At 62.6% G+C, this 57,671-nt stretch carries 46 protein-coding genes, 1 tRNA gene and 2 pseudogenes (1 of these 49 cut by a window edge); 16 read left to right on the top strand and 33 right to left on the bottom strand.

All coding sequences use genetic code 11. The features are described from left to right. Positions 1–35: 35 nt before the first annotated feature. Together AC0L2Y_RS16105 and AC0L2Y_RS16110 are read right to left on the bottom strand one after the other, a co-directional pair. The gene (locus AC0L2Y_RS16105; RefSeq protein WP_473557654.1) at positions 36–1,274 is read right to left on the bottom strand and encodes a CmpA/NrtA family ABC transporter substrate-binding protein; all 1,239 of its coding nucleotides are present in this window, start codon (positions 1,272–1,274) and stop codon (positions 36–38) included. Between the two features lie 2 nt (positions 1,275–1,276). Further along, positions 1,277–1,876 (bottom strand): ANTAR domain-containing response regulator, encoded by a 600-nt coding sequence (locus tag AC0L2Y_RS16110; RefSeq protein ID WP_473557657.1) that lies wholly within the window; start codon positions 1,874–1,876, stop codon positions 1,277–1,279. 91 nt (positions 1,877–1,967) lie between these two features. On the opposite strand from AC0L2Y_RS16110, the pseudogene AC0L2Y_RS16115 reads away from it, so the two are divergent. Further along, a pseudogene (locus AC0L2Y_RS16115) lies at positions 1,968–2,325 on the top strand (ABC transporter permease); the annotation flags it as partial. 120 nt (positions 2,326–2,445) lie between these two features. On the opposite strand, the gene AC0L2Y_RS16120 reads toward AC0L2Y_RS16115, so the two are convergent. The 13 genes and pseudogenes from AC0L2Y_RS16120 to AC0L2Y_RS16180 all read right to left on the bottom strand — a co-directional run bounded on the left by AC0L2Y_RS16120 (position 2,446) and on the right by AC0L2Y_RS16180 (position 20,083). Then, positions 2,446–3,396 (bottom strand): hypothetical protein, encoded by a 951-nt coding sequence (locus AC0L2Y_RS16120; RefSeq protein WP_473557658.1) that lies wholly within the window; start codon positions 3,394–3,396, stop codon positions 2,446–2,448. A gap of 79 nt (positions 3,397–3,475) precedes the next feature. Continuing rightward, on the bottom strand, positions 3,476–4,429 hold the full coding sequence (gene tcmP, locus AC0L2Y_RS16125) for a three-Cys-motif partner protein TcmP (protein ID WP_473557661.1): 954 nt from the start codon (positions 4,427–4,429) through the stop codon (positions 3,476–3,478). After that, positions 4,348–4,716: a three-Cys-motif partner protein TcmP gene (gene tcmP, locus AC0L2Y_RS16130; protein WP_473557663.1), complete on the bottom strand. Its 369-nt coding sequence runs from the start codon at positions 4,714–4,716 to the stop codon at positions 4,348–4,350. Before tcmP (AC0L2Y_RS16130) ends, tcmP (AC0L2Y_RS16125) begins: the two co-directional genes overlap by 82 nt. A 27-nt stretch (positions 4,717–4,743) precedes the next feature. Beyond that, the gene (locus AC0L2Y_RS16135; protein ID WP_473557665.1) at positions 4,744–5,520 is read right to left on the bottom strand and encodes a DUF5131 family protein; all 777 of its coding nucleotides are present in this window, start codon (positions 5,518–5,520) and stop codon (positions 4,744–4,746) included. A 113-nt stretch (positions 5,521–5,633) separates the two neighbouring features. Further along, positions 5,634–6,371: a hypothetical protein gene (locus AC0L2Y_RS16140; protein WP_473557667.1), complete on the bottom strand. Its 738-nt coding sequence runs from the start codon at positions 6,369–6,371 to the stop codon at positions 5,634–5,636. 104 nt (positions 6,372–6,475) lie between these two features. Further along, positions 6,476–7,552: a DUF3800 domain-containing protein gene (locus AC0L2Y_RS16145; protein ID WP_473557669.1), complete on the bottom strand. Its 1,077-nt coding sequence runs from the start codon at positions 7,550–7,552 to the stop codon at positions 6,476–6,478. Between the two features lie 60 nt (positions 7,553–7,612). After that, positions 7,613–8,284, bottom strand: a pseudogene (locus AC0L2Y_RS16150) (ATP-binding protein); the annotation flags it as partial. A gap of 23 nt (positions 8,285–8,307) precedes the next feature. After that, a complete protein-coding gene (locus AC0L2Y_RS16155) occupies positions 8,308–8,727 on the bottom strand; it encodes a hypothetical protein (RefSeq protein ID WP_473557672.1) in 420 nt (139 codons plus the stop codon). 48 nt (positions 8,728–8,775) lie between these two features. Further along, positions 8,776–9,297, bottom strand: a complete 522-nt coding sequence (locus tag AC0L2Y_RS16160; RefSeq protein ID WP_473557674.1) for a hypothetical protein — start codon at positions 9,295–9,297, stop codon at positions 8,776–8,778. A gap of 319 nt (positions 9,298–9,616) precedes the next feature. After that, complete coding sequence (locus tag AC0L2Y_RS16165) at positions 9,617–11,116, bottom strand: helicase HerA domain-containing protein (RefSeq protein ID WP_473557677.1); 1,500 nt, start codon at positions 11,114–11,116, stop codon at positions 9,617–9,619. 199 nt (positions 11,117–11,315) lie between these two features. Then, positions 11,316–12,110 carry an alpha/beta fold hydrolase gene (locus tag AC0L2Y_RS16170; RefSeq protein WP_473557679.1) on the bottom strand — a complete coding sequence of 265 codons (795 nt, stop codon included), beginning with the start codon at positions 12,108–12,110 and terminating at the stop codon, positions 11,316–11,318. A gap of 172 nt (positions 12,111–12,282) precedes the next feature. Beyond that, positions 12,283–14,319, bottom strand: a complete 2,037-nt coding sequence (locus AC0L2Y_RS16175) for a response regulator (protein WP_473557681.1) — start codon at positions 14,317–14,319, stop codon at positions 12,283–12,285. A gap of 52 nt (positions 14,320–14,371) precedes the next feature. Next, positions 14,372–20,083, bottom strand: a complete 5,712-nt coding sequence (locus tag AC0L2Y_RS16180; RefSeq protein WP_473557844.1) for a HAMP domain-containing protein — start codon at positions 20,081–20,083, stop codon at positions 14,372–14,374. A gap of 44 nt (positions 20,084–20,127) precedes the next feature. On the opposite strand from AC0L2Y_RS16180, the gene AC0L2Y_RS16185 reads away from it, so the two are divergent. Then, entirely contained in the window at positions 20,128–20,673 is a 546-nt protein-coding gene (locus tag AC0L2Y_RS16185) for a hypothetical protein (protein ID WP_473557683.1), read from the top strand. Between the two features lie 235 nt (positions 20,674–20,908). Here the strand turns inward: AC0L2Y_RS16185 and AC0L2Y_RS16190 are convergent. Then, positions 20,909–20,984: transfer RNA gene (locus tag AC0L2Y_RS16190), tRNA-Ala, on the bottom strand. Positions 20,985–21,147: 163 nt separating this feature from the next. Beyond that, the gene (locus AC0L2Y_RS16195; protein WP_023676282.1) at positions 21,148–21,537 is read right to left on the bottom strand and encodes a TIGR02300 family protein; all 390 of its coding nucleotides are present in this window, start codon (positions 21,535–21,537) and stop codon (positions 21,148–21,150) included. Positions 21,538–21,732: 195 nt separating this feature from the next. Here AC0L2Y_RS16195 and aroA point away from each other — a divergent pair, with 195 nt between their 5' ends. From aroA to rpsA, 4 genes are all read left to right on the top strand, one after another. Then, positions 21,733–23,091, top strand: a complete 1,359-nt coding sequence (gene aroA, locus AC0L2Y_RS16200; RefSeq protein ID WP_473557685.1) for a 3-phosphoshikimate 1-carboxyvinyltransferase — start codon at positions 21,733–21,735, stop codon at positions 23,089–23,091. Then, positions 23,091–23,417 (top strand): hypothetical protein, encoded by a 327-nt coding sequence (locus tag AC0L2Y_RS16205; RefSeq protein ID WP_473557687.1) that lies wholly within the window; start codon positions 23,091–23,093, stop codon positions 23,415–23,417. The genes aroA and AC0L2Y_RS16205 overlap by 1 nt, the downstream gene beginning before the upstream one ends. Continuing rightward, positions 23,414–24,064, top strand: coding sequence for a (d)CMP kinase (cmk, locus tag AC0L2Y_RS16210; protein WP_473557690.1), 651 nt, complete (start codon positions 23,414–23,416; stop codon positions 24,062–24,064). Before AC0L2Y_RS16205 ends, cmk begins: the two co-directional genes overlap by 4 nt. A 204-nt stretch (positions 24,065–24,268) precedes the next feature. Then, a complete protein-coding gene (gene rpsA / locus AC0L2Y_RS16215) occupies positions 24,269–25,966 on the top strand; it encodes a 30S ribosomal protein S1 (protein WP_023676278.1) in 1,698 nt (565 codons plus the stop codon). Between the two features lie 106 nt (positions 25,967–26,072). On the opposite strand, the gene AC0L2Y_RS16220 is transcribed toward rpsA, so the two are convergent. The 3 genes from AC0L2Y_RS16220 to AC0L2Y_RS16230 are packed head-to-tail and all read right to left on the bottom strand — an operon-like array spanning position 26,073 to position 29,263. After that, on the bottom strand, positions 26,073–26,780 hold the full coding sequence (locus AC0L2Y_RS16220) for an SDR family NAD(P)-dependent oxidoreductase (RefSeq protein WP_352464463.1): 708 nt from the start codon (positions 26,778–26,780) through the stop codon (positions 26,073–26,075). A 57-nt stretch (positions 26,781–26,837) separates the two neighbouring features. Then, the gene (locus tag AC0L2Y_RS16225; RefSeq protein WP_473557693.1) at positions 26,838–28,418 is read right to left on the bottom strand and encodes a 5-guanidino-2-oxopentanoate decarboxylase; all 1,581 of its coding nucleotides are present in this window, start codon (positions 28,416–28,418) and stop codon (positions 26,838–26,840) included. After that, positions 28,415–29,263: a dimethylarginine dimethylaminohydrolase family protein gene (locus tag AC0L2Y_RS16230; RefSeq protein ID WP_473557846.1), complete on the bottom strand. Its 849-nt coding sequence runs from the start codon at positions 29,261–29,263 to the stop codon at positions 28,415–28,417. Before AC0L2Y_RS16230 ends, AC0L2Y_RS16225 begins: the two co-directional genes overlap by 4 nt. A 217-nt stretch (positions 29,264–29,480) precedes the next feature. Here AC0L2Y_RS16230 and AC0L2Y_RS16235 point away from each other — a divergent pair, with 217 nt between their 5' ends. The 5 genes from AC0L2Y_RS16235 to AC0L2Y_RS16255 all read left to right on the top strand — a co-directional run bounded on the left by AC0L2Y_RS16235 (position 29,481) and on the right by AC0L2Y_RS16255 (position 33,946). After that, positions 29,481–30,290, top strand: a complete 810-nt coding sequence (locus AC0L2Y_RS16235; protein ID WP_473557696.1) for an ABC transporter ATP-binding protein — start codon at positions 29,481–29,483, stop codon at positions 30,288–30,290. Between the two features lie 51 nt (positions 30,291–30,341). Continuing rightward, complete coding sequence (locus AC0L2Y_RS16240) at positions 30,342–31,136, top strand: transporter substrate-binding domain-containing protein (protein ID WP_352492652.1); 795 nt, start codon at positions 30,342–30,344, stop codon at positions 31,134–31,136. A gap of 212 nt (positions 31,137–31,348) precedes the next feature. Beyond that, positions 31,349–32,014 carry an ABC transporter permease gene (locus AC0L2Y_RS16245; RefSeq protein ID WP_352453687.1) on the top strand — a complete coding sequence of 222 codons (666 nt, stop codon included), beginning with the start codon at positions 31,349–31,351 and terminating at the stop codon, positions 32,012–32,014. Then, positions 32,014–32,838, top strand: a complete 825-nt coding sequence (locus AC0L2Y_RS16250; RefSeq protein WP_473557698.1) for an ABC transporter permease — start codon at positions 32,014–32,016, stop codon at positions 32,836–32,838. Before AC0L2Y_RS16245 ends, AC0L2Y_RS16250 begins: the two co-directional genes overlap by 1 nt. 106 nt (positions 32,839–32,944) lie before the next feature. Next, the gene (locus tag AC0L2Y_RS16255; RefSeq protein ID WP_023676270.1) at positions 32,945–33,946 is read left to right on the top strand and encodes an Ldh family oxidoreductase; all 1,002 of its coding nucleotides are present in this window, start codon (positions 32,945–32,947) and stop codon (positions 33,944–33,946) included. A gap of 57 nt (positions 33,947–34,003) precedes the next feature. Here the strand turns inward: AC0L2Y_RS16255 and AC0L2Y_RS16260 are convergent, their stop codons facing one another. Continuing rightward, positions 34,004–34,423: a hypothetical protein gene (locus AC0L2Y_RS16260; RefSeq protein ID WP_473557701.1), complete on the bottom strand. Its 420-nt coding sequence runs from the start codon at positions 34,421–34,423 to the stop codon at positions 34,004–34,006. Positions 34,424–34,518: 95 nt separating this feature from the next. Here AC0L2Y_RS16260 and AC0L2Y_RS16265 point away from each other — a divergent pair, with 95 nt between their 5' ends. Continuing rightward, the gene (locus AC0L2Y_RS16265; protein ID WP_473557703.1) at positions 34,519–35,493 is read left to right on the top strand and encodes a complex I NDUFA9 subunit family protein; all 975 of its coding nucleotides are present in this window, start codon (positions 34,519–34,521) and stop codon (positions 35,491–35,493) included. A gap of 27 nt (positions 35,494–35,520) precedes the next feature. Here AC0L2Y_RS16265 and AC0L2Y_RS16270 read toward each other — a convergent pair whose 3' ends face one another. Then, a complete protein-coding gene (locus AC0L2Y_RS16270) occupies positions 35,521–36,894 on the bottom strand; it encodes a cytochrome P450 (RefSeq protein ID WP_473557705.1) in 1,374 nt (457 codons plus the stop codon). A 183-nt stretch (positions 36,895–37,077) separates the two neighbouring features. On the opposite strand from AC0L2Y_RS16270, the gene AC0L2Y_RS16275 reads away from it, so the two are divergent. The 4 genes from AC0L2Y_RS16275 (at position 37,078) to AC0L2Y_RS16290 (ending at position 44,152) form a co-directional block, all read left to right on the top strand. Beyond that, a complete protein-coding gene (locus AC0L2Y_RS16275; RefSeq protein WP_473557708.1) occupies positions 37,078–37,647 on the top strand; it encodes an NADPH-dependent FMN reductase in 570 nt (189 codons plus the stop codon). A 58-nt stretch (positions 37,648–37,705) separates the two neighbouring features. Further along, a complete protein-coding gene (locus tag AC0L2Y_RS16280; RefSeq protein ID WP_473557710.1) occupies positions 37,706–40,372 on the top strand; it encodes a caspase family protein in 2,667 nt (888 codons plus the stop codon). Positions 40,373–40,518: 146 nt separating this feature from the next. Then, positions 40,519–42,990: a DNA topoisomerase (ATP-hydrolyzing) subunit B gene (gyrB, locus tag AC0L2Y_RS16285; protein WP_473557712.1), complete on the top strand. Its 2,472-nt coding sequence runs from the start codon at positions 40,519–40,521 to the stop codon at positions 42,988–42,990. A 244-nt stretch (positions 42,991–43,234) separates the two neighbouring features. Continuing rightward, the gene (locus AC0L2Y_RS16290; protein WP_352492659.1) at positions 43,235–44,152 is read left to right on the top strand and encodes a hypothetical protein; all 918 of its coding nucleotides are present in this window, start codon (positions 43,235–43,237) and stop codon (positions 44,150–44,152) included. 106 nt (positions 44,153–44,258) lie between these two features. On the opposite strand, the gene AC0L2Y_RS16295 is transcribed toward AC0L2Y_RS16290, so the two are convergent. From AC0L2Y_RS16295 to AC0L2Y_RS16345, 11 genes are all read right to left on the bottom strand, one after another. Next, positions 44,259–45,773 (bottom strand): hypothetical protein, encoded by a 1,515-nt coding sequence (locus AC0L2Y_RS16295; RefSeq protein ID WP_473557715.1) that lies wholly within the window; start codon positions 45,771–45,773, stop codon positions 44,259–44,261. A gap of 92 nt (positions 45,774–45,865) precedes the next feature. Further along, positions 45,866–47,263, bottom strand: coding sequence for an NAD(P)(+) transhydrogenase (Re/Si-specific) subunit beta (locus AC0L2Y_RS16300; RefSeq protein WP_473557717.1), 1,398 nt, complete (start codon positions 47,261–47,263; stop codon positions 45,866–45,868). A gap of 6 nt (positions 47,264–47,269) precedes the next feature. Continuing rightward, positions 47,270–47,692: an NAD(P) transhydrogenase subunit alpha part 2 gene (locus tag AC0L2Y_RS16305; protein ID WP_473557849.1), complete on the bottom strand. Its 423-nt coding sequence runs from the start codon at positions 47,690–47,692 to the stop codon at positions 47,270–47,272. Beyond that, positions 47,692–48,966 carry a Re/Si-specific NAD(P)(+) transhydrogenase subunit alpha gene (locus AC0L2Y_RS16310; protein WP_473557719.1) on the bottom strand — a complete coding sequence of 425 codons (1,275 nt, stop codon included), beginning with the start codon at positions 48,964–48,966 and terminating at the stop codon, positions 47,692–47,694. Before AC0L2Y_RS16310 ends, AC0L2Y_RS16305 begins: the two co-directional genes overlap by 1 nt. Before the next feature lie 81 nt (positions 48,967–49,047). Then, the gene (locus AC0L2Y_RS16315; RefSeq protein ID WP_473557721.1) at positions 49,048–49,272 is read right to left on the bottom strand and encodes an aa3-type cytochrome c oxidase subunit IV; all 225 of its coding nucleotides are present in this window, start codon (positions 49,270–49,272) and stop codon (positions 49,048–49,050) included. A 173-nt stretch (positions 49,273–49,445) separates the two neighbouring features. Further along, positions 49,446–49,595, bottom strand: coding sequence for a DUF3096 domain-containing protein (locus AC0L2Y_RS16320; RefSeq protein ID WP_013528205.1), 150 nt, complete (start codon positions 49,593–49,595; stop codon positions 49,446–49,448). A gap of 117 nt (positions 49,596–49,712) precedes the next feature. Continuing rightward, positions 49,713–50,495 carry an N-acyl amino acid synthase FeeM domain-containing protein gene (locus tag AC0L2Y_RS16325; protein ID WP_023676258.1) on the bottom strand — a complete coding sequence of 261 codons (783 nt, stop codon included), beginning with the start codon at positions 50,493–50,495 and terminating at the stop codon, positions 49,713–49,715. Positions 50,496–50,645: 150 nt separating this feature from the next. Beyond that, positions 50,646–52,967, bottom strand: coding sequence for a putative bifunctional diguanylate cyclase/phosphodiesterase (locus AC0L2Y_RS16330; RefSeq protein ID WP_473557724.1), 2,322 nt, complete (start codon positions 52,965–52,967; stop codon positions 50,646–50,648). A 151-nt stretch (positions 52,968–53,118) separates the two neighbouring features. Next, complete coding sequence (locus tag AC0L2Y_RS16335) at positions 53,119–56,598, bottom strand: indolepyruvate ferredoxin oxidoreductase family protein (protein ID WP_473557727.1); 3,480 nt, start codon at positions 56,596–56,598, stop codon at positions 53,119–53,121. 224 nt (positions 56,599–56,822) lie between these two features. Then, positions 56,823–57,353 (bottom strand): hypothetical protein, encoded by a 531-nt coding sequence (locus AC0L2Y_RS16340; protein ID WP_352492667.1) that lies wholly within the window; start codon positions 57,351–57,353, stop codon positions 56,823–56,825. Beyond that, on the bottom strand, positions 57,346–57,671 hold the 3' portion of the coding sequence (locus AC0L2Y_RS16345) for a CGNR zinc finger domain-containing protein (protein ID WP_473557729.1). It continues 283 nt past the right edge of the window; only the last 326 of its 609 coding nucleotides appear in the window; its start codon lies beyond the right edge, outside the window; its stop codon occupies positions 57,346–57,348. The genes AC0L2Y_RS16340 and AC0L2Y_RS16345 overlap by 8 nt, the downstream gene beginning before the upstream one ends.

The raw sequence follows: 57,671 nt of genomic DNA on the forward strand, positions 1-57,671 counted from the left end.
TTTTTGTGCAATGCACAAGAATGGCGCGGAAATGATCAGGCGTCAGTGCGCGCCAATTTCTGGCCGGCAATGTAGGCGTCGATCTCGTCGGGATCGAAGATCTGGCCATCGAAGAAACCATCGGGACCGAGTACCAGGCTGGCGCCGGCCGAGCCGACCGGCGTGGCAACCGTAAGCGCCCCCTCGACCTTGGAATTGGCGCCCGGCAGAGCGACGCCGAGCGGCTTCAGCGCCGCGCGATAGAGGTCGGGCCGATAGGTCTCGCGTGCCAGCGCCATATTGGCGGCGCTGTGCTTGACCTGCCCCCAGCGCACCATCTGCGTGTAGAACCACAGCGCATGGCTCTTCCACGGGAAGTTCGCCGCCTTGTCGAAGGGCAGAAAGAAGTCGCCGACGCTGAGTTCGGCGCCGCCGCCGAGCGCAAGATGGCCGCTGAGGATCGGCATCTGCAGCGCCGGCGCAAGGCCGAGGAAGGCCGGCTGCGCCATCAGGGCCGCGAGTTCGCCGCGGTTTGCCGGATCCTGGCACCAGCGCGCCGCATGATGCAGCGCGCGCAGCAGGGCCGAAAGCGCGTCCGGCTGTTTTTCCGCCCATGCCTTGCGCACGCCGACGACTTTCTCCGGGCTGGTCTTCCAGATGGCTGCCTTGACCGTGGCGATATGGCCGGTGCCGGCGACGACTGCAGCACTGTTCCACGGTTCGCCGACGCAGTAGCCGTCGATCCTGCCGGCGGCGAGCGCGTCGGCCATGAAGGGGGGCGGCACGATGACGATTTCGATCTCACGCGACGGGTCGATGCCGCAGGCGGCGAGCCAGTAGCGCAGTTCGTAATTGTGCCCGGAGTGCGGATGGACGACGGCGAAGCGCAGCGGATCGCCGCCGGCATTCGCCCGTTCGCGGATCAGCGCACCCAACGCCCTGCCGGCCCGCGCCGGATCGAGGTCGGGCCGGGCGCCGTGCGCGGCCATGCCTGCCCAGACCGCGTTCGAAACGGTGACGCAATTGCCGCCGAGGCCGAGCGAGAACGGCACGACCGTGTCGGAGGCGAGCGGCGTCAGCCCCAGATTGCAGGCGATCGGCATCGGCCCCAGCATGTGCGCCAGATCGAAATGGCCGATGGCGATGCGGTCGCGGATGTTGGCCCACGACGTTTCCCGGTTGAGCATCAGGTCGACGCCTTCACGCAGGGCGAAGCCGATTTCCTTCGCCGCGACAAGGACAGCGCTGTCGAAGAGCGGCATGAAGCCAGCATTGATCCGGTGCTCGGCCGCCATCGTCAACTCTCCTCGGGATCCAGAAGGCCTGCCGCCGTCACCAGGCTATGGGCGATTTCGGCGATCTTGCGGTTCTGGTTCATGGCGGTCTTGCGCAGCAGCGTATAGGCCGCGTCCTCCGACAGGCCGCGCGACTTCATCAGTATGCCCTTGGCGCGATCGATCACCTTGCGGCTTTCCAATTCGCTGCGGGCCTCTTCCAGTTCGCGCGCCATGCGCGAAAACGCATTGAAGCGGCTGATCGCCATGTCGAGGATCGGCTTGACGCGCTCCTGGCGCAGCCCGTCGACGACATAGGCCGAGACCCCGGCTTCCACCGCGGCTTCGATCGACGCCTGGTCCGAGCGGTCGACGAACATGGCGATCGGCCGCTTCACCACGCGTGAAAGCTGGAACATGTTTTCGAGCATGTCGCGGTTGGGATTTTCGAGGTCGATGACGATCACATCGGGTTCGATCTCGGCGATCCGCCGCGCTATGCCGGCGACGTCGTGGATGACCGTGACCTGCTGATGCCCGGCCTCCCGCAGTCCCGCTTCGATTATCGAAGCGCGGATGTGGTTTTCATCGATCACCAGGACAGTGAGGGATTTGCGGATCATGCCGCATTTTGCGCAGGCGAGACGATTGTGCAATGCGGCATGGCGAGATTCACGGAAACAAGGCGGTGCGCCGCCTGAGGAGTTGGATGCGGCGACTGGCGACAACGAACGGGCAACTCGCCTGTCCGGCGTCTGCTCCTGGCAGGCGATCACCGTGCCCTACATCATCTCGAGCGTGCTCGCCGGCACTGCTCTACATCAGCCTAATCAAGGCGCTGTCGCTCGCCGAACCGCTGGTGCTGCCTTAGGTGACCGCCGCCGTCGTCGGGGAACCGCGATTTTCGGCGGCCGCGGCGGCTACACCGGCACCATATCGAGGCGCTGATCCTCACAGTGCTGACGCACCCTGCTGACGATCTTGCAGATGATCGAGGGGCGAGAAGGGTATTGTTCGGGCTGATCGTGCGGTTTGTGACAGCGGCTTATTGCGGATAATTGAGGACCGGTAGGGAGGGCTGACGCGGGGCTACTTTGACCTTAATATCTCCCGATTGAATGCACTTTGGATAGCCAACTTTCCAGCGGACGTTGGGAACGGCCGCTTACTGGCGGCACGTTGGATCGGAAAACTAGGGCCGCCGCACGAACTTCTGAGCTGAGGCGCGGATCTGCCCTTGGGTGTCCGGTGCAAGCCTTAGAAGCACGTGTCGAAGCACCCCCTGAGGCGACGAAAGCCAGTCGCCAAACGTCCTGGCCCGCCAATCCACATTGTCGCCATAGACCATGCCGACCGTCCAGGTTCTTTGTTCCATAAAGAGCGGTAGCTTGCCACTAAGACTTGCGCAGGCTCCGGCGGCAATGTCGGGAATGCTCGCTAAGTCCTCAATCCAATCGGGCAAGTTATTGGCGTCCGTGGTCATAAAGTTCTGATCAGCGGAATTGCGGCGGCCGGTTAGCCCCACGGTTAGATAGGTCGCAAGGCGGCTAAAACGGTCGCGTTTGTCGAAAGTGTCGAGGGTTTCATCGTGATCGCTGACCCAAAGCGAGCGCTGGTCTTCACGGCGTAGGCCCGCCTGAATCATCGCGATGAACAGGGCCAGCCGGTAGATCTTCTCAATACTGTTTGGCGAGGAGCCTGGGACAAAGCAGTCATCGAGCACCGCCGCAAGCGCCTGGGGTCCACCATCGATAAAGCTTCCGACCCGGTTGTCAATCATGACTGTCACGAGATTAGCTGGGAGAGCTCCGGCAATTTCCAGGAAATGCGGATAGGCGCGCCGACGCATGGGTTCACGTAATTGCTTGAAAGATATTCGACGTTTGTCGGGAAGCCATCTGTCGCGAAACGCCTCGCGTAGAGGCAGCCAGTCTTGTAGACTATCCCAGGTTGTGATTAGGAACGAGTAGACTTCATGGGTCGCCTGGCTGTGCTGACCGGAATAATCGCTAAAAATTACTTGCAAGCCCTCATCGACAGGCCACAGTAGATCGCCAACGTTGCCTTCGGTGATTTCGATAGCCTTGCTTAGCAAGTTGGCATAACCCGCCGGCGGAACGTCGAAGGCTTGCCAGACACTCATGCCGGTCGCTCCCTGGTCAGCAAAGGATGATCATTTGCCGGACGACCAGACGGCGGTCTAGACAGCCGAACTGGCACGATTAGGACTTCGGCTTGTTGCCGAACAGCATGAAGAACGACCTTTGATTCTTCAGCCGAAGCGTATCGCCGACGGAGACTTGGTGAATCTTGCGCCTGACGCCACCAGCAGGCGTGACTACTTCTAGGTCTTCGTTCTCCAGCATCGCACTGTGGATGTCGTCCTTGTGGGCTGGCGTCGCGCTGTAAGCAGTTGCATAAAAGTCCCCAACTAGCATGGCGTCCCCCGACTCTGCTACAAAACGTGGAATGTCGGAAAGCAGCTTGAGCTTAGCTTCCGCGCGATCCTCGGCTTCGAAAAGATAAAGGCCGCCCTCCTTGGCAGGGTCATAGTGCAGCATGTGAAGCCCCGGTAGCCCGAAGTGCGCTTGGGTGCCATTGTCGTGCAGAACGTCGTTATAGACCTGACGAGCCCGATAGTTGTTGGCGAAGTGGATCAGCCAATATCGCCAACCTTTCGGATTGGTGATCGAGAACGGACTGACGTATGGGGCGCAGTTATGAAACGCCTCAAACACAATGCGCTCGGCCGCGCCGAGCCAGGCCTCATTGCTCGCGATCCCGTCTATCGCCCGCAGGTCCGTCGGATTGATATCGAGATGTCGAATTTGTTTTGCCATCAACTCCGGATTGGTTCGGCTCAGGAACGTCAAAAGGCTATCGATGGCGAAGGTGTAGAAGATTTCCACCGACGGGGTGGATCGCATAATCTCACCAATTGTGGCAACGTCAACCTGGACGTGACCGCATTGGTCGAGGTTCCAGAGGACGTTTCGAAAGCGCCCGGCAATGAGGTTCTTGACGAACGGATAAGCCTCTTCAAACTCACTGCTTAGGTAGGTGACGCTGAGGAGCAGTTTTGGGCAGGTCGACTTTAGAGCGCCGACCAGCGGCTCACAGTATCCTCGCAGGATTCCGTAACGCCCGGCGTGGCATCGTTGAGAATCAAGAGGCACTCGATCTCCACCGTGCCGAGACCTTGGCCGACTCGGCGGATGTTCACCGCGTCCAGCGCCCTCTGAAGCTCTTCGATGAAGATGATCGGCGAACCGGCGGCACCGCAAGCATAGCGACCTCCGCCGGAAAAGCCGTCAACCACAGCGAGGCGAAATTTGCTCTGCTGTGGATTCTGACAGCGCACGGTGATGTACTGATAAAAGTATTCACGGAGGATCTTATGTTTCCGACGACTATGCTCGTCCAGTATAGCCCCATTCTCCCAAGCGTACGCCTTCTTGACCATTCCCGCTCCAGATTGACGCTTCCCTGGCTATGCCCCCAAGGCGGCAGGCATCTCGTTCCAGGTCCGTCCCCGATACTCACGACCGTTTGCCTTCTTGGAACGCTTCTTATTGTCCTTGCCCCAAGTGCCCCACTGCTTAAAGAAAAACGCGGTGCTGTAGATATAGCATTGCATGTATATCTCATCGATCCAGTTCTCGCGGATCGGTCGCGCGTTGCGTCCGCTCTCTCCGCCGACGATCGCCCAATGAACGCCAGTCAGGTCTACGGCGCCCACGGGCCCTATGAGCGGCTCAAACGAAATAAAGCGAATTGCGGCTGGCACAGTCCGCAGACTATCAATTCGAGAAATGACATCGGTGCTCTCGACGCTCGTCCCGAGCCAAACGTTGGGGAGGATGTCGGGAATGGCGTGAGCGACGACCTCCGCCATTCGCTCAGGGCGTTTGGTGAGTATCTGGTAGCTGTGCTGTGGTGTCTCTCGCATGACCCGCCAAACATCGACGATAAACTCTTCGCTGACGGAGTCATGGAAAAGGTCACTCATTGAGTTGACGAAGATCTTGCGCGGCTTTCTCCACGCGTAAGGAATGGTCAGCGACGCGCGATCTTCCCGTACTACTCCATTCCAGATGGTGCGCTTGCCGCTGTTACGGGTTAAGCCCTCATACTTCGGGGCGCCCATGGCTTCCAGACGGCGTGCCATTTGCATGGCGTAGCAATTGGTGCAACCAGCCGTGACGATGGAGCACCCTGCGACTGGGTTCCATGTGGCATCAGTCCACTCGATCTGGGTCTCGGCCATCGATCTTTACTCTTCCATTACTGTTCCAGTGACTTGACGTGCATCGGATAATCAACTCCAAACAGAAATTTTCCTTTACCATGCCGGATTTACCTTGGCGTCGATTGACAGCGTTATTTTTGGCTTCGGCGAGGCCCCGATCGGATAGGATCGGGGCAAAGCTCGTGAAGCTCTGACCTTACCGCAGCTACATCGCCGGGTTCCAGATCGATCATCGCGAAGAACTTGCGTCCGAATCCGCCGAACGACGTGCCAAGAACCTTGCCTTCCAACCAATCCTTGATGATGAACCGGTCATGCAAACCGCCCGAACTGAAATGGCGAACATTGCGACCTTCCTTTAATAGCCGGAAGACTGCCGGCCGGACCTTGCTATTATAGCTGTTGGTATAGAGATCGATCCGCTTGGCCGATGACGGAAACAGCCCGACCAATGCCTCCGCGTAACTTTCGATATCTGGATACATTTCCGTCGCGTTGAACTGGAGAAGATAGGGATCGCACACTGTCACTTCTGTGGCGCCCCTCAGCCAATGGCGCAGCCGATCCATCCCATCAGAAGCGTCCGTCAGGTTCGCCCTGACGATCATTTCCAGCCTGACATGTTGCTTGTCAGGGACTGCCGCAAGGCTAGCTGGTTCCGCCCTCAAGCGCTCGCACAAATGCACAAGAGTCGCCTCGAATTCTCGGGACATTAGCAGGCTAGGCCCGGGTTTGCCGCTTCTGATCTGCGCAATGCAGGCCTCGAACAGCCGTAGGCAATATGATCGCAGATCGTCGTTCACGTATTCCCCTTCAAGATCAGATAGCGACCGGCTTGCCTGTTTCCGGTCGCAAAGGCCGATCGTCATTGAGCAGTTACTTTATCCTGAGGATTGTCGAAGACAGGTAGGGGCAGACGCCCAGAGAGGCGAGCCTACAGCATGCTCCGCCCGGATGGGTACCGAATTCGATATTACCTCTGACGACTTCCTTTGATAATATTTGCTCTAATTAGATCGATTGCGTCGGGTCCAGTAGCAATTGCCGGCAGACCATCAATGAATTCGTGTCCCGCCTCGACCGGGAAAACGGACATCTCGCCCAATCCTGACTCTATGACCTCTTTTACGAAAGATTGGAGATCGTCTTCCATTGGCGCAGAAGCTCGAGAAACAAATCCCGCAATCAGATCGCAAAGCTGCAAGGATGCGCTTTCGTGACTCCTCTCGCTCCTGGTGGAGATCACAGGGATTGGTAGCCGAAGTGTCTTTTCTCCAACGTGGATAACTTCCGCGGGCAAAGCAGGAATGGTGATCATCGTCCATCGGTCGCTGCGACCAAAGAAATGAATGCTCTCGTCGTGAACTACTTCGAAAGATCCAGAATGCTGATTCTGCCAGTGCCCCATGCAGGCAACAATCGCCGTGACATGGATATCATTTGAGTCGTCCAACGATTCGAAATCTTCCTGATCAAGCCTCCCAGTCCCCTCGAGCATTAGTTGGAGGAAATTTTCGACACCATCTGGGCAATTTTCGATACCCTCCTCAAGCTTACGACGAAGCGCATGTGCAGTTGCCACGTCAGGAGCACGGGCGAAGTCATTGTATGCCAAGAGAAGCGCGTCCGAAGCAGGCCTTTCTAAAAGGTGTTCGAATGCGAATGCCATCATGTTCGCGAAGCGAGCGGCATAGTTGTCACGATAGAAATCGTAGCCTTGCGAATGCAGCATTGGCTCGATGAGATGATCGACCATTTTGCAGACCACGGTGAAACGCTTGCTGATCTTTGCCGCGCAGAATCGATGAGGCTGTCGGCCAACCTCTCTTGCGAAATTGATGAAGCCTCGGCGAACCTGTGGCCGCCTAAGCAGCTTGCTGGCCTTGAGTTCGCGCCCCTGGCTTCGATGGAAGCAGCGATCGAGTATCCCTTGTGCCTCTCGCTCAGGGATATCAGTGCTACCAATTGAAAAGTACGGCTGATCCAAGTCAAGCAACTGCGTTCCCGTCTGTCCACTCTCATCAAAATAGACTTTTGTGATAGTCGTCACAGTCTCTGTTCCTTTGCCATTCGATGACGGGGGGAGTCTGCCCATCAGTTGCTCTCGGCGTTAGCGCGCCAACCTCCCCTGCTCCATCTCCGCTGCATTCGGATCCCCCGGTGCGGTCGCCCAGGCGAGCTCCACCAGCATCACCGTCCGCCGTCCAACCCCGTCAAGCTGGCAGACGATCAGCCCCTGCTCCTCGATATAGGTCAGCAGGCGCCGGGCGCGGCGTAGCGAGTGCGAGCCGTAGGCGCGGGCGATCGCTGCGTCGCTCGGGCAGGGCCAGCCTTCCTTGGCGGCGCGGGCGATCATCATGAAGACGCCCTGCATATCCTCGGGCAGCAGCGAGGCGCGCGCCGAGACATCCTGCCATGCGTCGTCGCCGGCCATGTCGGAGCCAAGGCCGGCGCGGGCGCGGGTCAGCATGCGGCGGAATTCGGCCAAGTCCGGCACGACCGCGGCGAAGCCCTCTATGCGGCAGCGGACGACGAACTCCTGGTAGAGCACGCCAATGACGCGGAAGCCGGCGTCGGGCTGCGCCAGCACGGCGCGCAGCACCCGGTCGACGCGCTCGCGCCGCTCCGCCAGATCCTCGGCGCTGACCGGCGGCTCCGCCGGTTCGGGGCGGATTTCCAGCGCCGCCGATTTTGCCGCCATCAGCTGATCGAGCAGGTCCGGCGACGAGCGGCGCTGCGGCCGGACGGTTTCCGGCGGCGGGGCCGCCAGGATGATGGCGCGGGGGGCTCTGCTTGGCTTGCCGGTCACACAAACACGATAGGGTTTTTCTCGCGCCGTGCCATGCGGATCAATTCCGATAGTCCATCGGCAAATTCCCGAACCCATGCGTCGGTGCTGGATTCGAGCAGCCGCAATTCGCGCTCAAGCTCGACAAAGCTCGGCTCCCCGATGACGTCTCCGACACTGCAGGCTGAAAAAAGGACAATCCGTTCCAAGGCCGAGCCTTCGCCGAGAAGGCCGGCAATCACCTCCCCAAGCGCGGCGACGTGGGCGATGTTTCCGACACGCCAGTCGCACACCGTCACAGCGTCCCAGGTGAGATTTGCGCCCTCGGGATGAACCACCTCGCATTCGCCCGTTGTCGGTTCCCGCTGAAAGCGATAGCCGGGGAATTCCCGCTCCATGGTCGAAGCGCTTTTGAAAACTGCCACGTCGAGACCCATTCCGATCCTCCGGCTAGCCAAAACAGGCGCGCAGCAGCGTGAGCGGACTTAGCGATCGGGTAGCTCGGCCCAAAGCTTCTTCGCGAAGCCCCGTTCGTCGAGTTCCCACAGGTCGTCTGCTATCTCAGCTTGGCCGTTGCGGCATCGATAGGAATAAACGGTATCGTGACCCGTCGCGACGGCCGGAACGTCTTGCGCGTTTGGATTCTGCCGGCAGAACTCATCCGCACCAGGATTGTCGCGTGCTGCGTTCATCTTGGTGCAGGGCAGGTTGGCGCCGATGAAGCAGACCATGACCTTGCCGTCCATGCAGCGATATTGGGCCTGTGCCCGCAGTTCGGAATCGTCCGGCGCAATTTGAGCGTCCGGAGCCAGCGCCTTGAAAGCCTGGACCGTTTCGTCACGAAGCGCGGGCGAATAGTCCTGGATCGTGTCGTTGTTGCGCACCTGGTGGCACAATTGGCGCATGTCGGCAGCCTCCGCTTTCGTGACGCCGAGCGCGGCAAGGCTGAGCAGGGCTCCAACCAGCCATGCCGCAGCGCCGGTGTTCAAAAAACGGGACATTTTCATCGCAAACCTCCTTCGAAAATGCGCATGAAACCGCTCGCGACTTGCCGCCACAGAGTAGACACTTGAGCAAGAGTATCAGGATAGCGCGCAATTTGACCGCCACCAGCCAGCAGACGGTCCCACCGAGGCGGCGGCAAGCTGCAGAATAGCCAGCATCAGGATTTTCTCCGCTGGGAGACGGCATGGATGCTCTCAGGGCGCATGTACCCGATCATCACCGTGACCGCGCCGGCAATGTAGAGCCGTAGCGGCTTTCTGCCGATCAGCCCGCCGCCGTACCTCGATCCCAATCAGTGCGTCGAGCAGCGTGGCGCCAATCTCACACGACCAACCTCCCCTGCTCCACTTCCACCCCATTAGGATCCCCCGGCGCCGTCGCCCAGGCCAGCTCCACCAGCGTTACCGTCCGCCGTCCAACCCCGTCGAGCTGGCACACGATCAGCCCCTGTTCCTCGATATAGCTCAGCAGGCGGCGGGCGCGGCGTAGCGAGTGCGAGCCGTAGGCGCGGGCGATCGCCGCGTCGCTCGGGCAGGGCCAGCCCTCCTTGGCGGCGCGGGCGATCATCATGAACACGCCCTGCATATCCTCGGGCAGCAGCGAGGCGCGCGCCGAGACGTCCTGCCAGGCGTCGTCGCCGGCCATGTCGGAACCGAGGCCGGCGCGGGCGCGGGTCAGCATGCGGCGGAACTCGGGCAGGTCGGGCACGACCGAGGCGAGGCCCTCGATGCGGCAGCGGACCACGAACTCCTGATAGAGCACGCCGATGACACGGAAGCCGGCATCGGGCTGCGCCAGCACGGCGCGCAGCACCCGGTCGACGCGCTCGCGCCGCTCCGCCAGATCCTCGGCGCTGACCGGCGGCTCCGCCGGTTCGGGGCGGATTTCCAACGCCGCCGATTTTGCCGCCATCAGCTGATCGAGCAGGTCTGGCGACGACCGGCGCTGCGGCCGGATGGTTTCCGGCGGCGGGGCCGCCAGGATGATGGCGCGTGCATCCTCCAGTGCCGATTCCGGCAGCGGCATCAGGCGCGGGGTCGCATTGCGCGGACTTGTATCGGTCGGGCCGATGCGCAGGCCGAGCGGACGGCGCGACAGCGCCGGGCCGAGCGCCATGAATTGCCCGCGCTCGAGGTCGCGAAAAGCCTCGGCCTGGCGCCGCTCCATGCCGAGAAGGTCGGCGGCGCGCGCCATGTCGATATCGAGAAAGGTCCGGCCCATGAGAAAATTGGAAGCCTCGGCGGCGACGTTCTTGGCGAGCTTGGCCAACCGCTGGGTGGCGATGATGCCGGCCAGCCCGCGTTTGCGGCCACGGCACATCAGATTGGTCATGGCGCCGAGCGAGAGCTTGCGCGCCTCGTCCGAAACCTCGCCGGCCACAGCCGGCGCGAACAGCTGCGCCTCGTCCACCACCACCAGCATCGGGTACCAGTGGTCGCGGGCGACCTCGAAAAGCCCGCCGAGGAAGGCGGCGGCGCGGCGCATCTGGTTCTCGGCGTCGAGCCCCTCGAGATTGAGCACCGTGGAGACGCGGTGGATGCGCGCCCGCTCGCCGGCGCTCTGCAGGCCGCGTTCGGTATGCTCCTCGGCATCGATCACCAGATGGCCGAAACGGTCGCCGAGCGTCACGAAGTCGCCCTCGGGGTCGATGATCGTCTGCTGCACCCAGGGCGCGCTCTGCTCCAGGAGCCGGCGCAGCAGATGGGATTTGCCGGAACCCGAATTGCCCTGCACCAGAAGCCGCGTCGCCAGCAGTTCCTCAAGATCCAGCGCCGCCGGGGCGCCTGCGCTCGTCTGGCCCATCTCGATCGCAACGGTCATGTCTCGACTCTCCTTGCGGAGAGGGCTTATCAACCGCATCACAGCCCGTCGAGCGCGCCATGGCCGACGCTCCTTGTTGCGCACAGGCTGGATGCTGCCAGGTCAACGATACGAAACGTACCGTTTCGATTCAAGACTGCCACTAAGGAGTGGATTCCTGTCCTTCGCATCGGCTACCGGATAGAGGCGCCCGACGCGGTCATTGACGCGGTGGAGATCGAGCGGCCAACCCCGATTTTTTGCGGGCATTTGCCCGCTCCTCCAGGTCTCGCCAGAAGCCAAGCACTGTCGCCACGATCGCTTCCGGCGCGTCCTCCTGCATAAGATGCTTCGCGTTCGGCACGACGTGGAAGGAAGCGCTCGAAATGCGGCGCGCGAGCTCGCGACCGTCGGCGATGGGAATCCACTGGTCGTCCTCGCCCCACAGGATGGCAACGGGGCAACGAATCTCACCGTATCGCCACTCGACCTCTTGCGAGTATTTGTCATCCATCTGAGCGACCTGGCGCCAGAAGGCTTTTTGGCCTTCGGCTCCCAGCCACGGCGCGAGGTAAAGCGCCATCTCTTCCTCGCGTAGCGCATTCGCTACGGCGCCGCCGATGTAGGCGCGCAGGATCGCTTCGTGAATGTAGTGCGGGAGGCCGGAAAAGACCGTCTCGTGTTTCTTGGCGGCCTGAACAAGTGGTGAGCCTTGCGGGCTGATTGCGACCGGATCGATCAGCACCAGCGACCGGTAGTCGAGCCCGTTGAGCAAATGACCGCGCAACGCTGTTGAGCCGCCGAGATCATGCGCAACGATATCGGGGTCACGCAGGCCCCAATGATCGTAAAGGGCCGCGAAAAGCTCGTTCTGCATGCCACGGGACACGTCGCTGTCGGGTTTGTCGGATCGACCATAGCCGAGCATGTCAAAGCAATAGATTCGCCTCTGTTGGCCGAGCAAAGGCGCAATTCTACGCCATGCCGACGATGAGAAAGGCGTGCCATGCAGCAATACCGCGGGTCAGCCCTCGCCCATCGCGCCCCAGGCGATCGAGTTCCCTTGAAAGGTGAAGCGTTCAGGAAGAGGCCAGTCCGCTGTCGCCATCAGTCTTTCCTCCGATCCTAACGCAGCTAACGACCTATCCAACGACAACCTGTACGTCAGGTTCCAATGGTCCGCTTCTTCACCGGCTGGGCCTGCTTGGCCCTCTGCGAGCCGGTGCGGCCGCTGCAAGAATGCTCTCCATCAGGTCCTTTTCGCGCAGTGGTTTGCCGAGCAGCGGCACGTCGGGGGGCCGGTCGGCGATCGCGTCGGCGTCGGCATATCCGGTTATCATCACCGCCGGCCAATCGGCTCGCAGATTGCGGGCGAACCGAATGACCTCCAGGCCCGAGACGAGCGGCATGGCAAAATCGGTGACGATGACGTCGAAATCGTACGGCGCCCGCTCGATCATCGCCAGCGCTTCCGCACCGCCCCCCGCACAGGTCACCGCAAAGCCATGTTGGCGAAGCGATTGCGCCGTCAGTTCCCGCAATACGCTGCTGTCGTCGATCAGCAGGACCGACGGATAGTCCTCGCCGGCATTCCCGACGGTGTCGTCGGCATCGGATTTCTCGGCGATTTCCACCGGCCGCTCGATTGAACGCGGCAGCCAGAGCTGGACGGATGTTCCACTGCCGACGGTGCTCTCGATGCGGAGCGTGCCGCCCGATTGCTTGACGAAGCCATGCACCGTGCTCAGACCGAGGCCAGTGCCTTTGCCGACCGGTTTTGTCGTGAAGAACGGTTCGACGACCTTGGCGAGAATGCCGGCCGGTATGCCCGACCCCGTGTCCTTGACGGTGACCACGACATAGTCGCCCGCCGAAATATCCTCAGCTGCACTGCCTAGCGTTCGATTTTGCGCCTCCACGATTATCGTGCCGCCGGACGGCATGGCATCGCGCGCGTTGAAGACCAGGTTCATCAGCGCCAGCTCCAGCTGGCTGGCATCGACATGCGCCGGCCACACAGTGTCGTCGACAAGCCAATCGAAGCGGATCAGGCCGCCCAGGACCGGGGCCACCAATCCGTTCATTGTATCGCCGAGCGCGGCGAGGCGCACGGCCTGCGGCCTCAGTGTCTGGCGGCGCGAGAAGGCAAGCATGCGGTTGACGAGCTCGGCGCCTTGTTTTGCCGACCGGCGCGTCAGTTCCAGAACCTGCCTGGCCTGTCCATCGAACTCGGCGTGGCGCTCGAGCAATCCCAATCCGCTGAGAATTGCTGCAAGCAGATTGTTGAAATCATGCGCCAGGCCGCCGGTAAGCTTGCCGATCGCGTCGAGGCGCTGCGACTGCAGCAACTGGTTCTCAAGCTCGCGCCGCTCGGTAACGTCCAGCAACGTGCCGAGGATCTCGGGCTTTTGGCCGTCGGAGCCGTTCGACAGGACGCCCTGGTCGAGGAAAATCCGGTAGTTGCCGTCGGCGCATTGCCAGCGGAATTCGCAGGTGTAGGAGCCGGTGGCCTTGGCTGCGAGCAGGACCTCCCTCACTCTCGACAGATCGTCGGGATGAACCCGGCTCAGGCCGAAGTCTGGATCGGCGGTCAGCCGTTCGGGAGGAAAGCCGGTCAGGCGTTCGACCCCTTCGGTGACAAAGCTGGCGCCGAACGGCGGCTCCGCCGCCCTTGCGTGGAAGCAGACCGGAAGGGAGCTCAAAATGGCATGCTGCCGCTCCTGGGCGCTGCGCAGCGCCCGCTCGGCCTCGAGCTTTTCCTTCTGCGCCTGCAGTGCCTGGGCCAGCAGCCCTTGCTCGGCAGCCGCCTTTCGCTGGATTTCGAGCGTCTTCTCATGAAGTTCGACGAACACGGCGACCTTGGAACGCAGCATGGCCGGGTCGAAGGGCTTGAACACGTAATCCACCGCGCCGGCGTCATAGCCACGCAGCATGTGGGCGTCTTCCTTGTTGATGGCGGTAAGAAAAATTATCGGCGTTCGCCTGGATTGCTCGCGCTGGCGGATCAGTCCCGCCGTCTCGTAGCCGTCCAGCCGGGGCATCAGCACGTCCAGCAGGATGACGGCGAAATCCTCCTTCAGCAGAGCGCGCAGCGCCTCTTCGCCCGACTGCACGCAGACGACATCACCGATAGGCGCCAGAACCTCGCCGATCGCCAGCAGATTGCGTTCATCGTCATCCACGGCCAGGATGCGCGCCTTTGCCGGCCCCGCTGCCGGCGCCATGACCTCCAGCTTTCTTGCTCCGTGCCTCGACAGTTTCTGCATCGAGCGGCCGTCAGTTCACTGCCATGAGCGTCTTTTCCGGACCATGGACACGGGATCGCGAACGGCCGATCCAGACACGCAGCAATGCCAGCAGCAGATCGAGGTCGACAGGCTTGGCGATGTAGTCGGAGGCGCCGGCGTCGAGGCACTTCTGCCGATCGCCCTTCATTGCCTTGGCGGTGACCGAGATCAACGGGATATGGGCGATCGCCGGCATGCCGCGGATCTGCCGCATCGTCTCGTAGCCATCCATTTCCGGCATCATGATGTCTATCAGTGCGGCATCAATGTCCGGGCTCTGCTCCAGAAGCGCAATACCTTCCCGGCCGCGCTCCGCATGCAGCACCTGGATGTCATAGGTCTCGAGAACGCTGGTAAGCGAATAGATGTTGCGGATGTCGTCGTCGACGATGAGGACCTTTGCGCCGGCCAGGTCGAATTTGTCCGGCTGTTCGGCTGCCACATCATCGTTTTCGTGGCCTCGCCCGGGGAGCGTTGCGGATAGCAGGAGAGCCAGCTGCGCGAAATTCTCCGCCCGCGGAACATCCGCCAATGGCGGATGCAAGGCGAGCGACTGTTGCAGCGCTTCCGGATGCGGCGCAAAGAACAGCAGCCGCGACACCGACTGCCCGAACAGGACGGCAATCTCGTCCAGCATCTGGGCGTTGTCCTTGGCCGAGCGGCCAAAGCCGAGCACAATTGCATCATAGTTGGCGATGCCGATATCGTCCGCATTCGCCGCGACGCGGCCGATCGCGGTGACCGAGGTGACGCCGTCGCGGATCGCGTCGATCAGCGAAAGGCGGCGCTCGGGATCGGGATCGGCAATCAGGACGCGGCTCTGGACGCGGAGCTTTCTGGAGTGAATGTCCTGGAAGACCTTCATCAGTTCGTCCGACGACACGGGCTTGGTTGAAATGCTGGAGGCACCCTTGCGGGCAAGCACCTCGATGTCTTCGGCGCCCGAGATGACATGGACGGGAATGTCCTTGGTTTTCGGGTCATGGCGAAGCAGATCGAACAACACCCAGCCGTCGATATCCGACAGGCCGAGATCGAGCGTGATCGCGTCGGGAACCAGCTTGCGGGCCAAAGCCAGCGTGCCGGAGCCGGCGGTCGACAGGACGCCTTTCAGCCCGGCCGAACGCGCGAGGCCGAGCAGCAAACCGCCGAAGGTCGGGTCGTCCTCGACGATCAGCACGACCCGATCTTCCGGTGAGATCGTATCACGATCATCGAGCAATTCGGAGGATGGCGGGCTCGGCTGCGCTGTCGTCGCGGCCACCTCCATCGCCGGCAGCAACGCCGCTTGCGGGGCCAAGGCCATCCGGGGTCCGTCGAATGGAATGACCAGCGTGAACGTCGAACCCTTGCCCGGCGTGCTCTCGACCCGCAATTCGCCGCCGAGCAGCCGGGCGATCTCCCGGCTGATCGAGAGCCCAAGCCCTGTGCCGCCATATTTGCGGCTTGTGGTGCCGTCGGCCTGCTGGAAGGCTTCGAAGATCAGCTTCTGCTTGTCCTGCGGAATACCGATGCCGGTATCGGTGACCACGATCGCGAGCGCCTCCATCGGTTGCGCCGAACCGTTGTGACGGCCCGTCTTTTCGGCCCGGAAATTCAAGCGGACCTCGCCTTGCGAAGTGAATTTGAACGCGTTCGACAGCAGATTGAGGACGATCTGCTGCAACCGCTTCTCGTCGGTGCGGACGGTCTCCGGAAGCTCTGGATCGACGTTGATGGTGAAGCCAAGTCCCTTGTCGGTCGCCAGCTGCCGGAAGGTTCGCTCCATATGCTGGCGAAGATGCACCACCGGCATGTCGTTGATATCGATCGAGACGGTGCCCGATTCGATCTTCGACAGGTCGAGGATGTCGTTGATGAGGCTCAAAAGGTCGGTGCCGGCCGAATTGATGGTGCGGGCGAACTCGACCTGCTTGTCGTTGAGATTGCCCTGCTGGTTGGTTGCGAGCAGGTTTGAAAGGATGAGCAGCGAGTTCAGCGGCGTGCGCAGCTCGTGGCTCATATTGGCGAGGAATTCCGACTTGTATTTCGAGGTAAGCGCCAGCTGCTCGGCCTTCTCCTCCAGCGCCCGCCGCGCCATCTCGATTTCGAGGTTCTTGTTCTCCACCTGCTTCTTTTCGTTCTCGAGCAGCTGTGCTTTTTCCTGCAGCTCCTCATTGGTGGCGTGCAGCTCCTCCTGCTTCTTGGTCAACTCGGTCTGACGCGCCTGCAGCTCCGAGGTCAGCAGCTGTGACTGCTTGAGCAGGCCTTCGGTGCGCATGGTGGCGGCGATGGTGTTGAGAACGATACCGACGGATTCCATCAGCTGGTTGAGGAACGACTGGTGCGTGTCGCGGAATTCGCTGAACGAGGCGAGTTCGATGACGGCCTTCACCTCGTCCTCGAACAGAGCCGGAAGAATGATCACGTTCGCTGGCGCTGCATTGCCAAGGCCGGACGTGACGCGCAGGAAATTCGGCGGCACATTGTCCAGCATGATGGCGCGCTTGTCGGCGGCACTCTGCCCGACAAGGCCTTCGCGCAGATCGAGGCGTTGCTTGATCTCCGCCTTGCTTTCGGCGCCATAGGAGGCGGCGAGTTCCAGATAGAATTCATCCTCGTCGCGGTTGGTCACGTAGAACACGCCATATTGCGCATTCACCAGCGGGGCGAGTTCGGACATGATCAGACGCGAAACCGTGGCCAGGTCGCGCTCGCCCTGCAGCATGCGCGAGAAGCGGGCGAGATTGGTCTTCAGCCAGTCCTGCTCGGCATTCTTCAGCGTCTGGTCCTTCAGATTGCGGATCATCTCGTTGATGTTGTCTTTCAGCGCCGCGACCTCACCGGAGGCCTGGACGCTGATCGAGCGGGTCAGATCGCCCTTGGTCACCGCCGTCGACACTTCGGCGATGGCGCGCACCTGGGTGGTCAGGTTGGCGGCGAGCTGATTGACATTGTCGGTCAGGTCGCGCCAAAGGCCGGCAGCGCCGGGCACCCGGGCCTGGCCGCCGAGCTTGCCTTCGATGCCCACTTCGCGGGCGACGTTGGTCACCTGGTCGGCGAAGGTCGCCAGCGTCTCGATCATGCCATTGATGGTGTCGGCGAGCGAGGCGATCTCGCCCTTGGCATCGACCGTCAGCTTGCGCTTGAGATTGCCTTGCGCGACCGCGGTCACGACCTCGGCGATGCCGCGCACCTGGTTGGTCAGGTTCGTCGCCATCAGGTTGACGTTGTCGGTCAGGTCCTTCCAGGTGCCGGCAACGCCCTCGACCCGCGCCTGGCCGCCGAGCTTGCCCTCGGTGCCGACCTCGCGGGCGACACGCGTCACTTCGCCGGCAAAGGAGTTCAGCTGGTCGACCATGGTGTTGATCGTCGATTTCAGCTCCAGGATCTCGCCCTTGACGTCGACGGTGATCTTCTTCGACAGGTCGCCGCGCGCCACAGCCGTCGTCACTTCGGCGATGTTGCGGACCTGGCCAGTCAGGTTCTCGGCCATCGAATTCACATTGTCGGTCAGATCCTTCCAGGTGCCGGCAACGCCGCGCACCTGCGCCTGGCCGCCGAGCTTGCCTTCGGTACCGACCTCGCGGGCCACACGCGTCACCTCCGAGGCAAAGGAATTCAGCTGGTCGACCATCGTGTTGATGGTGTCCTTGAGCTCGAGGATCTCGCCGCGAACATCGACGGTGATCTTCTTCGACAGGTCGCCCAGCGCCACCGCCGTGGTCACCTCGGCGATGTTGCGCACCTGACCGGTCAGGTTGGCAGCCATGGCGTTGACGTTGTCGGTCAGGTCCTTCCAGGTGCCGGCAACGCCGCGCACCTGTGCCTGGCCGCCGAGCTTGCCGTCCGAACCGACCTCGCGCGCCACGCGCGTCACCTCGGAGGCGAAGGAATTCAGCTGGTCGACCATCGTGTTGATGACGTCCTTGATCTGCAGGATCTCGCCCAATGCATCGACCGTGATCTTCTGGGTCAGGTCGCCGGTCGCAATTGCCGTCGCCACTTTGGAGACGTCGCGCAATTGCACGGTCAGATTGCCGGCCATGGCGTTGACGTTGTCGGTCAGGTCCTTCCAGGTGCCGCCGACGCCCTCGACATGCGCCTGGCCGCCGAGCTTGCCTTCCGACCCCACTTCGCGCGCCACACGCGTCACTTCCGAGGCGAAGGAGTTGAGCTGGTCGACCATCGTGTTGACGGTGTCCTTGAGCTCAAGGATTTCGCCCTTGACGTCGACGGTGATCTTCTTCGACAGGTCGCCGCGGGCAACGGCGGTCGTCACCTCGGCGATGTTGCGGACCTGGCCGGTCAGGTTGGCGGCCATCAGATTGACGTTATCGGTCAGGTCTTTCCAGGTGCCGCCGACCCCCTTCACCTCGGCTTGGCCGCCGAGCTTGCCCTCGGTGCCGACCTCGCGCGCCACGCGCGTCACTTCGGACGCGAAGGAGTTCAATTGATCGACCATCGTGTTGATGGTGTCCTTGAGCTCGAGGATTTCGCCTTGCACCGCGACAGTGATCTTCTTCGACAAGTCGCCCGAAGCGACGGCGGTCGTCACCTCGGCGATGTTGCGGACCTGGCCGGTCAGGTTCTCGGCCATCGAATTGACGTTGTCGGTCAAGTCCTTCCAGGTGCCGGCAACGCCGCGCACCTGAGCCTGGCCGCCGAGCTTGCCCTCGGTGCCGACTTCGCGGGCGACGCGCGTCACTTCGCCGGCAAATGAGTTCAGCTGGTCGACCATGGTGTTGATGGTCGATTTCAGCTCGAGGATCTCGCCCTTGACGTCGACCGTGATTTTTTTCGACAGGTCGCCAAGCGCCACAGCCGTGGTCACCTCGGCGATATTGCGCACCTGGCCGGTCAGGTTTTCGGCCATCAGGTTGACGTTGTCGGTCAGGTCCTTCCAGGTGCCGCCGACACCTTCGACGCGCGCCTGACCGCCGAGCTTGCCTTCTGTACCGACCTCGCGCGCAACGCGTGTCACTTCCGAGGCAAATGAATTGAGCTGGTCGACCATCGTGTTGATGGTATTCTTGAGCTCGAGGATTTCGCCCTTTACGTCGACGGTGATCTTCTTCGACAGGTCGCCGGAAGCGACGGCGGTCGTCACCTCGGCGATGTTGCGCACCTGCCCGGTCAGGTTCGTCGCCATGGCGTTGACGTTGTCGGTCAGGTCCTTCCAGGTCCCGGCCACACCTTTCACGCGGGCCTGGCCGCCGAGCTTGCCTTCGGTGCCGACCTCGCGCGCCACGCGCGTCACTTCCGAGGCGAAGGAGGCCAGTTGCCCGACCATGGTGTTGACGATCTTGCCGATGCGCAGGAATTCGCCGCGCAACTGCCGGCCGTCGATTTCGACCATCATCGTCTGCGACAGGTCGCCCTTGGCGACCGCGCCGATGACGCGCGCCACTTCGGCCGTCGGCTGAACCATGTCCTCAATCAGATCGTTGACGGAACGGACGCTCGATTCCCAGCTGCCGGTGGCGTTGCGGACACGGCCGCGCTCGCCGATCCGGCCATCCTTGCCGACGACCTTGCTGAGGCGTTCGAACTCGCGCGTGACCTGATCGTTGAGTTCTACGATTTCGTTGAAGGTATCGGCGATCTCGGAATCGAGGCCGGCGTAGACATTGTCGATGCGAACAGAGAAATCACCGCTCCGAAAAGCCTTCAGCGCGTTCAGTATTTGACGGTGATCCAATTGCCTTGTGGATGCAAGCACGCTCACAGCGCCCCTCCCAGCTCACGGATTTCCTGAATGTCCTGGTGAAACTGTCCCCTGCGGCCGACACAACTCCCCGCAAGCGCAACAACGCGGCATGCTCGATTTGGTTCCAGACGAAATTGCCGCTATGCGGTCGGAATTTCGTGGCCGAATTCATGAAACGACGAGCAACAAAGATCCATTGTGATTGTATCGATCAATATTTCTGCCCAACGGAACATCTCGAAAAAACTCTCGTTGGTATAGATCGCGATAGAGCGATGCAACTCGATGGAGACACTAAGATGATGAAAATTCTCTCTGCATCCATACTTGCTATCGGCCTGGCCACATCTGCCATGGCACAATCGATGGGCTCCGGGACCAGTGGCACCGATGGCAATACCGGCGTCAACACAGGCACTTCCGGCGGCAACACCGGGACCGGCAGCGCAACTACCCCGAACACGATCGATCCGAACGCAACGAACGCCACGCCGCAGACAAACGGTATGGAGGACCGCTGCAAGGATACGGCGGGCAGCGATACCGACAACAACACCCCCAGCGGCGCTATGACGTCGGACATGCAGAACTGCAACAAGTAACGGAGTTTTGCTCAGCCGTCATTTTCAGCCCGCTGCCTGGTCCAGACCCGGTGCTCGCGGTTCAAACTGCAGCCGGAAAAATGCACTGACCGGGCGCGGGCTCACTCACTTTTGAATGAAGCCGCGAGCCCAAGCCGGGCGGCCAATCATACTTGTTTATGTCTCAGCTAGGTTCCGCGATAGGCGGCGGCCAGCCCGGGACGGGCGGCCGTTCTGCGATTTTCGCGGCGAGAACTGGTGGAGCCAATCGGAATCGAACCGACGACCTCTTGAATGCCATTCAAGCGCTCTCCCAACTGAGCTATGGCCCCACTCCGGCAGTTCACCGGCGCCGTTTCCGGCGAAGAGATCCGGCGCGGGTTCTAGACCGCGCCGCTAGTGAAGGCGGCTTCTAACCCCGCCTTCAGTCAATATCAAGTCTTCAATAACCGCTTTTTCTAGGCAGAGCGGCGATTGCCGGCGAATGCGGTTCGCTCAGACTTCGTCGTCGTCCTCGCCGACGCCGATCATGTCGGCAACGTCGTCGTCTTCTTCCTCCTCGTCGGCGAGGAACGTGTCATCCTCGTCATCGCCAAGGTCGACGTCGTCCTCGTCGTCGCCGAGATCGGGAAGCTCATCGGCCTTCGCGTCCTCGTCCGCCTCTTCGAGCGAAACGACCTCGACGCCCTCTTCCTCTTCGGCGTCCACTTCCTTCTCGGCAACTTCCTCTTCCTCCTCGAGGGCGGCGATCTTGCCTTCCTCGAAATAGGAGCGCGGATAGCTCTTGCCCGTATAAGGCGAGACGATCGGGTCCTTGTTCAAGTCATAGAATTTTCGACCGGTCTCCGGGTCGATACGTTTGGTGCCAAGTTCGGGTTTTGCCACAGCAAGCCTCGTCGATGAAAGTTTGGTCCCCTTAACCAGAGTTTACGGCGCTGTCAAAGCGAAAAGCCGGCGTCCCAAAAAGCTTGAATTCGAAGGCCTTCGTACCAAGGGGATGACCATTTCGGTCCGCCATGATAGGAGACCGCGCAAACCAGACGAAAATGGCCGGCCGCCGGCGTTTCCCAGGAAAGAACCATGTCGCACACTGCCGCCCCGAAGCAGGCCACCGCCCGCAAATCATCTGGCCTTTCAGGCGCGGCACGGGTGCCGGGCGACAAGTCGATCTCGCACCGCTCGTTCATGTTCGGTGGCCTGGCCTCCGGCGAAACCCGCATCACCGGACTGCTGGAAGGCGAGGACGTAATGCGTACGGGCGCTGCCATGAAGGCCATGGGCGCTCATATCGAGAAGCATGGCGCTGAGTGGGTGATCCGCGGTACCGGCAACGGCGCGCTGCTGCAGCCGGAAGGCCCGCTCGATTTCGGCAATGCCGGCACGGGCTCACGCCTCACCATGGGCCTGGTCGGTACCTATGACATGGAAACCACCTTCATCGGCGACGCCTCGCTGTCCGGCCGGCCGATGGGCCGCGTGCTCGAACCACTGCGCCAGATGGGGGTGCAGGTGCTGAGGGCGACGCCCGGCGACCGCATGCCGATCACGCTGCACGGGCCCAAGCACGCCGCGCCGATCACCTACCGCGTGCCGATGGCCTCGGCGCAGGTGAAGTCGGCGGTGCTGCTCGCCGGGCTGAACACGCCTGGCGTCACCACCGTGATCGAGCCTGTCATGACGCGCGACCACACCGAAAAGATGCTGAAGGGATTCGGCGCCAATCTGTCGGTCGAGACCGACGAACGCGGCGTGCGCCACATCTTCATCGAGGGCCAGGGCAAGCTCACGGGACAGACGATCGCGGTGCCGGGCGACCCCTCGTCGGCCGGCTTCCCGCTGGTGGCGGCGCTGATCGTGCCGGGTTCGGACATTGCCATCGAAAACGTGCTGATGAATCCTACCCGCACCGGCCTCTTGTTGACGCTGCAGGAAATGGGCGCCCGGATCGAGATACTCGACCGCCGTAATGAAGGCGGCGAGGACGTCGCCGACCTGCGCGTGCGTTATTCCGAGCTGAAGGGCGTCACCGTACCGCCCGAACGGGCGCCGACCATGATCGACGAATATCCGGTGCTTGCCGTGGCGGCCAGCTTCGCCGAGGGCGAGACGCTGATGCTTGGGCTGGAAGAGCTGCGGGTGAAGGAATCCGACCGGCTGTCGGTAGTGGCCGAAGGGCTGAAGCTCAACGGCGTGGACTGCAGCGAAGGCGAGGCCTCGCTTGTGGTGCGTGGAAAGCCGGGCGGCAAGGGCCTCGGCCAGCATCCCAACGGACAGGGCACCATCGTCCAGACCCATCTCGACCACCGCATCGCCATGAGCTTCCTGGTGATGGGGCTGGCGACGGAAAAGCCGGTAACCATCGACGATCAGGCGATGATCGCAACGAGCTTTCCGGAATTCATGGGGCTGATGAAGGGGCTGGGCGCGGAGATCGATTGATGCTGCGAGACTTGCTGGCTGTAGCGGGATATCTAGGAGCTGCGCTGGTCCCGTATCTGATCGAACGCCTCGTTTTCAAAGAGCGATTTGGTATTTTCGCTCTTCTTTTCTGGCTTCTGGCCCTTCAATTTATGACCATCTACCTGTCATTTTATGCAGCCCGGTTTCTCGGAAATAGCGACTGGGTCTTCCTTGCCGGTCTTTTCAACGCGTTTGGAGCAATGGCCTTCATGACAATCGGCGTAATACCTTTCATTGCGTTGCCGTTATCGGTTTTGATCGCCTTGGCGGTACTGACGTCCCGTCTGTTCAGTCAAACTAGATGACCTCAACCTTCACCATCGCCATTGACGGACCTGCCGGTGCTGGCAAAGGCACTCTGGCCCGGCGGCTGGCCGATCACTACCGGCTGAACCTGCTCGACACCGGCCTTACCTATCGCGCGGTGGCGCATGCGCTGCTCCGGCTCGGCCTGCCGCTCGACAATGTCTCGGCCGCTGAAACGGCGGCTCACCAGGTCGATCTGGCAAAGCTCGACCGCGCCGTGCTTTCGGCACACGCGGTCGGCGAGGCGGCCTCGAAAGTCGCTGTGTTCCCAACCGTGCGGCGCATCCTGGTCGAAAAGCAGCGCGCCTTCGCAAAAACCCCACCGGGTGCGGTGCTCGACGGCCGCGACATTGGCACTGTCGTCTGTCCCGATGCCGACGTAAAGCTCTATGTCACGGCCACTGCCGAGGTGCGGGCAAAGCGGCGGCTGGACGAAATCGAGAGCATCGGCGGCACTGCCAATTTCGATGAAATCCTTGCCGATATCGTGCGCCGCGACGAGCGCGACATGGGCCGCATGGACTCGCCCTTGAAGCCGGCCGCCGATGCGCACTTGCTCGACACGTCGGAAATGGCTATAGAGGCCGCGTTTCTGGCGGCTCAGGCGATCATCGACGACGTCCTGGCCAAGAGAAACGAAGCCTGAGTCGGGTTTTCCTGCCGCCGCCGATTGCCGGCGACAAAAGAATTCCCATCTTGGGCGTGAACCAGCCTGCCAGCATTCTTCCTGCGCCGGAATTGCCGCTCAAGGGCGGCCAAGGGCTTTTTGCCCGGAACGCCGGCAGGCCAACGCAACGCTAACCCACGGCGCCCGCCCCGCGACAGATTGCGGGGCATTCCAGGAGAAACTATGTCAGTTGCAAACCCCACTCGCGATGATTTCGCGAGCCTGCTCGAAGAATCATTTTCCGCCGGCCATTCCGGCGAAGGCCAGGTCGTCAAGGGCATCATCACCGCCATTGAGAAGGACATGGCCATCATCGACGTCGGCCTCAAGGTCGAAGGCCGCGTGCCGCTGAAGGAATTCGGCGTCAAGGGCAAGGACACGACGCTCAAGGTCGGCGACACGGTCGAGGTCTATGTCGAGCGTATCGAGAACGCGCTTGGCGAAGCCATGCTGTCGCGTGAAAAGGCCCGCCGCGAAGAGAGCTGGGTCCGTCTGGAAGAGAAGTTCACCAAGGGCGAACGCGTCGAAGGCGTCATCTTCAACCAGGTCAAGGGCGGCTTCACCGTCGACCTCGACGGTGCCGTGGCTTTCCTGCCGCGCAGCCAAGTCGATATCCGCCCGATCCGCGACGTCTCGCCGCTGATGCACAACCCGCAGCCTTTCGAGATCCTCAAGATGGATCGCCGCCGCGGCAACATCGTGGTGTCGCGCCGCACCGTGCTCGAGGAAAGCCGCGCCGAACAGCGTTCGGAAATCGTGCAGAACCTCGAAGAAGGCCAGGTGGTCGAAGGCGTCGTCAAGAACATCACCGACTATGGTGCGTTTGTCGACCTCGGCGGCATCGACGGCCTGCTGCACGTCACCGACATGGCATGGCGCCGCGTCAACCATCCGACCGAAATCCTCAATATCGGCCAGACGGTCAAGGTGCAGATCATCCGCATCAACCAGGAAACCCACCGCATCTCGCTCGGCATGAAGCAGCTCGAGAGCGATCCGTGGTCCGAGATCGGCACCAAGTTCCCGATCGGCAAGAAGATCAAGGGTACCGTCACCAACATCACCGACTACGGCGCATTCGTCGAGCTGGAGCCGGGTATCGAAGGCCTCATCCACGTTTCGGAAATGTCGTGGACCAAGAAGAACGTGCATCCTGGCAAGATTCTGTCGACAACGCAGGAAGTCGACGTCGTGGTGCTCGAAGTCGATCCGGCCAAGCGCCGTATCTCGCTCGGCCTCAAGCAGACGCTGGAGAACCCGTGGGAGGCCTTCGCGCGCAGCCATCCGGTCGGCAGCCAGGTTGAGGGCGAGGTCAAGAACAAGACCGAGTTCGGCCTGTTCATCGGCCTCGAAGGCGACGTCGACGGCATGGTCCACCTTTCCGACCTCGACTGGACCCGTCCGGGCGAGCAGGTGATCGAAGAGTACAATCGCGGCGACATGGTCAAGGCGCAGGTGCTCGACGTCGACATCGACAAGGAGCGCATCTCGCTCGGCATCAAGCAGCTGGCCAAGGACACGGTCGGCGAAGCCGCGACGTCAGGCGAACTGCGCAAGAACGCAGTCGTCACCTGCGAGGTTATCGGCGTGAAGGATGGCGGTCTGGAAGTGCGGCTGGTCGACAGCGGCATCGAGACCTTCATCAAGCGCTCCGACCTCAGCCGCGACCGCGACGAGCAGCGCCCCGAGCGCTTCACCGTCGGCCAGAAAGTCGACGCCCGCGTCATCGCCTTCGACAAGAAGACCCGCAAGCTGCAGGTCTCGATCAAGGCGCTGGAAATCGCCGAAGAGAAGGAAGCGGTCGCCCAGTACGGCTCAACCGATTCCGGCGCTTCGCTGGGCGATATTTTGGGTGCCGCGCTGAAGAAGCAGGGCAGCTAAGCCAACACCGCGCCTCGCGCGGGTTATAAACGAAACAAAAAGCCCCGCCGGAACGATCCCGGCGGGGCTTTTGCTTGTGACCTTTTGCTGGTGACGAACCGCAGGCTCAGGCCCGGCCGTAGAGTGGCACCAGCGTGCCGCTGATGGCCATGTTGGCCGGCGAGGCAAGGTAGGCAATGGCCTCGGCCGCCGCTTCAAGGCTGACCCATCTGCTGAAATCTGCGTTCGGCATGTCAGCCCGGTTGGCCGGCGTGTCGAGCGTCGAGGGCGCCACGGCGTTGACCAGGATGCCGTTGCCCTTCAGCTCTTCGGCCATCGCCACGGTCATCGCGGCGACCGCCGCCTTGGCGGCAGCGTAGGCCACCTTGCCGGAGCCGCGCCGCGGATCGAGCCCGGCTCGCGCGGTGACATTGACGATGCGGCCCGGCACGGAAGATTCCAGCATCGAGCGTATCGCCGCGCGGCAGCACAGGAAGGTGGTGCGGGCGTTGGTGTCCATCATCTCGGCGAAGGAGGCGGGCTCGATCTTCTCGACCGGCGCGGCGGTGAACCCGCCGGCAAGATGCACCGATGCCCATAAATCCGGAACGCTGGCATAGAAGGCGTCGACCTTGGCAGGGTCGGCGAGGTCGACATTATGAGCCAGCCTGACGCGGTCATGCGCCGGGAAGGGGAAATGCGCAGGCGCGGCAGCGTGGGCATTGGGCACATGGCAGATGGCGCCCTGCTCCAGCAGTTTTCCTACGACCGCGCCGCCAAGGGCACCGGTGCCGCCGGTCACCACGATATGTCTGCCGTCCAGTGTTTCCGTCATATTCGACCGCTCCGTCATTGCGCGCCGCCGATGCGGAAGGTCGCGCCTTTCGCGCGATCACTCAACCGAAATCTCGATGACGTAAGGTCGTCCAGTCGCCCGCGCGCGCCCAAGCGCGTCCGCCAAGCCGCCGGCGCCGGAAATCCGCTCGGCGGCAATGCCATAGGCTTCGGCCAATTTGCAGAAATCCGGCGGTGCCGGCGAGACGCCGACCGGCTCGACGCCGACATCGAGCATCGAGGTTTCGATCTCGCGGTAGCCACGATTGTTCCAGACTGTGAAGATCACCGGCGCCACCGCGTCGAGCGCGGCGCCCAGTTCCGGCAGGGTGAACTGGAAGCCGCCGTCGCCGGTGAGGCAAACGACCGGCGCCTCAGGCCTGGCAAGGACGGCACCGATCGCTGCCGGCGGGCCGTAGCCGAGCGCGCCGAAGCCGGTGGCGGCGTTGAACCAGCCGCCCGGCCGGTCGTGATCGTAGTAGAGGTTGGCGGCGTAGACCGGCTGGGTCGAATCGCCGACGATGATCGCGCCAGGCAGTGCATCACGGATCGTCTCGACGGCGCGCAATTGCGCCTGCATAGCCGGGCCAATCTCGGCAAAGGCCGCTTGCCGCGTCGCGGCGGCGCGAGCGGCGCCGTCGCCCGATTGCGCCTGGCCCGTGCCGAGTTCTGCATGCAGCGCTTCGAGCGCTGCACCGCAATCGGCCTGGATTGAAATCCGCGCAGGCCGGCGGGCAAGCTGGTCGGCGTCAATGTCGATGCGGATCAGATTGACGGGCAGGACAAAACCGCCGTCGCCATAGCCGTCATAGTCGGTCGGACCGAATTCGGTGCCGGCTGCGATCACCAGGTCGGCATCGGCGATCAGCGCACGCACCGCCTTCAGGCCGGGGCTGGCCGGCACGCCAAGTGGATGACGATAGAGCAGGCCGCGCGCATTGGCGGTCTGGACCACCGGCGCTCCCAGCCTCTCGGCCACCCGCTGCAACGGCGCTTCGGCGGATTTGGCGCCGCCACCGGCGAGGATAAGCGGCCGGCTGGCAGACGCGCACAGCCTTGCCGCCTCTGCAATCGCCGCCACATCCGGCCCGGGCGGCGCTGAATTCCGCAGCAGCGGCACGATGCCGTTGGCCGGCATGGTCATGACATCGGTCGGGATCTCGATATGCACCGGACCCGGACGCGAGGATGAAAACAGCGCAAAGGCGCGGGCGAGCACGCCGGGCAGTTCGTCGGCCTCGGTGACACGGTGCGAAAACAGCGCCACCTTCTCCATCATGCCGCGCTGGTCCGGTAGTTCATGCAGATGGCCAAGGCCTTTGCCCAGCGTCGGTGTGGCGTTGACGCCCGAGATTACCAGCATCGGCACCGAATCGGCGCGGGCCTGGCCCATGGCGGTGATGGTGTTGGTCAGCCCCGGCCCGGTGATGACGAAGGCGATACCCGGCCTGCCGCTGGCGCGCGCATAGCCGTCAGCCATGAAGCCGGCGCCCTGCTCGTGGCGCGGCGTGACGTGACGGATCTTCGATCGCGCAAGCCCGCGATAGAGCTCGACCGTGTGTACGCCGGGAATGCCGAAGACGATGTCGACGCCGTGCGCTTCGAGCAAGGTGATGAGCGCTTCACCGATGGTCGTCATTGTCTTAGCACCGGGCGTGTGAGGCAGGTCGGGCCGCCCTCGCAGGCAATGCACAGCGCATCGGCCTCGAATGTCGAGACCGTACAGCCAGCGGCCTGCATGGCAGCCGCCGTCTTCGGAAAACCGGCAACGGCGATAACCTGGCGCGGCGCGGTCGGCAGCACGTTCAGGCTGAGCCCATTCGAGGCGAAGAATTCGTCGGCATCGCCCTCGACCAGCCGAATGCCGCGTTCGCGCAGCATCTGATGGAAGGCGACCGGCAGGAGCGGCGCATAGACCAGCGCCAGATCGTCGGCGAGCGGGCTGATCACCGACATCAGGTGCAGGCAGGCCTCCTCGCCTTGCCAGAGCGGCAGGTCGAAGCCGTAGACCTGGATGCCCTTGGGTGAAAGCAGGTTGGAGAGCTGCTGGATGCCGTGCTGATTGGTGCGCACGCCGCGGCCGACGGCCAGCGTGTTTGCATCCACCCACACGCAGTCGCCGCCCTCGACCTGGCCGGGAGCATCGATACGGCCGAGGACGGGGATGCCCATGCGCCCGTAGGCTGCTTCGTGCAGACCTGGCTCAGGCCGGCGCAGCGCCTTGCCCATGGCGAGGATGACCGCGCCATGGTCTGTCATCAGCGAGGGATCGTGGGTGAAAACGGAATCGGCAAGTCCGTCATCGGCGTCGCTCAGCCATTCGATTTCGGCGCCTGAGACAGAAATCAGCCTGGCCAGCGCTTCGTGCTGGGCAGCCGCTTTTTGCGGATCGAAGCCGGGGCCATAGTGCCAATCCAGTGCTTCGGCCCGACGCATGGCGCTGGCGGCGGAGCGCATCAGCACGCGCTGCAGCGTCCCGGCCATCGACTGCGACCCGTATGCTTTGTCCACTAAATTCTCCTGAAACGCGCCTCTCCTGCCAATAGCCACTCGGCAGGCGGTGATCAATGGTCCAAAAACTGCGGTTGACGGAGGCAAGCGGAACGGTCCATCTTGAGAATCGGAACGCTGTCCAGTGACGGGTAATGGGTAAAAAATTCCAGCAAGGACTGCCTCGGCTGCTCCGCGGGGCGCCGCGACGATGACAGCGCCGGCCACCGCCCTGAAGCATATGGCGCAGAACGGCGCTGCCGAAGCCATCCACGTCGAGAACCTGCACAAGAATTTCGGCAAGCTGCATGTATTGAAGGGCGTTTCGCTGTCGGCGCGCGATGGCGAGGTGATCGCCATCATCGGCGGCAGCGGCTCGGGTAAGTCGACGCTGCTGCGCTGCATCAACTGCCTGGAGAACCCGACCAGCGGCATCATCCGGGTCAATGGCGAAGAGATAAAGCTGAAGGCCGACAGCTACGGCCACACCGTGCCCGCCGACCGCAAGCAGATCGAACGCATCCGCTCCAAGCTCGGCATGGTCTTCCAGAACTTCAATCTGTGGAGCCACATGACGTTGATCGAGAACGTCATCGAGGTTCCCGTGCATGTGCTCGGCGTCAAGCGCGATGTGGCGATCGGCGAGGCGGAAAAATTGCTCGCCCGCGTCGGCCTGGCCGAAAAACGTGACGTCTATCCCGCCTATCTGTCGGGCGGCCAACAGCAGCGCGCCGCGATTGCCAGGGCGCTGGCCATCAATCCGCGCGTCATGCTGTTCGATGAGCCGACCTCGGCGCTCGACCCGGAGCTGGTCGGCGAGGTGCTGAAGGTGATCGGCGACCTGGCGCGCGAAGGCCGCACCATGGTGCTGGTCACCCATGAGATGAAGTTTGCCCGCGAGGTCGCGACGCATGTCGTCTACCTCCATAACGGGCTGGTCGAGGAAGAGGGGCCGCCGGAACAGATCTTCGGCGCGCCAAAATCCGAAAGGCTGAAGCAGTTCATCCGCAACATCAGTTAAACCGTGGGCGGACGAAAACCGGGAACAACAACAAAACTGGGAGTCATGACGATGAAGATTATTCTCAAGACCGTTGCCGCAGCGCTGCTGCTTGGCGTTGCCGCCATGGGCGTGGCCAAGGCCGATCCGGTCAAGATCGGTGTCGCTGCCGAGCCCTATCCGCCGTTCACCTCGCCGGATGCGTCCGGCAAATGGGTCGGTTGGGAAATCGAATTCATCGACGCTGTCTGCGCCGAGGAGAAGCTCGACTGCGTCATCACGCCGGTCGCCTGGGACGGCATCATCCCGGCGTTGACGACCAAGAAGATCGACGTCATCGCCAGCTCGATGTCGATCACCGACGAACGCAAGAAGACGATCGACTTCTCCGACAAATATTACAACACCCCGACCGCGATCATCGGGCCGAAGGACCAGAAGTTCGGCTCTACACCGGAGGACCTCAAGGGCAAGATCATCGGTGTCCAGGTCTCGACCGTACACGCCGACTACGCCAAGAAGCACTTCGCCGACGCGGCGGAAATCAAGGAATACCAGACCCAGGACGAGGCCAACCAGGATCTCGCCGCCGGCCGGGTCGACGCGGTGCAGGCCGATTCCATCGCCCTCGACGCCTTCCTGAAATCGGACCAGGGCAAGCAATGCTGCGATCTAAAAGGCATGGTCGCGCCGGATCTGGCCATTCTCGGGCCCGGCGTCGGCGCCGGCGTCCGCAAGGAAGACACCGAGTTGAAGGAAAAGATCAACGCCGGCATCAAGGCCATCCGCGCCAACGGCAAATATGACGAGATTTCGAAGAAGTACTTCGACTTTGATATTTACGGCTCCGACACGCAGTCGAACTGACGGCCTCATCCATGAGCGATTAACCACGCGGCCGCGATAGAGCCGCGTGGTTGGTCGAAATCCATCGACGCGAGCTTCCGCGGGCGGAAATCGCCGGCGGTTTTAGCGCCAGCAATTCGAGGGCGACGCTGATCGACGCATTTGTTCCGGCTTGGGCCGCCTCTGCCATCGCGCTTCTCTCGCCCGTGCCGCCGGGCTGGGGTGGAACGCTCATCGTCGGGCTGCTCCATACGATCGAGATCGCGGTCGGCGCCACCTGTCTGGGCCTTTTGATCGGCATCGGCGGCGCCTCCGGCAAGCTGTATGGTGGTCCGGTGGTGCGCGATCTCCTGGCAGTCTATACGACAGTCGTGCGCGCCGTGCCGGAGCTGGTGCTGATCCTTCTGCTCTATTACGCCGGCACCGACCTGATCAATCAGATGCTGACGGCAATGGGCTATCAGCGCATGGACATTAGCGGGCTGGCGGCCGGCATTGCCGTGCTCGGCTTCGTCCAGGGCGCCTATTCGACCGAGGTGATCCGCGGGGCGATCCTCGCCATTCCGCAGGGCCAGATCGAAGCCGCGCGCGCCTATGGCATGTCTCCCGGCCTGCTGCTGCGGCGCATCACACTGCCGGCGATGCTGCCGTTCGCCATACCCGGCCTTGCCAATCTCTGGCTGATCGCCACTAAGGACACCGCCCTGCTGGCGGTCGTCGGCTTTTTCGAGCTGACATTGGCGACACGGCAGGCGGCAGGCGTAACCAAAGCCTATCTGACATTCTTTGTCGCCGCCGGCGCGATCTACCTTCTGTTGACGCTGGTTTCGAATCTGATCATCGGCCGCATCGAGAGCTGGGCCCGCCGCGGCATGCCCTCGCTCAAGGAGGCCCGGTGATGGCTGACCCGGCGATGACTGGCGAAGCAGCGGCCGTCGAGATAGCCGCACGCGCTTCGCTGTGGCTGAAGCCGCATCGTATCGTGCTGATCCTGATCGCGCTGGGACTGGTTTTGGCGGCGGCTGTCTTCATGCGCTGGGACTGGCTGCCTAAATATTACGGGCTAGGACTGCTCGGCATCTGGCGCGCGCTGTGGATTCTTGCCGTCACCTGCACGCTGGGCTTCCTGCTCGCCGTGCCGCTCGGGCTGGCGCAGGCTGCCGGCTCGTTCTGGTTCGCAGCACCCGCCAAGGTCTTCTGCACCGTCATCAGAGGGACGCCGCTGCTGCTGCAACTCTGGTTGCTCTATTACGGGCTGGGCTCGCTGTTTCCACAATATCCATGGATTCGCGAGTCCTGGATGTGGCCCTATCTGAGGCAGGCATGGCCCTATGGCGTCCTCGGGCTGACGCTGTCCTTCGCCGGTTATGAGGGCGAGGTGATGCGAGGCGCTTTTGCCGGCGTGCCGAAAGGCCAATTGGAAGCCGCCCGCGCCTTCGGCATGAGCCGCTGGAAGATTTTCCAGCGAATCTGGCTACCGCAGGCCTTCTATCGCGCGCTGCCGACACTGACCGGCGAAACCGTGCTGCAGCTGAAATCGACGCCGCTGGTGGCGACCATCAGCGTGATCGATATATTCGCCGTCTCTTCAAAGGTGCGTCAGGATACCTACCTCACCTATGAACCCTTGCTGCTCCTCGCGTTGATCTATATGGCGATCACCGGCATCCTCGTCTTCACGCTAGGCAAGATCGAGGCGCGGATTCCGAACAAGATTGGTTAGGTGAAATGGTGAATAGTCAGTAGTGAGTAGCCCGTAATGGTACCGGCTAAGTCCCATTCATCACTATTCACCATCACCATTCCCTCGGATATCCATGGCAATCACAATGCAACTCAGTCTCGACCAGGCAACCGGGCTGTGCCGGATGGCCGCACTTGGCGCTGGCGCCAATGAAGAGGCGGCGCAGTCGCTGGCTGCCTCGATCGTCGCGGCCGAGGCGGAAGGACTGTCGACCGTTGGGCTGTCGCACTTCATCGATTATCTCGAAGCGCTGGAAGCCGGCCGCATCGACGGCAACGCCGATCCGGTGATCACCAGGCCGGCGCTCGCGGTCTATCTCTCCGATGCGCGCGGCGGACTGGCGCATACCGGTTTCGACCGCACGATCGATGACCTCGCCAAGGCGGCGCGGCTGTTCGGCGTCGCGATTTTTTCGCAGAAGAATGCCTATACGTGCGGCGCGCTCGGCTATTTCACCGGACGGCTGGCCGCGCAGGGATTGGTGTCGTTCGCCGCCACCAACGGCCCGGCCGTGCTTGCCGGCTCGGGCTCGGTCAAGCCGGTCTACTGCACCAATCCGATGTCCTTTGCGGCACCCGCCGCGGACGGGGCGGCGCTGGTCATCGACCAATCGTCGAGCGCCACCGCCTTCGTCAACATCCGCAAGGCGGCCGAGGATGGCAAGAAGATACCCGAAGGCTGGGCACTGGATGCGAGCGGTAATCCGACCACGGACCCGGCAGCTGCAATGAAGGGCGCCATGCTTGCCTTCGGCGGCCAGCGCGGCGCCAACATCGCGCTGATGGTCGAGGTGCTGGCTGCGGGCCTGTCGGGCGCCAACTGGTCGCTCGATGCGCCGTGGTTCAGCGGCGGGCCGGACAGTCCGGGGACCGGCCTGTTCGTGCTTGCCGTCGAGCCCAAGCTGCTCGATCCGGACTTCGAAAAGCGGATGAAGGATCAGCTCGACCGGCTGCGGCGGCGCTATGGCGTGCATGTGCCGGGGCGTGCCCGGGCCGAGGCCGCGGAGAAGGCGGCGGCGCGCGGCATAAGCGCGCCGAAAGCCGTCGTGCAGCGCATTTCCGAATTCGCCGCCCGCTATTCGTCCTGAAGAAATTCGTTTATCCGATGAGCGGCTGACGAGGCCGGCCGATCCGGCAGCGCGAGCCTACTTCCCGCAATAATGATCGTTGATGACATTCGCCGCATTCGCGTCCGGTCCTACCCTGTTGTAGGAGCAGGGTTCGGCGGCCGTCGTGAACAGGTGGTTGTCATAGTAGCGCGGGCCACCGAACAGAATGTCGATGATGTCGCCGTTGGCCGGAACGTAGCGCTCGGGTTGAGCTTGGTGGTGATGCCGGTTTGCCGCGAATGCCGAGGCACCAATGCTGCAGCCTGTTGCGAAAGCCAGAGCGAAGAGCGCAACGCGTTTTGTCGTCATCGGCAATATCCTCCATTCGGAATCAAACCATACATCTAAAACCGCCGACCGAACAAAGGTTCCTGTTCCTAATGGCGTTACCCTAAAGCCGGGCGTCGGCGGGTTTTCTGCCGTTTCGAACGGATACCGGAAATCATGCTTCAACAATGCCGGGCGACCTATGCTCACCCTTTGCCTTTGGCGCGAAACCGACTATGAAACGGCTTCAACCAAGCCATCTGGATAGCCCGCCGGAGCCAGCCATGACCGAAATCCTGCAGACCCCAAAGCTCGTCGTCGTGTTCGGCGGCTCCGGCTTTGTCGGTCGTCATGTCGTGCGGGCGCTGGCCAAGCGCGGCTACCGCATCCGGGTCGCCTGCCGCCGGCCCGATCTCGCCGGTCATTTGCAACCGCTTGGCAATGTCGGGCAGATCCAGCCGGTGCAGGCCAATGTCCGGGTGCGCTGGTCGGTCGACCGCGCCGTGCAAGGCGCCGACCATGTCGTCAATCTGGTGGCAATCGCGCATGAGGCCGGCCGGCAGAAATTTACTGCTGTCCACGAGTTCGGCGCGCGCGCTGTCGCCGAAGCGGCGCGCGCCGTCGGCGCCGGCCTTACCCATATCTCGGCTCTGGGAGCGGATCTCCACGCGCAATCGGACTATGCGCGTACCAAGGCGCTCGGCGAAAAGGCCGTTCTGGAGACGGTCCAAGACGCCGTGATCTTGCGGCCATCGATCAATTTCGGGCCGGAGGACGGTTTCTTCAACCGCTTTGCCAACATGGCCCGCTTTTCCCCAGTGCTGCCGCTGATCGGCGGCGGGCAGACGAAATTCCAGCCGGTCTATGTCGGCGACGTCGCCGAGGCGGTGGCGCATTCGGTCGACGGCAAGGTCCAGGGCGGCCGGATCTATGAACTCGGTGGGCCGCAAGTGCTTACCTTCAAGGAATGCATGCAAGAGCTGCTTGTCATCATCGAACGCAAGCGGTTTTTGCTGCCCGTGCCATGGTGGCTGGCGAACCTCCAGGCATCAATTCTCGGGCTGCTGCCCAATCCGTTGTTGACCAAGGACCAGGTCCTGCTGTTGCGCCAGCACAATGTCGTGTCGGAAGCCGCCGTCAAAGACAACAGGACGCTCGCCGGCCTCGGGATCCAGCCGCGGTCGATCGGAACCATCCTGCCCAGCTATCTCTGGCGCTACCGCGCCGCCGGCCAGTTCCAACGCAAGTCCGCCGCATAATACCGGCGCGAACGGACGTCCGGTTGCCTACGCCGCGCGCCTGGTAACCTGCATCGGCAGCCCGCCTTGCGGCTGCGTCGTCAGCTTCTGCACCGGCCAGGGGCGGGTTTGCGCGGTGGTATCGAAACGATAGCGCGACAGCATGATCGCCAACGCTATGATTGCCTCCTGCATGGCGAAGCTGGCGCCGATGCAGACACGAGGCCCGGCGCCGAACGGCAAATACTGGAAACGGTCGATCTTTTCGCGATTCCCCGGATGAAAGCGTTCCGGCATGAAAGCGTCGGGCCGGTCCCACAATTTCCGATGGCGGTGGACGACCCACGGCATCACCAGCACTGCGGCACGTCGCGGTATGTAGAGGCCGTTCCAGGTTTCGGGCTCGATCGGTTCGCGGTTGATCGACGGCGCCGGCGGATAGAGCCTGAGCGCCTCTTCGAAGGCGGCGCGGGTGAGCGGCATGGCGTCGAGCCACTTCGTCGGATCGGACTCACGCGCCAGCACCGCATTGATCTCGTGCTCGATCTTTTCGCGCTCCCACGGCGCTTCGGCAAGGCAGTAGAGCGTCCAGCCGAGCGCCCTGGCCGTAGTCTCGTGGCCGGCGCCGATAAAGGTGATGATGTTGTCCTCGACCTCGGCCCGGGTCAGCCCGCCCGGTCCCTCCGCTTTCAACAGCAGCGTGAGAAAATCCTGCGGCACCGTGTCCGGATCACGCTTCAACCGCGCCTCGCGCATTTGCACCGTGTCGGTAACGATCTTGCGGAAGTAGGCCATGGTCTTGCGGCCGCGGATGCGGGTCAGACGCGGCAGCCAATCGGGTGCCCGCAAAAGGTCTAGTGGATCGACCCGACCCATGGTCTCGAACAGGCGGTCGATCTCCTTGGCAAAGCTGCCCGGCTCGCCTGAAATCTCACCGGAAAACAGCGTCTCGGCCAGGATGTCAAAGGTAAGCAGCGTCATGTCGTGAGCGATATCGAACGTGCCGCCGCCCTCGTAGCGCGTGACGAACTCCCGCGTGCGCCTCAGCATCGGCTCGGCAAAACCGAAGATATGGCGCGGCGTGAACACCGGCGCCATCGCCTTGCGTGAACGCCTCCACACCTCGCCCTCGGCGGTCAGCAAGCCGTCGCGCAGGATCGGCCGCAGGATCAGCTGGCGAACCGTCGCCATCTTGTAGTTCTTGGCGTTATCGACCAGCACGTGGCGGATGAGACCGGGGTCGTTGGCGATGACCAGCGGCCCGCCGATGCCGGTCACCGAAATCCAGGGCTCGTTGTAGGTCGGCTCGCCCCACAGTTCGAGCGGATTGCGATAGACGATGCGGATCATCTCCAGCGTCGAGGGCGGCGCGGTGCGCGGCTTCGGCGCCGGCGGGACGAAGGGGACGGGCTGACTGTCCATGACTTGCTCCGCTGACACCTCAATGTAGTGGCGGGCAAGGCAGGCGTCCATGTGAGCGGACGACAAGGTGATGCATCCGCTCTCTGGAATGTGACCCGGGCACCGGAAAGTGCCTGCTTGCTGTGTCCGGCTGCGTGTCTTAGGTGGCAGCACCACAGATGTCAGAACCGGCGGGAGCCTGTCTTGAAGCACCAGTTGAACGTCATCATCGGCAGCACGCGGCCGGGCCGCGCCGGACCAGTTTTCGCAAAGTGGCTGGAGAGCTTTGCGCGCGAGCATGGCAAATTCGAGCCGGTGCTCACTGACATCGCCGCATTCAACCTGCCGGTGCTGGACGAGCCGCATCATCCGAGACTCGGCAAATACGAAAACAGCCACACGAAAGCCTGGTCGAAAGCAATCGACGCCGCCGACGCATTCGTCTTCGTGGCGCCGGAGTACAATTATTTCACCGCTCCCGCGATCGTCAACGCGGTCGACTACCTGCTCAGGGAATGGCGATACAAGCCGGCCGCCATCCTCAGCTACGGCGGTGTCTCCGGCGGCCTGCGAGCGGCGCAGGCGGTCAAACCGTTGCTGACCGCCGTCGGTGTCATGCCGATTCCGGAAGGCGTGGCGCTGCCGACGTACCAGAAGCTGCTCGACGAGACCGGCGCCTTCCTGCCCAGCGAGCAGGTGCTCGGCGGGGCCAGGACCATGCTGGACGAGCTGTTCCGCTGGAGCGAAGCGCTGAGGCCGATGCGCGCCACCTAACAACGCGAACGGCCGAGCTGGCCGATGCCATAACTTGCTCATGCCATAAAGAGATGGAATGCTCCGGCAAATGACCGGGCCGGGGCGGTTCGATTTGCGTTTTCTGTTTGCCTTGCTGCTGATCCTCTCGACGGCCTCCGCTGCAATGGCGGAGCGGCGCGCTGCGCTGGTCATCGCCGAGAACGACTACCGGCTGATCCGGCCGCTCGCCAATCCCGTCAATGACGGCGAGATCATGGAAACGGTGCTGAGGAAGCTCGGTTTCGAGGTCTTCCTCGAAACCAACCGCGACCTGCGGCGCATGCGCCGGGCGCTCGACGATTTCCGCGAGGATGCCAAAGGCGCCGACGTGGCACTGGTGTTCTTCTCCGGCCACGGCGTCGAAATAGCCGGCGAGAACCGGCTCCTGCCGGTCGATGCAGACGCGTCGTCGCTCGCTACGCTGGAAAGGACCAGCCTGCCGCTGGAGGAGATCCGCGCGGCCGTCGCCGCCACCAGCAAGGTCGGACTGATCGTGCTCGATGCCTGCCGCAGCGATCCATTCGCGGCTACGGGCGGCGAAGGCCGCGGCGCAACGGCGCTGGTAAAAGAGGTCAGCGACAAGGTCCGGCCGGGTCTTGGCCGCATCGGGCGGGCAGAAAACATCCTGTTTGCCTTCTCGGCGGCGCCCGGCGAGACCGCCGCGGATGGGACGGGCCAGAATTCGCCGTTTACCGCGGCGCTGACGAAATACCTCGGCACCGAAGGTCTCGAGATCCGCTCCGTGCTGACGCTCGTGCAGCAGGAGGTCTACGACCTCTCGCGCGGCAGGCAATTGCCCTATGTCGAGAGCGGCCTGCCGCAGCTGTTCTTTGCCGCCTCGGCCAAGGAGAAATTGCCGGAACGCGAACGCTTGTTGCTGGCCATGGCCGAGGTGACGCCTCTGATGCGCGGCGAGGTGGAGAAGATCGCCAGCGACGCCGACATGCCGTTGGCACCGCTCTATGGCGCGTTGATCAGTTCCGATGCCGGCCACCTCTCTGCGGACAGTCTGAACGCCAGGCTGCGTGAGGCAGCCGACGCCTTCGTCAAGGTGCGGAGCGAAATGCAGACGCTTGGATCCGACGATCTCAGAGTGTCGGCGTTGCGCCGGCAAGCCGAAGAGCAGCTTTCGCTGGGAGCGTTCGATGCGGCGCGCAAAAAGCTCGCCGAGGCAGCCGAGATCGACAGTGTCTCTCGCAACGCTTTGAGGGCCAATTTCGTCAGCCGCACGCTCTCCGAGGCCGCAACGCGCTATTTGTCCGGCGGGGCGGCGCGCGCCGACCTCGACTACGCCACAGCCATCAAGGACTATGAGTCCGTGCTCGCGCTTTATGGCGAAGCCGGACAGGTGGTGCTGTCGCTCGACGACGCCGACCGCTTGATCCGCACGCTGGACGAGCTCGGCAAGCTCTATACCACGGTCGGCAATATCGATGCGGCTGGCCGTGCCTTCGAGGCGCTGCAAGCCGATCTCGAGCGGCGGTCGCATCATGAAACCGATCCCAGCGTGAAGCGCGACTTCGCCGTCAGCCACATCAAGCTCGGCAATGTGCGGATGGCCCAAGGCAATCTGCCGACAGCGCTGCAAAACTATGAGACGGCCAAAACCATTCTGCAGGGCCTGACCGAGGCAGAACCGGATAATCTGGACTGGTTCGGCGACCTCGCCATGGCCGACGACAAGATCGGCAACGTATTGGCGACGCAAGGCGATCTGGCCGGCGCCGCAGAGGTCTACCAGGAAAGCCTGTCGATCAAGAAGCAGCTCGCCGCCGGAGAGCCCGACCGTGCCGAACCGCAGCGCGACCTGACCATCACCTACGATGAGATCGGTCACCTTGCCCATATCGCAGGTCAACTGGACAACGCACAGGCGGCCTATGAAGAGAGCCTGAAGGTGCGGCTGGCGCTGGCCGCGGACAAACCGGGGGACGCCGACCGGCAGCGTGACGTCTCGGTCAGCCACGATACGATAGGCGACCTGCTGCGCGAACGCGGCGACGCTGCCGGGGCGCTAGCTGCCTACAAGGAGGGCCTGGCGATCGTCAAGCAACTGGCGAAACGCGATCCGGACGACACCGAGCTGAAACGCGACCTGTCGGTCGGCAATGCCAAGATCGGCAACGCGCTGAGCGACCGGCAGAATTGGCAGGCGGCACTTTCGGCTTATCGTGAGGCACTTTCGCAGGCCAGCGCGCTCGCCGCCGGCGACCCGAACAACACCGAATGGCAGCGCGACCTGTCCGTATGCATCGAGAAAGTCGCCGGCGTCCTGGCTATACAGGGCGACCACAAAGGCTCGCTGAAAGCCTATCTGGACAGCTACGCGATCGCGCAGCGGCTGGCGAAGCTCGATCCCGCCAATTCCGACTGGCAGCGGGACTTGTCGATAACGCTGTCCGAGATCGCCACGCTGCGCCTCAGGCAGCGCGACGTCAGGGGGGCGCGGCAAGCCCTTCAGGACAGCCTGGCCATTCGTGAGAAACTTGCCCGGTCCGATCCGGACAACGCCACCTGGCAGCGCGACCTGGTGGTCGCCTATATCGACTACGCCCAAGTCGCAAAGGACCCGAAGGCCGTGCTTTCCAAGGCGCTCGACATGACGCTCGAGCTCGACCGGACCGGTCGGCTGGCGCCGCGATACAAGTTCATGGTCAAGTTCCTGCGTGAGCGGCTGGCCAGGATCGAAGCCAAGCGCCAGTAGCCGGCCGACGCGACGATCATTCCGTTCGGAAATGCCTGCAAACCTTGGAAAAACCGCCTTTTGCGCCTATATCTACGACATTAGAAATGCGCGATTCGAAGCCGATTTTTCGCGCTCTGCACACGGCATCAATCAGACAGGTTTTCATGAGCGACCAGACCGACATCGCCAACGGCGTTGAAGCCGAATACGGCGCCGATTCCATCAAGGTTTTGAAGGGCTTGGATGCCGTCCGCAAGCGGCCGGGCATGTATATCGGCGACACCGACGACGGCTCGGGCCTGCACCACATGGTCTATGAAGTCGTCGACAACGCCATCGACGAAGCACTGGCCGGCCATGCCGACCTGGTGACGGTGACGCTCAATCCGGACGGATCGGTGACGGTCATCGACAATGGCCGCGGCATTCCGACCGATATCCACACCGGCGAAGGCATTTCGGCGGCCGAAGTGATCATGACGCAGCTGCATGCCGGCGGCAAGTTCGACCAGAATTCCTACAAGGTGTCGGGCGGCCTGCACGGCGTCGGCGTGTCGGTCGTCAACGCCCTGTCGGCCTGGCTGAAGCTGAAGATCCGCCGCAACGGCCATATCTACGAGATGAGCTTCACGCATGGCAATGCCGACGCGCCGCTGCGCATCACCGGCAGTTATGAACAGGACAAGGTCCCCGGCACCTATGAAGGCCGCAGCGGCAGCGAAATCACGTTTTTGCCGTCGTCCGAGACCTTCACCATGGTCGAGTTCGACTACGGTACGCTGGAGCACCGGCTGCGCGAACTCGCCTTCCTGAACTCCGGCGTGCGCATCGTTTTGACCGATGCCCGCCATGCCGACATCGTGCGCCATGAATTGCACTACGATGGCGGCCTCGAAGAATTCGTCCGATATCTCGACCGGACGAAGAAGCCGTTGCTCGATAAGCCGATCTCGATCCGCGCCGAGCGCGACGGCATCACCGTCGAAGTCGCCATGTGGTGGAACGACAGCTACCATGAAAACGTGCTGGCCTTCACCAACAACATCCCGCAGCGCGACGGCGGCACGCACCTTGCAGGCTTTCGCGGCGCGCTGACACGCCAGATAACCGGCTATGGCGACTCCTCGGGCCTGACCAAGAAGGAAAAAGTGGCGCTGATCGGCGACGATTGCCGCGAAGGGCTCACCGCGGTGCTATCGGTCAAGGTTCCCGACCCGAAATTCTCCTCGCAGACCAAGGACAAGCTGGTGTCGTCCGAGGTCCGCCCGGTGGTCGAAGGGCTTGTCAACGAAGCGCTCGGCACCTGGCTCGAGGAGCACCCGACCGAGGGCAAGGCGGTCATCGAGAAGGTCATCCAGGCAGCTGCCGCGCGCGAGGCCGCGCGCAAGGCACGCGACATCACCCGCAAGAGTTCGCTCGGCGTCACCTCGTTGCCCGGCAAGCTGGCCGATTGCCAGGAGCGCGACCCGGCGAAATCCGAGATCTTCATCGTCGAGGGCGACAGCGCCGGCGGCTCGGCCAAGGGCGGCCGTTCGCGCCAGAACCAGGCAATTCTTCCGCTGCGCGGCAAGATCCTCAATGTCGAGCGCGCCCGCTTCGACCGCATGCTCGGCTCCGACATGATCGGCACGCTGATCACCGCGCTCGGCACCTCGATCGGCAAGGACGAGTTCAACGCCGACAAGCTGCGCTACCACAAGATTATCCTGATGACCGACGCCGATGTCGACGGCGCCCACATCCGCACCTTGCTGCTGACCTTCTTCTTCCGCCAGATGCCGGAACTGATCGAACGCGGTCATCTCTACATCGCGCAGCCGCCGCTCTATAAGGTGACGCGCGGGAAGAGTTCGCAATACATCAAGGACGAAGCCGCCTTCGAGGAATTCCTGATCGGCTCCGGGCTGGAAGAAGCGTCGCTTGCGCTCAGCACAGGCGAGGTGCGGGCCGGGCAGGACCTGCGCAGCGCCATCGACGACGCCCTAGCTGTCCGCCAGCTCATCAACGGGTTGCACACGCGCTACAACAGAGGCGTGGTCGAGCAGGCAGCAATCGCCGGCGCGCTCAACCCGGAGATCTTCACCGACCTCGGCCGCGCCAACGAGACGGCCGAGCGTGTTGCGCGCCGTCTGGATATTATTGCCGAGGATACCGAGCGCGGCTGGACCGGCCGCATGTCGACCTCGAACGAGGGCATTGGCGGCTATGTCTTCGAGCGAACAGTGCGCAGTGTCAAGGAGTTCGCACATCTCGACCTGGCGCTGATCAATTCCGCCGACGCACGCCAGCTCGACCGCTATGCGCCGCGCCTGGCAGAAGTTTACGGCGAGCCGCCGGTGCTGCGCCGCAAGGATGTCTCAGAAACCATCTCGGGGCCGCTGGCACTGCTTAATGCCGTGTTTGCCACCGGCCGCAAGGGCCTGACCATGCAGCGCTACAAGGGCCTTGGCGAAATGAACGCCGAGCAGCTCTGGGAAACGACGCTCGACCCGAATGTGCGCTCGCTCTTACAGGTCAAGGTCAATGATGCGACTGATGCGGACTCATTGTTTTCACGGCTGATGGGCGACGAGGTCGAGCCAAGGCGCGAATTCATCCAGGAAAACGCGCTGTCGGTTGCCAATCTGGACATCTGAGCCGCCATCCAGATACCCAGCCAGCAGGCATGAAGTGTATTGGTGCGCCTTGGCGCACCAATACGACTGCTGCAACGCAACAAAGATCACCAGGACCGCCGGAACGGAAAGGCTTTCAAGGCATTGTAGTCGATCACAATCGCCGCAGGAGGCATCCATGGGACGTGGCATTTTGCTCTGGCTTCTCGGAGTCCCGATTCCGATCATTATTCTGATTATGCTGTTTGCAAGGTAGGGGGCTTCCATGCCGTCCACGCTAACGACTGTCGACGTTTCCGCACCGACGGAATCCGCTTCCCCCGCCGTCAGCTGGGGGCCAATCGTCGCCGGCGCCTTTGCTGCGTCCACGCTTACCTTCACTTTGATGCTGCTCGGCTCCGGGCTTGGGCTGAGCATGGTGTCGCCATGGTCCGGCTCGGGTGCGTCAGTCACCACATTCGCCGTTTCCACCGCCGTCTGGCTGATTGTCGTGCAGTGGCTGTCGTCGGCCCTGGGCGGCTACCTCGCCGGACGCCTGCGCACCAAATGGGTCGGCATCCACACCGATGAAGTCTTCTTCCGCGATACCGCTCACGGCTTCCTGGCCTGGGCGCTGGCGACGCTGCTCGTCGCCGGCGTGCTCGGCACGGCGCTTTCGGCCGCGATAGGTACCGGTGTCCAGGCCGCTTCGACTGTGGCATCCGGCGCGGCAATGGGCGCTTCGGCAGGTGCTGCTGCAAACGCTGGTAGCGCCTCGACTAACGACGCCACATCGTATTTCGTCGATACGCTGTTCCGCCCGGCCGATCCGGCAAGGCTCGCTGCCGCCAATCCGGAGAGCGACGCTGCGGCAACGGCACAGGCATCGCGCATTCTGCTCGCGAGTGCCGCAGCAGGCGAAATATCGGCCGAGGACAAGACCTATCTGTCAAGGCTAGTGGCCGCCCGCACAGGTCTGTCCGAAGCGGATGCCACCGCTCGCGTCGATGCGGTAATCGCCAGAGCACAGGACGCCAAGGTCAAGGCTCAGCAGGCGGCCGACACCGCCAGAAAGGCAGGCGCCACCTTCTCGCTGATCGGCGCGCTGTCGCTGGTCGTCGGGGCCTTCATTGCCAGCGCGGCTGCAGCACTTGGCGGCAGGCAGCGCGACGAAGAGGAAGCGATTTTCCTGACCAATCGTTGATCGGTGACTAAGCGAACTCGGTCCGCTTCGGGAAGATTACGCCCGAAGGGGACCTTGCTTTGAACTGCCGGCGCAGCATTGTCGTGCGCTGCTCGCCGCCGATAGCTCAGTCCTCCAGCTTGCGGCCAAGATCGACCGCATCGCGCAGCACGGCAAGGTGCGAGCGCGGCTGTGCACCGGCCGGCGCGTTGATCTCGACGCCGCTCGCCGTCAGCGACCAGTAGAGCCGGTGCGTGAAGACGCGGCCGCGCAAGCCGCGCAGCTCGACCTGGATGTTTTCCACGCCGGGACCAAAATTTTCCGTCATCGGCCCGGAAATCGGGTCGCCGGTCAGCCAGCCATTGCCCCTGTCGAAAATATTGGTCCAGCGCGTCGCGGCAAACACCGCGCCATGATGCACCGCCCGCTGCGGCTTTCCCGAATGGCTGCGCCCTTCCTGATAGAGCATGGTCCCGCCCGCCGCCCTGTCGGCGATCGGCGGGCATGCCGAGAACAGCCGCTCGGCGATGCCGCGCCTGAATTCGGCGAGGTTGTAGGTCACCAGAAACTCGCTGTGGGTCAGCGGACTGCCGAGCGTGACGAAATCGCTGATCTTCCACGACAGCGGATGATCGGCGTCGCCGACGCGAAGCTGCCGGTAGAGCTCCCATTGGCTGCGCCGGAATGCGGCGAGGTCGTCGAGGCTGTCGGGCCAGGCGGCGGCATCGGCGGCCAGCGTCGCCTTGTCGACGGCGTGGATCGCCTTCAGCCGCGCTCTGTCACGAATGGCTTCCAGCTTTCGAGGCCTGAAATCGGCCCACAATATCTGCAACAGATCATAGGCGATGATCGACCCAAGGCTGTGCGAGACCAGCACGATGCGGTCATAGGCGTCGTCCGTCATAAGACGCTTCAGCAGCTTGAGACCACGCTCGCGCACCAGCGCCCGCTTCTCGACCGTTGCCGCTTCGGCCCGCACATAAGCGGCGACATCGCCGAAATAAGGCAAGCCAAACTGGTCCACCAACCAGATGACGAACGACGCCAGAACCGTGACAAGCACGCCGGTCGTCCAGGAGATGTAGCCTTGCCAGGCCGACGTTGCGAGCGCCAGCGCCGCGCCGAGGACGACGATGGTTGCCAAAAGCGTGACGGCGTAGAGTTTGCGCACATCGTGCGGAATATCGGCGGGCTTGCGCCAGAGCAGGGTCGTCACCCAGGCAGCAAGGCGGCTCCGGGTCGTGCCCTGGGTGATGTCGGCCCAGTAAAGCTCGTAGAAATCGGTGCGGCGGCCATCGACATCATAGGGCGTGGTGATCCGGCGAAGCTCGTGCGAATTGGTCCGGCTGTCGGGCGTGATCCAGCTCTGGTTGATTTTCGCACCCATCGGGTCGGCCGGATCGGCGACATGGGCATAGAACGGAGCACGGGCCGGATCGTGGCTCCATACGGCCTGGACAAATCCCCTCAACGTGTCCATGGGCCGCTGTTCGCCCATTCCGTGCACGACCACCACCGCCTGGCTGCGCTTGCGTGGCGCCTTCTCTGCTGCGGTCAGATCGGCGGCGGGCGATGCAGCAGAACCAGGGTCGGGCACCAGCACCTCCACGATGACGCCGTTAGCAAGACGACGGGTCGGCATCGTAGCTTCAGAACCGGTAACAGCCAAGAAAAAGCCCGGCGCGGGGCCGGGCTGTATTCGACGATCGGCAGTGATTTGGCAACGATGCCGTTTCAGTGATCCATCGCCTTGACGATCTCCTCGGTCATCTTCTTGGCGTCTCCGAGCAGCATCATGGTGCCGTCCTTGTAGAACAGGGTGTTGTCGATGCCGGCATAGCCGGAGCCGAGCGAGCGCTTGACGAACAGGCAGGTGCGGGCCTTGTCGACGTCGAGGATCGGCATGCCGTAGATAGGTGAGGACTTGTCGTCACGAGCCGAGGGATTGGTGACGTCGTTGGCGCCGATGACATAGGCGACGTCGGCCTGCGCGAACTCAGAGTTGATGTCCTCCAGTTCGAACACTTCATCATAAGGCACGTTGGCTTCGGCCAGGAGCACATTCATGTGGCCGGGCATGCGGCCGGCCACCGGATGGATGGCGTATTTTACGTCGACGCCGTTGGCCTTGAGCTTATCGGCCATTTCGCGCAGCGCATGCTGCGCCTGGGCGACGGCCATGCCGTAGCCCGGCACAATGATGACTTTTTGCGCATTCATCATCAGATAGGCGGCATCCTCGGCGGAGCCCTGCTTGACCGTGCGCTCGATGCCGTCGTCGGCAATGGCTGATGTCTCGCCGCCGAAGCCGCCGAGGATAACCGAGATGAACGACCGGTTCATGCCCTTGCACATGATGTAGGACAGGATGGCACCGGACGAGCCGACCAGTGCGCCGGTGATGATCAGCGCCAGATTGCCGAGCGTGAAACCGAGTGCGGCGGCGGCCCAGCCCGAATAGGAATTCAGCATCGACACGACCACCGGCATGTCGGCGCCGCCGATCGGGATGATGAGAAGGACGCCCAGCGCCAGCGAGGCGGCAACGATCAGCCAGAACACCAGCTTGGATTCAGTGGTGACGAGCAGCACGATCAGCACGATCAGCGTAATGCCCAGGGCTGCGTTGATGAAGTGACGGCCGCCGATCATGATCGGCTTGCCCGACATGCGGCCGTCGAGCTTCAAGAAGGCGATGACCGAGCCGGTGAAGGTGATGGCGCCGATGGCGACGCCAAGGCTCATCTCGATCAGCGCCTGGGCATGGATATCAGCGACGGTGCCGATGCCGAAGCTTTCCGGTGCATAGATGGCGGCGGCCGCCACCATGACCGCGGCAAGACCGACCAGCGAGTGAAAGGCTGCGACCAGCTGCGGCATCGAGGTCATGGCAATGCGCCGTGCCGTGACCGCACCGACCGAGCCGCCGATCAGCAGCCCGAGCACGATCAGTGCGAAGCGGCCGGCGGAAGGGGTGGCCAGCGCCAGCGTCGTGGCGATGGCAATGCCCATGCCGATCATGCCGTACATGTTGCCCTGGCGGCTGGTGGTCGGATGCGACAGGCCGCGCAATGCCAGGATGAACAGGATGCCGGAGACCAGATAGAGAAAGGAGGCGAAGTTGGCGTTCATAGCGGCCTACTTTTCCTTCTTCTTGTACATGGCCAGCATGCGCTGGGTGACGAGGAAGCCGCCGAAGATGTTGACCGATACCAGCATCAGCGCAACGAAGCCGAAGCCGGTGGCGATGCCCGAGGCCGAGATGCCGACGGCCAGCAACGCGCCGACGACGATGACGGAGGAAATGGCGTTGGTGACCGCCATCAGCGGCGTGTGCAGCGCCGGCGTCACCGACCAGACGACGTAGTAGCCGACGAAGATCGCCAGGACAAAAATGGCGAAGCGGAAGACGAAGGGATCGATCGCGCCGCCGGACAGCGCGTACGCGGCGTCGCCGGCCGCCTCAGTGCCGGGAGCGACGGCAAGGTTCTGCACGGCGAGCCGCACGGCAGCTGTGGCCTGGTCGAGCTGGTCGAGGGCTTTCTGCAGGGTCTGATCCATCACGCGATCCCTCCGGTGGTCTTGGGCTTCCTCGAAGCGGCCGGCCTCTTCGCAGCCGGCTTCGCCGAAGCCTCGGCAACCATCGTCTTGGCCGGAATGGCCGGCGGTTCGACATGTTGGCCCTTTGGCGGCTCCTGCTTAGCCCTGACGAAGGCGGGATGCACGACCTTGCCGCCATCGGTCAGCATCGTCGCCTTGACCAGTTCGTCGTCGTGGTTGATGGCAAGCGTCTTCGTGGTCTTGTCGACCAGCGTCTCGAGGAAGGCATAGAGGTTCCTGGCATAGAGAAGCGAGGCCGAGGCGGCGACGCGACCGGGAACGTTGAGATGGCCGACGATCTTTACCCCGTTGGCCGTGGTCACCACCTTGCCGGCTTCGGCGCCCTCGACATTGCCGCCGCGCTCGACCGCGAGGTCGACGATCACCGAGCCCGGCTTCATCGAGGCGACCATTGCCGCCGAGACCAGCTTCGGCGCCGGACGGCCGGGAATCAGCGCCGTGGTGATGACGATATCCTGCTTGGCGATGTGCTCGGCGGTCAGCGCCGCCTGCTTGGCCTGGTATTCCCTGGACATTTCCTTGGCGTAGCCGCCGGCCGTCTCCGCCGCCTTGAACTCCTCGTCCTCGACGGCCAGGAATTTTGCGCCGAGCGAGGCGACCTGTTCCTTGGCGGCCGGGCGTACGTCGGTGGCGGTGACGACGGCGCCGAGGCGGCGCGCGGTGGCGATGGCCTGCAGGCCGGCGACGCCGACGCCCATGACGAACGCCTTCGCTGCCGGTACGGTGCCAGCCGCCGTCATCATCATCGGCAACGCCCGGTCATATTCGGCAGCCGCGTCGATCACCGCCTGATAGCCGGCGAGGTTGGCCTGGCTGGATAGAACGTCCATCGATTGCGCCCGGGTGATGCGCGGCATGAACTCCATCGAGAAGGCAGTAATACCGGCCCTGGCAAGGGCTGCGACCGCAGCATCGTTGCCGTAGGGATCCATGATCGCGATCACGGCAGTGCCCGGCCGATACGCTTTCAGCTCGGCATCGCTCGGCCGGCGCACCTTCAGCACCACATCGGCCTTGGCAGCATCGCCGGCCCTGCCGATCGCGGCGCCCACCCGGGCGAACTCCTCGTCGGGAATGCGCGACGCCGTGCCGGCGCCGGTTTCGACAATCACGTCAAAACCCAGTGCCGCCAGCCGCTTCACCGTATCGGGCGAGGCCGCGACACGCGGCTCGCTTGCGTCGAGCTCACGAGGGATAAAAACCGTCTGTCCCACCGCACGATCCTTTCGGTCGGAACCCTGTTACCGCAAGACACCGACCGACCCAGGGGGCGCCTTCGACAAAGGTTGGAGGAGTTATCGGAGAATAAAGGCGCCGATGGCTAGGATCAGAACGAACAGGATAGTTCCTGAGAAGAAGCCGCCCACAAAGAACCCGAACGCCATGGCCAGAAGCACGGCGAGGCAAAAGAGCGATCCGTATTTCGCGAGCCTGAGGAAGCCTGCATAGGTCCGATCATGCTCGGCATAGTCCATCTTCGCGCCCAGTTCGACAGGACCGGTCGGCGTGTGTTCAGCCATAGGAATACCCCTTCGAAGACATCTTTCAGGCACATAGCGAAAAGCCGCGTTAAGGGCAATGGCGCTAATGCCGCATCGCCGCAGCCAACAATCTCAAGCAAAACTTGAAGCCGCTGCGCGGAGCGCGGCGATACCAATCCCAATGGATGGCAGGTCCGCTATTGCCGATGTCGTTAGCCGGCGAGATGCGGGAACAGACCGAGCAGGCCGACAACGATCAGATAAAGGGCGACGATATAATTGAGCAGCCGCGGCATCACCAGGATCAGCACGCCTGCGATCAGCGAGATAAGCGGGGTAAGGGCGAGCGTCGAAATGGTCATATCGGTTCCTTTGATCGGATCGCTGTCGAAGTGATGCTTGGCGGATGTCGCCATGCCAACCTACCACCAGCACCCTTGCCCAGAACGCCGAAGCGACCGGAAGGCTCCATGGCTCGTTCAGGCCGCTTCGCGAAAATACTTGGCGGTGGGCAGGATGGTCAGGGGGGCGAGTTCGCCGGCACCGGGCGTATCGAACAACATGCGCTGCTCCATCGGCGTCGAACGGAAGAACGGAAAGCGAGCGTAGGTTTCGTTCTTGATCGCCAGGACATCGGCTTGATAAAGCAGCGCGAAACAGTTGATCACGCCGGCATAGGGCCGCGCATCGCCGATCGGTCGCGCCCGATAGATGCGCTTGTAGAAAGCCGCATGGTCCTCGCGGATCATGGATATGCAGTAAGGCGCGCCGAAATGGAAGCAAGCCATGCCGGCAAGGCGCAGCGTCACATACGGGATCTGCGGGTAAAGCCGTGACCATTCGGCGTCCACGGCAAAACGGCTCGGGTCGATAAAGACTTCGCCGGCTGCCAGACGCGGCATCAACAAGTCCTTGTAGACGCTGAGCGCTGGTGATGTCGCGTTATCAGCAGACACGTTATGCAGGCGCATTGTGCTGACCAGCCGCCCCTCGATGTAGATTCCGAACGTATGGCAATTGGGCAGTTCGTCAAATTCGTCATGGACCTGACGGGACGCATTCTCGGGCACCAGATCGTTCATCCGATAGGAATTGTAGCGCAGCCTGTAAATACTTTCGAAGTCCTCGCCGCTTTCACAGCGTCGGTACTCCGTCCGGTCAAGCAGCGCATAAACATGTTGCGCGAAGCTGGACATGGTCTCGGACGCATCTTTCCCACCAGCGCCCGCCGCATGGCCGAGCGAACTCAACTGGGCACACATGAACTCTATTCCCCGCGATTACCGCCACCAGCCGACACTACGGACGGGTCATGAGATGTAAAGATGAAAATAAGTAGGAGCTCGTTTACCGCCCGTTAAGGTTAACAATTAATAAAATTATACTAAAATACGCGGTTTTTCAGCGCGAAGTCAGCGCCGCGGCGCCTTCCTTGCGGTCTGGATGTCCTTGGCGAAGGGCCAGACGGTGCTCGACATCGTCTCGATGCCGGACGCGCTGAGTGCCGACCCGAACAGAAAGCCCTGGACCAGGTCCGGCTTGACCTGCAATGCTAGGATCTTGAGCTGTTCGAACGTCTCGACACCTTCGACGGTAACCGAAAGTCCCAGCGGCCGTGACAGGTTGACGATGCCCTTGAGCAATTCGAGCGACCGGCTGTTCTGAGTGACATCGATCAGGAACGAGCGGTCGATTTTGATTTTGTCGAGCGGCAGTTTATGGAGATAGCTGAGGCTCGAATACCCGGTACCGAAATCGTCGAGCGCAATGCGCACGCCGAGCCGCTTCAACTCCTCGATATATTGGCGTGTCAGCGACTTGTCGTCGAGCAGCGCCGTCTCGGTGACCTCGATCTCCAGACGTCCAGCGGAGAGACCGGATTCAGCCAGCGCGTCGCGAACCTTCTGGATGACATCACGGTTGCGGAAATCCTTGGCCGAGAGATTGACCGACACGCTGGTCTGGGCCGGCCATTTGGCGCATTCCGTGCAGGCCGCATGCAGGACGAAGGTGCTGATGTCGGAAATAATCCCCATTTCCTCCGCCAGCGGAATGAAGATACCGGGGGAAATCGGCCCGAGATCGGGATGATCCCAGCGGCACAGCGCTTCGCAACTGGCGATACGCATCGTGCTCATCGTCACGATCGGCTGATAGACCACCCGCAATTCGTTATTTTCCACAGCGCTGCGCAGGTCCGCCTTCATCAGCTGACGGCTGCGGAAGGCAGCATCCATGGAGGCCTCGAACAGCCGCCAACCGTTCTTGCCAAGCTCCTTGGCCTTGTAGAGTGCAAGGTCGGCTTTGACGATCATGGCGTCAACGTCGGTATCCTTGACCCGCGACAGCACCGCGCCGCCGCTGGCCTGGATGCGTAATCCGTGGCCGGCGACATCGACCTCGCCCTGCAGATTGACAAAGATCTCATCAACCTGGCCGGTCAGGTGGCTTTCATCCTCGATGCGCTCGAAGAAGATCATGAACTCGTCGCCGCCGAAGCGGCTGACGGTGATGCCTGGCCCAGCGACTGCCGCCAGCCGCTCGGCAACGGCGTAGATCAATCCGTCGCCGACCGGATGGCCGAGCGTGTCGTTGACGCTCTTGAAATCATCGAGATCGAGCACCACCAGCCCGCAGAGACGGTCGGGATCCCCTGAGGCCATGGCTTCCACCACCAGCTCGTGGAAGTAGGCGCGGTTGGGCAGGCCGGTGAGACTGTCGTAGCGCGCCATGAAGCGGATCTTGTCTTCGGCCTCGACCCGGGCGGTCACATCCTCGAAAGTGACGACGCCCAGTTCCTGGCTGCCTTCGCGCGCCGAAAATTCATAGTGCTGGCCGTTGGTGAGCGAGACCAGGACCTTGCGGTCGCGGCCCTCGCGCAACGCACGCGTCAGCTGGGCTTCGATGTAACGGCAATCCTTCGGCGCCAGCATGCCGCCTGCAGCGCCGCGCATCAGCAGACCGTGGATCGAGCGGCCTAGCAGCGCATCGGCCGATTTGAGCGACATCAGGTGCGCGGCTTCGGCATTGGCCACCGCCACCCGGCCGTCGGGGCCAAGCATGACAAGGCCATGCGACATGGTGTTGAGCGCGCGGTTGAAACGCTGCGCGATGCGGTTCGCCTTCTTTTCCTCCGACAGGGCGGTAAACAGCACTTCGCGGACGATGTCGGCGAACCGCTTGATCGCAAACAGAAAGGGGGCCGACATCAGACCGAGGATGATGTGGTAGATATCGCCGCGCAGGATAAAGCCAAGCGATATGGGCCATGTGGTGGTTATGATAAAAATCATGACCATGCGCGGCGACCCATAATTGCGGCCGGCAATCGACGTGACCGATGCCAATGTGACGCAGACAGAGGCTATTTCGGCATAGTTGTCGTGGCTGTCATTTGCCAGATAGATGCTGACGAAACAGAATGCGCCAAGCATGAAACCATGCATCGAACCGAAAATTATGTAATCGTTTTCACGATCATGGGCTTCTTCCCACGTCGTGGGGGAAGGAAGTCGCCCGTATTTCCGGATGTTGCGAAGGCGCAGAGTACCGACAATGATGAGCCCAGCGGCAACGAGAAGATACGCCAGGTCCATGGTCTTCCAATAGACCAGGATGACGAGGAGTGTCTGCGCAACAAGGCCGATCGACAGCGTGAACCCGTCGCGAAACAGCGTTTCCACGAACGGAATGTAAACGTCGACCGGAATCTCGTTTTTTCGTCTCAGATTCACGCCTGGATCCCAACCCTGGGGAACCCAGCAGTGTCACATTGGCCTTAAGAAAGGTTTAGAGCGGCGTTTCGAGCCCTGCCGGCATCCATTGGTGACGCAACGAAACAGGGAAACTACAGTTCAGGTAAACAAGGCGTATCACGGTGCGGAATCATTCGGCGGCTTGAAGCTGCGTCCGCAGCGGCGCCGTCGAAAGGCGGTCGAGCAGACGCTGGCGTTCGCCGGCGGCTTTTTCGGCACTGGCCCGCTTGACGTGGCCAAAGCCGCGGATGAGCGCCGGTACCGAAACAAGCGCGGCAGCGGCCTCGATCTTGCCCGGCGCCAGCGCGCCGGCGACAAGCTCCAGGTCGGCTTCATAGAGGGCAAGAAGCTCCCGCTCCATACGCCTCTCTGCGCTGTAGCCGAACAGGTCGAAAGCGGTGCCGCGCAGGCCCTTCATCGCCGCCAGCAGGCGGAACCCGTTCATCATCCACGGGCCAAAGCTCGATTTCTTCGGCTTGCCGTCACTGCCGCGCCTGCCCATGATCGGCGGTGCGAGATGGAATTCAAGCTTGCCGTAGCTCTGGAACTGATTTGCGAGCTCTGCGGCAAAGGAGCCGTCCGTATAAAGCCGCGCTACCTCGTATTCGTCCTTGATCGCCATCAGCTTGAACAGGTTCTTTGCGGCAGCCTCGGTCACCACGGTCGAACCGGGCACAGCATTGGTTTCGGCCTTGCGCAGCGCCGCCAGTCTGTCGGCATAGCGCTTGCCATAGGCGGCGTTCTGATAGGCGGTCAGGAAGGCGACGCGGCGAGCAATTATATCGTCCAGCGTCTCGGCAATTGCGGCATGCTGCGCGGCCTTGCCCGGCTGGGCGAGAAGGCTGCGGACGAAATCCGGCTGGTGGGCGGCGCGGCGGCCCCAGCGAAATGCCGCGATATTCATCGCTACCGCCTCGCCGTTGAGCTCGATCGCCTTCTCGACCGCCTCCGCCGACAGCGGCAAGCCGCCGTGCTGGAAGGCGAAGCCGAGCATGAACATGTTGGCGCCAAGCGAGCTGCCGAACAGCGCGGTGGCGGTGCGGGTAGCGTCGAAGAAATGCGTCCTGCCGTCGCCCGCGGCAGTTCTTATCGCTTTCTTCAGCCGCTCGACGGGCAGCGAGAAATCGGCCGAACGGGCGAACTCGCCCGGCATGATCTCGGCGGTGTTGACGAGGAAGATGGTATGGCCTTCGCGCACCGCGGCCAACACCTTCTTGGCACCCGAAACGACGAGATCGCAGCCAAGCACGAGATCGGCCTTGCCGGCCGATACGCGAATGGCGTGGATGTCGTCCGGCGTGCGGGCGATGCGGACATGGGTGAACACAGAGCCGCCCTTCTGGGCGAGGCCGGCCATGTCGATCATGCCGCAGCCCTTGCCTTCCAGGTGCGCGGCCATGCCTAGCACCGCGCCTATGGTGACGACGCCGGTGCCGCCGACACCGTCGATGATCGCCGCCCAGCCTTGTTCACCGAGCGCAAATTGCGCCGGCGCCGGCACACCCGCGAGCGGGTCGGCCGCGCCGGCAATGCCTTCGGCTTTCCTGATTTTGGCGCCGTGGACGGTGACGAAGGACGGGCAGAAACCGTTGACACAAGAGAAGTCCTTGTTGCAGCTCGACTGGTCGATCTTACGCTTGCGGCCGAATTCGGTCTCGACCGGCTGGATCGAGACGCAATTCGACTGCACGCCGCAATCGCCGCAGCCTTCGCAGACCAGCTCGTTGATGAAGATACGCTTGTCGGGATCGGGGAAGGTGCCGCGCTTGCGGCGGCGGCGCTTCTCGGCGGCGCAGGTCTGGTCGTAGAGCAGCACCGAGACGCCCTTGACCGAACGCAACTCGCGCTGGACGAGATCGAGATCGTCGCGGTGGTGGATGGTGGCGCCGGCGGGAAATTCCACCTTGCCGGTATATTTGTCCGGTTCGTCGGTGACGATGGCGATGCGCTCGACGCCCTCGGCGCGCACCTGCCTGGCGATCATGTCCACCGTCAGGCCGCCCTCGTGCGGCTGCCCGCCGGTCATCGCAACGGCGTCATTGTAGAGGATCTTGTAGGTGATGTTGGCGTCGGTCGACAGCGCGAAGCGGATCGCCAGCACACCCGAGTGGTTGTAAGTGCCATCGCCCAGATTCTGGAAGATGTGCTCGCGCTTCGAGAACGGCGCCTGGCCGACCCACTGCGCGCCCTCGCCGCCCATGGCGGTGAAGCCGACGGTGTTGCGGTCCATCCATAACGCCATGAAATGACAGCCGATTCCGGCGGCGGCAAGCGAGCCGTCCGGCACCTTGGTCGAGGAATTGTGCGGGCAGCCGGAGCAGAAGAAGGGCGTGCGCGAGGCGATGTCTGACGTGTCGGCCAGCATCGCCTGGAACTGGCGCAACTTCGCCACCCGCGCAGCGATTTCTTCCGACGGGCCGATCGTTCGCAAAATCCTCTCGCCGAGCGCGATGGCAATATCATTGGGGTCGAGCGCGCCCTTGGCCGGGAACAGCCAGTCGCCGCGCTCGTCCTTCTTGCCGACGATGACCGGCTGCGTCGCAGTGCCGTAAAGGTTCTCGCGCAGTTGCACCTCGATCAGCGAGCGTTTCTCCTCGACGACGACGATGGTATCGAGGCCGCGAGCAAAGTCGGCGATGTGCTGCAGGTCGAGCGGCCACGGGCAGCCGACCTTGAACAGCCTGATACCGATACGACTGGCGGCCGCTTCGTCGATGCCGATATCCTCCAGCGCCTGGCGAACGTCGAGATAACTCTTGCCGATGGTGACGATGCCAAGCTTGGCGCTGCTGCCGCCCGAATAGACGATCCGATTCAGCCCATTGGCGTGGATGAAGGCCGAAGCGGCGGCGCGCTTGTATTCATGCAACCGCTCCTCCTGGCCGAGCATGTCGATCTCGTTACGGATGTTGAGGCCGCCGGGCGGCATGTCGAAGTCCGGGATGACGATATCTAGCCGGTCGAGCGCGGCATCGACCGAGGCCGTCGATTCGATGTTGTCCTTGACGCATTTGATCGCCGCCCAGGTGCCGGCAAAACGCGACATGGCAAAGCCGTAGAGGCCGTAGTCGATGATCTCCTGGACGCCGGCCGGATTAAGGATCGGCACCATGGTGTCGACGAACAGGAACTCGGTGGCATGCGCGTTGGTCGAGGATTCGGCCATGTGGTCGTCACCCATCAGGGCCAGCACGCCGCCATGTCTCGATGACCCGGCGAGATTGGCGTGGCGGAACACGTCGCCGGAGCGGTCGACGCCCGGACCCTTGCCATACCAGACTGAAAAAACGCCGTCATGGGTACCCTCGCCCAGCAATTCGGCCTGCTGCGAGCCCCAGCAGGCGGTGGCGGCGAGCTCTTCGTTGAGACCGGGCTGGAAGACGATGTCCGACTGAGCGAGCTGGTTCCTGGCCTTCCACAGCTGCATGTCGAGGGCGCCGAGCGGCGAGCCGCGATAGCCGGAGACGAAACCGGCGGTGTTCAAGCCAGCCCGGCGGTCGCGCTCGCGCTGCATCAGAAGCATGCGGATGACTGCCTGGGCACCCGACAGGAAGATGCGCTCCTTTGCCAGGTCGAACTTGTCGTCGAGCGCGACATTGTGCAGCGTCATCAGGCATTTCCTGTGCGGAGGTCGCGCCTAGAGGTGCGCGGCCAACGTCGGAGTCGAGTGCCCACAGTCTTTCTTCCCTTGCCGGGGAGGTCAAACAAAATCGAAGGTGCCAGGCGGTCCGCAACAAACGATCCGTGAGCGGCCGTGTGGCGCCACGAAACGCCTGTCGGGGAGGATGGCCAAGCACGAAAATTCCGGCGGCGGTCGGTGCCGCTGGTGACGCATCATGCAGCCTTTGGGCAGCTGGGCTTCGGTTCACCGGGCAGCTTGCCGTCGACATGGCCGGCCAAGTCCTTGTTGAGCTCGTAGACTGGCCCGACCACCAGAGGCCGGTCGGGCAGGACCGACTGGTCGAGCGAGGACGTCAGAGTGGTCTCGAAACTCTGCAGCAACTTGCCGCTGGAATCCTCGATGCGGATCGACACCGCATAGGGCTTGTCCTTGACAACGCAGGTGAGCGGCGGGCTGGTGAGCGTCACATGCGGCAGCTTCGGCCATATTTTCTGGGTGACGATGATCGGATCACCACCGGCCGGGTTCTGGAAGGAGACCACAGCGACCTGCCCCTCACCCACCGGCCGCAGCGGATTGAGGGTGATGACATAGGTGGCGATACCCAGCCGGTAGTTGAACTCGAACAGCTTCCCGGAAATGGCGAACAGCTGGTCCTTGCCGGAATCACGGCAGGCGCCGAGCGCGGCCGCCGCAAACAACGCCGCGACGACAATCATCGCGCGCGAACATTTCTTAGACATTGGTGACCTCCCTGGCCGCGGTTCGGCGGCGATAGTATCGGTTTGCCTTCTGGCGGTTGCCGCACACCGCCATGTCGCACCAGAGGCGGCTGGAATTGCGGCTTCGGTCGACAAACAGCCAGCTGCAGTTCGGACATATCCTCAGCCTGGCGATGGTGTCGCTGCGCAGCAGCGACAGCGCCGAGACCGCAAGCGCCGCCTCGAAGGCGATCGGATTTGCCGGGTCGCCGAACGGTTTCCCGGGCGTGCCGATTTCGGTGTGGCCATGGGCGAGGCCATCGGCGCAGGCTTCCAGGAACTCAGGCATGTCGGCGGTGT

The organism is Mesorhizobium sp. WSM4830, from assembly GCF_055811495.1.

Bases quoted from the DNA above. Each gene is read 5' to 3' on its own strand.
- AC0L2Y_RS16105 (WP_473557654.1), bottom strand. From the start codon at position 1,274: ATGGCGGCCGAGCACCGGATCAATGCTGGCTTCATGCCGCTCTTCGAC.
- AC0L2Y_RS16110 (WP_473557657.1), bottom strand. From the start codon at position 1,876: ATGATCCGCAAATCCCTCACTGTCCTGGTGATCGATGAAAACCACATC.
- AC0L2Y_RS16120 (WP_473557658.1), bottom strand. From the start codon at position 3,396: ATGAGTGTCTGGCAAGCCTTCGACGTTCCGCCGGCGGGTTATGCCAAC.
- tcmP (WP_473557663.1), bottom strand. From the start codon at position 4,716: ATGGTCAAGAAGGCGTACGCTTGGGAGAATGGGGCTATACTGGACGAG.
- AC0L2Y_RS16135 (WP_473557665.1), bottom strand. From the start codon at position 5,520: ATGGCCGAGACCCAGATCGAGTGGACTGATGCCACATGGAACCCAGTC.
- AC0L2Y_RS16140 (WP_473557667.1), bottom strand. From the start codon at position 6,371: ATGACGATCGGCCTTTGCGACCGGAAACAGGCAAGCCGGTCGCTATCT.
- AC0L2Y_RS16155 (WP_473557672.1), bottom strand. From the start codon at position 8,727: ATGGGTCTCGACGTGGCAGTTTTCAAAAGCGCTTCGACCATGGAGCGG.
- AC0L2Y_RS16160 (WP_473557674.1), bottom strand. From the start codon at position 9,297: ATGAAAATGTCCCGTTTTTTGAACACCGGCGCTGCGGCATGGCTGGTT.
- AC0L2Y_RS16165 (WP_473557677.1), bottom strand. From the start codon at position 11,116: ATGACCGTTGCGATCGAGATGGGCCAGACGAGCGCAGGCGCCCCGGCG.
- AC0L2Y_RS16175 (WP_473557681.1), bottom strand. From the start codon at position 14,319: ATGGCGCCGGCAGCGGGGCCGGCAAAGGCGCGCATCCTGGCCGTGGAT.
- aroA (WP_473557685.1), top strand. From the start codon at position 21,733: ATGTCGCACACTGCCGCCCCGAAGCAGGCCACCGCCCGCAAATCATCT.
- AC0L2Y_RS16205 (WP_473557687.1), top strand. From the start codon at position 23,091: ATGCTGCGAGACTTGCTGGCTGTAGCGGGATATCTAGGAGCTGCGCTG.
- cmk (WP_473557690.1), top strand. From the start codon at position 23,414: ATGACCTCAACCTTCACCATCGCCATTGACGGACCTGCCGGTGCTGGC.
- rpsA (WP_023676278.1), top strand. From the start codon at position 24,269: ATGTCAGTTGCAAACCCCACTCGCGATGATTTCGCGAGCCTGCTCGAA.
- AC0L2Y_RS16220 (WP_352464463.1), bottom strand. From the start codon at position 26,780: ATGACGGAAACACTGGACGGCAGACATATCGTGGTGACCGGCGGCACC.
- AC0L2Y_RS16225 (WP_473557693.1), bottom strand. From the start codon at position 28,418: ATGACGACCATCGGTGAAGCGCTCATCACCTTGCTCGAAGCGCACGGC.
- AC0L2Y_RS16230 (WP_473557846.1), bottom strand. From the start codon at position 29,263: ATGGCCGGGACGCTGCAGCGCGTGCTGATGCGCTCCGCCGCCAGCGCC.
- AC0L2Y_RS16235 (WP_473557696.1), top strand. From the start codon at position 29,481: ATGACAGCGCCGGCCACCGCCCTGAAGCATATGGCGCAGAACGGCGCT.
- AC0L2Y_RS16240 (WP_352492652.1), top strand. From the start codon at position 30,342: ATGAAGATTATTCTCAAGACCGTTGCCGCAGCGCTGCTGCTTGGCGTT.
- AC0L2Y_RS16250 (WP_473557698.1), top strand. From the start codon at position 32,014: ATGGCTGACCCGGCGATGACTGGCGAAGCAGCGGCCGTCGAGATAGCC.
- AC0L2Y_RS16255 (WP_023676270.1), top strand. From the start codon at position 32,945: ATGCAACTCAGTCTCGACCAGGCAACCGGGCTGTGCCGGATGGCCGCA.
- AC0L2Y_RS16265 (WP_473557703.1), top strand. From the start codon at position 34,519: ATGACCGAAATCCTGCAGACCCCAAAGCTCGTCGTCGTGTTCGGCGGC.
- AC0L2Y_RS16270 (WP_473557705.1), bottom strand. From the start codon at position 36,894: ATGGACAGTCAGCCCGTCCCCTTCGTCCCGCCGGCGCCGAAGCCGCGC.
- AC0L2Y_RS16280 (WP_473557710.1), top strand. From the start codon at position 37,706: ATGCTCCGGCAAATGACCGGGCCGGGGCGGTTCGATTTGCGTTTTCTG.
- gyrB (WP_473557712.1), top strand. From the start codon at position 40,519: ATGAGCGACCAGACCGACATCGCCAACGGCGTTGAAGCCGAATACGGC.
- AC0L2Y_RS16290 (WP_352492659.1), top strand. From the start codon at position 43,235: ATGCCGTCCACGCTAACGACTGTCGACGTTTCCGCACCGACGGAATCC.
- AC0L2Y_RS16295 (WP_473557715.1), bottom strand. From the start codon at position 45,773: ATGCCGACCCGTCGTCTTGCTAACGGCGTCATCGTGGAGGTGCTGGTG.
- AC0L2Y_RS16300 (WP_473557717.1), bottom strand. From the start codon at position 47,263: ATGAACGCCAACTTCGCCTCCTTTCTCTATCTGGTCTCCGGCATCCTG.
- AC0L2Y_RS16305 (WP_473557849.1), bottom strand. From the start codon at position 47,692: ATGGATCAGACCCTGCAGAAAGCCCTCGACCAGCTCGACCAGGCCACA.
- AC0L2Y_RS16315 (WP_473557721.1), bottom strand. From the start codon at position 49,272: ATGGCTGAACACACGCCGACCGGTCCTGTCGAACTGGGCGCGAAGATG.
- AC0L2Y_RS16320 (WP_013528205.1), bottom strand. From the start codon at position 49,595: ATGACCATTTCGACGCTCGCCCTTACCCCGCTTATCTCGCTGATCGCA.
- AC0L2Y_RS16325 (WP_023676258.1), bottom strand. From the start codon at position 50,495: ATGTGTGCCCAGTTGAGTTCGCTCGGCCATGCGGCGGGCGCTGGTGGG.
- AC0L2Y_RS16335 (WP_473557727.1), bottom strand. From the start codon at position 56,598: ATGACGCTGCACAATGTCGCGCTCGACGACAAGTTCGACCTGGCAAAG.
- AC0L2Y_RS16340 (WP_352492667.1), bottom strand. From the start codon at position 57,353: ATGTCTAAGAAATGTTCGCGCGCGATGATTGTCGTCGCGGCGTTGTTT.